Genomic DNA, 54,440 nt, shown 5'->3' with positions numbered 1-54,440 from the left:
AGGCCGCGTGGCGCTTCATCCCGCTGCTCGCGCTCGCGTATTTCTTCAACTATCTGGATCGCACGAGCGTCGGCTTCGCGGCGCTCACGATGAACCGCGATCTCGGGCTGACGGCGACGCAGTTCGGCTGGGGTGCGGGGATCATGTTTGCCGGCTATTGCGTGTTCGAGGTACCGAGCAATCTCGCGCTGTACCGCTTCGGTGCGCGCCGTTGGCTCGCGCGCATCATGATCACGTGGGGGCTGATGGCGGCCGCGACCGCGCTCGCGACCGGGCCGACCAGCTTCTACGCGATCCGGCTGCTGCTCGGCGTCGGCGAGGCCGGTTTCTTTCCCGGCGTGATCTTCTTCCTCGCCGTGTGGTTTCCGGCGAGCTACCGCACGCGCGTGCTCGCGTGGTTCACCGTGTCGACGCCGCTGTCGTCGCTGGTCGGCGGTCCGCTGTCGACGTGGCTGCTGCAACTCGATGGCACGCTCGGGCTCGCCGGCTGGAAGTGGATGTTCATCGTCGAAGGGCTGCCCGCGTGCGCGCTCGGCTTCCTCGTGCTGAAGCTGCTGTCGGATTCGCCGGCGAATGCCGCGTGGCTGTCGGGCGACGAGCGCGCCGCGCTGCAGCGCGCGTTCGAGCGCGAAGGCGCGGCGGCCGGGCGCAAGAAGCGCTTCGGCGTCGCGCTGCGCGACGTGCGCGTGTACGTGCTCGCGCTGATCTCGTTCGGCTTCACGATGGGCTCGTACGGCATTGGCATCTGGTTGCCGCAAATGCTGAAGGCGCACGGGATGTCGACGATGCAGACCGGCTGGCTCTCCGCGGTGCCTTACTTGTTCGCCACGATCGCGCTGCTGTGGTGGGCGAAGCGGGTGGACCGCCGCGGCGGCCCGATCGCGAACCTGGCGATCGGCTTGTTCATCGGCGCGGTGGCGCTCGGCGTGTCGACGCATTTCCTGACGCTCGGGCCGGCGCTCGTCGGCATCACGCTCGCGCTGATCGGCACGATCGCCGGCCGCACGATCTTCTACACGCTGCCGTCGCGCTTCCTGTCCGGCCAGGCCGCGGCCGGCGGGCTGGCGCTGATCAATTCGATCGGCGCGCTCGGCGGCTTCGCGGGCCCCTATCTCGTCGGCTACCTGAAGGACAGCTTCGGCACCTTCACGGCCGGGATGCTCGGCCTTGCGATCGTCCTGGCGATCACGACGTTGCTCACGCTGTCGCTGGTCGCTTTCGACCGGAGCGAATGACATGACCTTTTCGATCAAACGGCGCCGGTTGATCGGCGCGGCCGCCGCATCGTTCGCGCTGCCCGCGCTTGCCGAGACGGCAGCCAACGACGGAGCTCCACGCATGACGCAAAGCAACTATCTCGCGGTTCGTCCAGACTGGCTCGCATCGGCGCTCGAACCCGCACTCGAGCCTGACCTGCCGATCGTCGATGCGCATCATCACTTCTACGAACGGCCGGGCTGGATCTATATGCTCGACGACTATCTGCAGGACGCGCGCTCGGGCCACAACATCCTGGCGTCCGTCTACATGCAGGCGCAGACGCGTTATCGCGATTCGGGCCCGGCCGAACTGAAGCCGGTGGGCGAGACGGCCTATGTCGCCGGCGTGACCGAGCCGCTGCAGCACGGCCCGGTGGCCGTCGCGAAAGGCATCGTCGGTCATGCGGACCTGCGGCTCGGCGAACGCGTGCGCGACGTGCTGGAAGCGCATGTCGAAGCCGGGCGCGGACGGTTTCGCGGCGTGCGGCACCTGAGCACGTGGGATGCCGATCCGACACTCGCGAATCCGCTGTCGGCGGTGCCGCGCGGGCTGCTGCTCGATCCCGCGTACCGGGCCGGCGTCGCGCAGCTCGCGCCGCTCGGGCTGTCGTACGACGCGTGGCTGTTCTTCCCGCAGTTGCCCGAATTGTTCGATCTCGCGAAAGCGAACCCGGAGACGCGGATCATCGTCAATCATTGCGGTGGCGTCGTGCGGATCGGCAGCTATGCGGACAAGCGGCCGGAGGTGTTCGCGCGCTGGTCGGCGTCGATGCGCACGCTCGCGCAATTGCCGAACGTGTACGTGAAGGTCGGTGGGCTCGGGATGCGCATCAACGGGTTCGATTTCCAGAAGGGCGCGAAGCCGCCGTCGTCGGTGCAGCTCGCCGACGCGTGGAAGCCGTGGATGATGACCTGCATCGACGCGTTCGGCCCCGGGCGCTGCATGTTCGAGAGCAATTTCCCGGTCGACAAGGGCTCGTATTCGTTCGTGAACGGCTGGAACGCATTCAAGCGGCTGACCGCGCAGGCCGGCGCGGACGAGCGCGACGCGCTGTTCCGCGGCACGGTCACGCACGCTTACCGGCTCAGCTGACGCGCGTGCGGAGCGTCAACCCGCTTCCACCAGCGCCGCGAGCCGCGCCAGCGCCATCTGCCAGCCGGTCTCGTTGTCGGCGGCCGGCACGCCGGGCGGTACGCCGTCGTGCACCGCGTCCACACGCGTGCCGCCCGCTTCGTCGGACAGCGTGATCGTGATCGTCATCGCGCCGCGCAGCATCGGGTCGTCGGTTTCGAACACATCGATCTCGACGATCCGCTCGTCGGGCACGAGCGTGACGAAGCGGCCGTGATAGGTGTCGGTGTGCGCGGTGGTCTTGCCGGCGCCGGCCGACGGCGCGTCGTAGCTCAGCGACACGCGCAGCGCGCCGCCTTCGCGCGTGTCGTACGCGTGCACGCGGCACGTCATGCCGTCGGGCACTTTCCATTGCTCGACCGCGTGCGGGTCGAGCAGCGCACGATAGACGCGCCCGCGCGGGGCGTTCAGGTGCCGGCTGACCCGGGTCGAATGCGTGTGCGTGTGCAACATGTCGCCTCCCGCGAAGCGTGCGAGACGGTGCACGCCGGCGCCCGGCGTGTCGTCATGCTTCCTTCAGGAATGCTAGGCGCGGGCGCGGCGGCATGCAATGACCGCACGCGAAGCGGCGTTCAGCGCAGGGTGGCGGCGAACGCGTCGAGTTGCGTGATGCAGGTGTTCCAGCCCTCGAAAAAGCCGAGCGCTTCGTGGCGCTCGCGCGTCGCCGCGTCGGGATGCATCACGCGCGCCTCGTAGCGGCTGCCCGCGTCGTCGTCGGCCATCGTGACGATCGCCGTGAAGCCCAGCCACGGCGTCTGCGGCCGCCAGCCGCCCGCGAGCATCGACGTGAACGCGATGCGCGATTCCGGCACGATGTCGAGGAAACAGCCGGGGTTGTCGCTCGTGCCGCCGTCGGGGCCGCGCATGAACGTATGGAAAGCGCCGCCTGGCCGCAGGTCGAATGCGCGTACCTCGGTGGTCCACGGCTTCGGGCACCACCATTCCTTCAGCAGTTCGGGGTCGGTCCATGCGCGCCACAGCGCGTGGCGCGGCGCGCGCAACGTGCGGGTGATGACGAGGTCGTGGGCTTCAGCGGGTTCGACGTGGCTGGCTGACATCTTGCTCCTCCTGGTGACGGCGTTCGACGAATTCGACGAGACGATCGGATCGCGCTTCCCACTGCGCGCGCTGCGCGGCGAGCCATGCCTCGGCCTCGGTCAGCCGGCTGCCGACCAGCGCGCAGGTGCGCGAGCGGCCGGTTTTCCGGGTCTCCACGAGGCCGCTGCGCTCGAGCACGGCGACATGCTTCATGAACGACGGCAGCGCCATGTCGAACGGCGCGGCCAGCGCGGAGACGGTCCGCTCGCCATGGCCGAGCGCGCTGACGATCGCGCAGCGCGTCGGATCGGCGAGCGCATGGAACACTGCGCTGATGCGGGGGTGAAGGTTATCCATTCGGCTAAGTGTAGGCGATGTCGACACCGCTGCAGGGACAATTTTCGTCGCGTACGATGATGGGGCGGTAACACGCGCCGATCGCGCGCCGCGTTGTCGGATAACCTGCCGTCGTGGCGCGCTTCGACGCCCGGCCGGCGTTCGTTCCGAGCCCGCCGCGAACCCGCGCGTGCGGCCCACCTGACTACCGGAGATGGCATGACCGAACCTGTTACCGTCCGCCGCGTCGGCGCGAGCGAAGCGATGGCCTGTGTCGACGCGCTGGCCGACGTGCTGATCGATTGCGTCGAAGGCGGCGCATCCGTCAGCTTCATGTTGCCGATCGAGCGGCCGACCGCCGTCTCATTCTGGACGCGCGTGGCCGAAGGCGTCGCGAACGACGAGCGCATCCTGCTCGTCGCCGAGGATGCGTCCGGCCGGATCGTCGGCACCGTGCAGGTCGTGACCGCGCAGCCCGAGAACCAGCCGCACCGCGCGGACATCGCGAAGATGCTCGTGTCGCGGCACGCGCGCCGGCAGGGCGTCGCGGCGCGCCTGATGGCGGCGGCCGACGCGGCCGCGCGCGACGCCGGCAAGACGGTGCTCGTGCTCGACACGGTGACGGGTGGCGACGCCGAGCGGCTGTACGAACGGGCCGGCTGGCAGCGCGTCGGCATCGTGCCGAACTTTGCGCTGATGCCCGACGGCGCGCTGTGCGCGACGACGTTTTTCCACAAGCAGCTCGCATAATGGCATCCGTCAAACCGCCGCCTCGATGAAACGCTCCCATCTCGCTTTCGCCCTCGCGGGCTTCCTCGTCGCGCTGCCGATTGCCGCGTATGCGCTCGTCAAGCCGCTGCGCGTCGTCGCGCCCGCGCTGGTTCCCGGCGTGTCGTGCCCGAGCGCCGACATCTGCACGGACGACGCCGCGAAGCTCGACGAGGCGCGGCAGCTCTATCGCGACGGCTACGCGCGCGCGGCGGCGGCCGTCGGCGCGTTTCGGGCTTCACCGCGCGTCGTGTTCTGCTCGACACGCGCGTGCGCCGACGCGTTCGGCCTCGGCTCGCGCGCGGCGCTGACGCTCGGGGATTTCGGCGTGATCGTCGCCCCGCGCGGCTGGCAGACCTACTTTCTCGCGCATGAACTGATCCATCACCGCCAGGCCGAAGTGCTCGGCAACGTCGCGGTCGTGACGAAGCCGCGCTGGCTGATCGAAGGGATGGCGTATTCGCTCAGCGACGATCCGCGCCATCCGCTCGCGCAACCGTTCGAATCGTGGCGCACGCAGTTTGCCGCGTGGAACGCGGCGCGCGGCGCGCAGCCGCTGTGGGATGCCGCGCGGGCAGCCCGGTAGCGACCGATGGCGATGCGGTCGCGCGCGAACGGCGCCGCGCCGCTATGCCGGCCCGGCCGGGCCGTCCGGCTGCTCCACGAGCGCGCGGCGCGCCGCATCGAGAATCTCGTTGGCGAATGCGGGATCGGTGCCGGCAACCGCCCGTGACAGCACCAGCGCGCCGACCATCTGGCTGAGGACGGCGATCGCGTCGCCGCGCGGGTCGGCCGCGGCCGGGCCTTCCGTGGCGACCATGCGTTCCAGCCGGTCGAGATACGCGGCGACGCCGCGCGTGTAGCAGGCACGCGCCGCGTCGGTCAGCCGCGGCGCATCGCCCGCGAAGCCCGACAGTGGGCAGCCGGCTTCGACGTTGTCGCGATGCGCGCCCGACAGGTACGCCGTCACCTGTTTCGCGACGCTGCCGGCGCTCGGCGAATCCGCGCGATCCTGCATGGCCTTGTCCACCACGGCGGCGACCAGCGCGTCCTTCGACTTGAAATGATTGTAGAAGCCGCCCTGTGTGAAGCCGGCTTCCTTCATCAATTCCGTCAGCCCGACGGCATCGACGCCGCGCACCCGGAACAGCCGCTCGGCGGCCGCGACGATCGCGTTGCGGTTGTCGGCTGCCTGTTGTCTCGAGACGCCCATCGATCCCTCCCTCTTTCCGGCAATTGCGTCGATTGAAAAACACAATGGCGATCGCCATTGACGTGTCGACCCCGCGCTGGCACCATGCATCGCAAAGACGATGGTGATCGACATTGAGATTCAAGTGTAGCCGACTTCGCGGACGAAGCGAAGCAACCCGGCGCGGCGTGGATCGAAGTCGGTCGGGGTCCAGGCGCGGCGACGCGCGGGCGGCGGGACGGCCCGGCTGGCGGCCGGCGGTGCAACGGTTCGGTACGCGATGGCAGCGTGGTTTTTCACCGGATTCCGAGCGCGTGGCGAACCGGCGCGCACGGGATTCAATCTCCGAAAGGAAGGGGCATGAAGATCGAAGGTGCAGTCGTTTTCATCACGGGCGCGAACCGCGGGCTTGGCCTCGAGTTCGCGAAGCAGGCGCTCGAGCGCGGTGCGCGCAAGGTCTATGCGGGCGCACGCGATCCGGCGAGCGTGACGCTGCCGGGCGTGGTGCCCGTGAAGCTCGACGTGACCGATCCGGCGGCGGTTGCCGCGGCGGCCGAGGCGGCGCGCGACGTCACGCTGCTGATCAACAACGCCGGCATCGCGCGGCTCGGCAGCCTGACCGACGACGGCGCGGTCGATGCATTGCGCGCGCACCTGGAGACCAACGTGTTCGGGATGCTGGCGATGTCGCGCGCATTCGCGGGAACGCTCGCGGCCCACGGCGGCGGCGCGATCCTGAACATCCTGTCGGTCGCGAGCTGGGTGAACCGGCCGATCCTGTCGGGCTACGGCGTATCGAAATCGGCTGCCTGGGCGCTGACCAACGGGCTGCGCCATTCGCTGCGCGAGCAGCGCACGCAGGTCGTCGGGCTGCATGCCGGCTTCATCGATACCGATCTGACTGCCGGCCTCGACGTGCCGAAGGCCACGCCGTCCGACGTCGTGCGCCAGGCGTACGACGCCGTCGAGGCAGGGGCGGAGGAAGTGTCGACCGACGAATTCACGCGGCAGGTGAAGGCCACGCTGTCGTCGGGCGTCTATCTGGAAGAACCGGCGCCGCGTTGACGCCGCCGGCGGGGCGAACCCGCCGCCCGCGCCGTGCGCGCGGCGGCGGATCGGCCCGTCAGACCGTCGTGTCGATGATGCCCGGGATCTTCACGTCCGGGTTCACGTCCGCGTCGTAGTCGACGCCGGCGATCTCGAAGCCGAACAGGCGCAGGAACTCGGTCTTGTAGCCCGCGAAGTCGGTCATCTCGTACAGGTTCTCGTTCGTCACCTTGTCCCACATCGCGACGACTTTCGCCTGCACCTGCGGATCGAGCTCCTTGTAGTCCGCGCGCAGGCGGCCTTCTGCGTCGACGTGCGGCGTCGCGCCGTACAGGCTGTCCTTCAGGAGCCCGTACACCTGCTCGATGCAGCCTTCGTGCGTGCCGGTTTCCTTCATCACCTTGAACAGCAGCGACAGGTACAGCGGCATCATCGGGATCGCCGAGCTGGCCTGCGTGACGACAGCCTTCAGCACCGACACGCGCGCATCGCCGCCGTGCGCGGCCAGCTTGTCGCGGATCGACAGCACCTTCTTGTCGAGATCCTTCTTCGCTTCGCCGATCGAGCCGTTCCAGTAGATGTCGTGCGTGATCTGCTCGCCGAGATACGTGAACGCGGTGGTCTTCGCGCCGTCGGCCAGCACGCCGGCGTCGGCCAGCGCGTCGATCCACATCTGCCAGTCCTCGCCGCCCATCACCGCGACGGTGCCGTCGATCTCTTCCTGCGTCGCCGGCTCGAGCGACACTTCGCGGATCACTTCCTTGTCGGTGTCGAGGCCGCGGAACGTGACGGCCTTGCCGACCGGCTTGAGCGTCGAGCTGATGGTCTCGCCCGTCTTCGGGTGCGTGCGGCGCGGCGCGGCGAGGCTGTAGACGACGAGATCGACCTTGCCCAGATCCTGCTTGATGGTGTCGATCGTGACCTGCTTGACCTTGTCGGAGAATGCGTCGCCGTTGATGCTGCGCGCATACAGCCCCTTTTCGGCGGCGAATTTCTCGAACGCGGCGCTGTTGTACCAGCCGGCCGTGCCGGGCTTCGTTTCGCTGCCGGCGCGCTCGAAGAACACGCCGAGCGTGTCCGCGCCCGAGCCGAAGGCGGCCGAGATCCGGGCGGCGAGGCCGTAGCCGGTCGACGCGCCGATCACGAGCACCTTTTTCGGGCCGTTGGCGATCGGGCCGTGCGAAGTCACGTAATCGATCTGTTCCTTGACGTTGGCTTCGCAGCCGACCGGATGAGTCGTCACGCAGATGAAGCCACGCACGCGCGGTTTGATGATCATGGGAGAACCTCTAGTCAGAAAGGCGCGGACGGCCTGAAATCGGAAAAATCCCGCGCATTGTAAAGGAAGCGGCCGATGGCGGGCGGGCACGGCCGGAAGGCGCTGGATCGCCTGGTTGTTTCTCTCTTGACAGAAATAACTGAAAAAACTAAATTCCCCACCATGGAACTCACACCGATTGCCGAACGATTCATTCTCCACTGGGGCGAAATGGGCTCGCGGTGGGGCGTCAACCGTACTGTCGCGCAGATTCACGCGCTGCTCTACCTGGCCGGACGGCCGGTTGCGGCCGACGAGATCGCCGAGACGCTCAACGTCGCACGCTCCAACGTCAGCACGAGCCTGAAGGAATTGCAGGCGTGGCGGCTCGCGAAGGTCGTGCACGTGCTGGGCGACCGCCGCGACCACTTCGAGACGTCGACCGACATCTGGGAGTTGTTCAAGCTGATCGTCGAAGGGCGGCGTCAGCGCGAGATCGAGCCGACGCTCACGGTGCTGCGCGATTGCCTGACGAATCCGGACATCGCGAACGAGAGCCGCGAGACCGAACAGCGCATCCGCGACACGCTGCAGTTCGTCGAGACGCTCACGACCTGGTCCGACGAAATGCTGCGGCTCAAGCCCGATACGCTGATGAAGGCGCTCGGCATCGGCGCGAAGATCAGCCAGACGGTCAGGCGCAAGCCATCGAAGTAAGCGGTAACGGCAGAGCGGGCACGCAGCCCGCTTTTTTCGGGGTTGTTATTTCTGTCTGTACAGAAATAACTGTAAATAAAGGATGAACATGAACGCAGCCTTGCCGTCTACCTGCCCGCCCGATCGCACCGGCGCGCGCGGCATGACCGTGCTCGTCTGCGGTGCGAACGGCTTCATCGGGCAGGCGCTGTGCGCGCGGCTCGAAGCCGGCGGGCATCGCGTGCTGCGCGGCGTGCGCCGCGCGGCCGGCCCGCACGACGTCGCGATCGACTTCGCGCGGGACGTCGATCCGCAAGCGTGGCTCGCGCGGCTGAAGGGCGTCGACGTGGTGATCAACGCGGTCGGCATGCTGGCCGATCGGCGCGGCGCGACGCTCGACGCCGTGCATCGCGCCGCGCCGTGCGCGCTCTTTACCGCGTGCTGCCTGGCCGGCGTGCGGCGCGTGATCCAGATCTCGGCGCTCGGGGTCGAACGCGGCGATACGCGGTACTTCGCGAGCAAGCAGGCGGCTGACCGCTTCCTGCAGACGCTGCCGATCGACTCCCGCATCGTGCGCCCCGCGCTCGTCCACGGGGCGGCCGGCGCGTCCGCGCGGTTTTTCCGGATGCTCGCGAGCCTGCCCGTACATGTATTGCCGGCGGGCGGCCGTCAGCGGCTGCGCCCGGTGCATGTCGACGATCTCGCCGAAGTCGTGGCGCGGCTCGTCGTACAGCCGGGCGATTCGCGAGCGGCCGGCAGCCGCGTGATCGACGTGGTCGGCAGCGACGAAGTCGAATACCGCGAGATGCTGGCCGGCTACCGTGCCGCGCTCGGATTTCCGCCGGCGGCCCGCGTGACGCTGCCGGGCCCGCTGGTCGGCGCGGCGGCCGCACTGCTCGGCACGCTGCCGGGGGCGATGCTGACGCGCGACACGTGGACGATGCTGCGCGGCGGCAACACGGGCGACCCGGCGGCCACCGCGGCTGTGCTCGGCCGCCCGCCGCGCGGTCTCGGCAGCTTCATCGGCGCGGAAGCCGCCGCGCTGCGCCGCGACGCGCTCGCGATGTGGCGGCGCCCGTTGCTGCTGGGCGCGCTCGCGATCGTGTGGATCTGGACGGCGATCGCGAGCGCCTTCATCCATCCGCTGCACGCGAGCCTTGCGCTGCTGGCGCCTGCGCACCTGACGGGCCTCCCCGCGCTGATCGCGCTTTACGCGGCCAGCGCGCTGGATTTCGCGTTCGGCATCGCGACCGTCGTCGCGCCGTCGCGGCGCCTGTGGGCCGCGCAGGCGGCGCTGATCGTCGCGTACTCGGCGGTCATCGCGGTCACGATGCCGGGCCTGCTGGCCGAGCCGTTCGGCCCCGTGCTCAAGAACGTGCCGATGCTCGCCATCCTGTTGATCCTCTATTCAGAAGAAGAACACGCATGAATACCTATCTCGTCATCAAGGCGCTTCACATCCTGTCTTCGGTGCTGCTGGTCGGCACGGGGTTCGGCACCGCGTTCTATCTGTTCTTCGCGAACCGCACGCGGTCGATACCCGCGATCGCGGCCGTGTCGCGGCTCGTCGTGCGCGCGGACTGGTGGTTCACGACGCCGGCCGTGATCTTCCAGCCGGCGTCCGGGCTGTGGCTCGCGCACACGGCCGGCTGGCCGTGGCATACGCCGTGGCTGCTCGCGTCGATCGTGCTGTATGCGGTCGCCGGTGCGTGCTGGCTGCCGGTCGTGTGGCTGCAGCTCGAACTTGCATCGATGGCGAAGCTCGCGCACGCGAACGGCGACGCCGCGTTGCCCGAGCGCTACTGGCGCTATGCGAAGCGCTGGGAACTGCTCGGCTATCCGGCGTTCTTCGCGATGCTGACCGTCTACTTCCTGATGGTCGTCAAGCCGATGTGAGCCTGCCGCCGCCGCGCGGGAGCGGCGGCGCACGCGTGAAAGCAGTCGATCGATCGGTTCATGATGCTTGCGATAACAACAAGGAGTGCGAAGCGTGGACGCATGTGAATTGGTTCTCTACTTCGATGGGCGATGTTCGTTATGCGTCGCGGAAATCCGGCGTCTCGACGCCCGCGACGCGCGACATCGGCTGGCGTTCGTCGACATCGCCGAACCGGGTTTCGATCCGGCGCCGCTGGGTGTCGACCTGCCCGCGCTGAATCGCGAACTGCATGCGCGTCTGCCCGACGGACGCATGCTGACCGGCATCGACGGCATCGCCGCCGCCCATGCGCTGGTCGGGCGTCGCGGGTTCGCCTGGCTGCTTCGCGTGCCGGCGATGCGTGCCGTGTTCGCGCCGCTGTATCGCCGCCTGGCACGCAACCGATATGCCGTATCGCGCTGGCTCGGGTATCGCGCGCAAGCCTGCTGCGAAGGCGGCGCGTGCAGCATCGGCAGGAACGCCGAAAGCGCGGCGGCGAATCGCCCGCCGCGCGACTCCCTGCGCCGCGTCGCTGTGAGCGCGATGTACACAGCGGCTATCGCGCACCTGCTGGTCGGCGCGGCCATTCCGTGGATCGCCGGCGCATCCTGGCTCGACGCGTACCACCGCGACATCGAGCGGCATTTCTGGTCGACAGCGGCGCCCGAAGCCGCGCGCGCCCAGCAGATATGGTGGATGTCGCTGCTCGGCGCGACGGTGCAGTGCGCCGCGGTCTGGATGTTCGCGCTCGTCCATCTCGGCAACCGGCTGCGGAAACGGCAAGTGTGGGGCTGGCTGCTGGCCGGCCTGTCGATCTGGGCGCCGCAGGACATGCTGTTGTCGTGGCAGGCGCAGGTGTGGGGGCACGTGGCGATCGACGTTGCCGCCCTCGTCACGATGGTGCCGCCGCTGGTCTGGTTGTGGAGGAGGGATACCGCATGAACACGTTGCCGGCTTTCGACTGGGCGCTCAACCTGCTGATCGTGCAGGGCGCGATGGGCGCATTCGATACGCTTTACCACCACGAACTCACGCAGGACCTGCCGCACCGCCCCCGCGCGCGGCTCGAACTGGCGATTCACGCGGTACGGTCCGTGCTGTACGGCCTCGTGTTCGCGTCGATCGCGAACGTCGCGTTTCACGGCGCGTGGGTCGCGGCGCTCGCGGCGGTCGTGTTCGTCGAAGTGGTGCTGACGTTATGGGATTTCGTCGTCGAGGACCAGAGCCGCAAGCTGCCGGCGACCGAGCGCGTGCTGCATACGCTGCTGGCCGTCAACGGCGGCGCGTTGTTCGGGATGATCGCGATGCAACTCGCCGTATGGGCGCATGCGCCGACCGCGCTGCAGCCGATCGACCTCGGCTGGCGCGGCTGGTTGCTCTCCCTGTTCGCCGTCGGCGTGACGCTGTCGGGCGTGCGCGACGGGATCGCCGCGTGCCGCATCGCGCCACGCGCGCCGGCCGCCAACCCGTTCGCCGGGCAGCGGCCGGGCAACGTACTCGTTACCGGCGGGACCGGCTTCATCGGCGAAGCGCTCGTGAACCAGTTGCTCGATGCAGGGCATACGGTCACGTTGCTGGCGCGCGATCCGTTGCGCGCGGCTTACCTGTTTCAAGGCCGCGTGCGCAGCGTGACGTCGGTCGACCAGTTGCAGCCGCACGAGCGCTTCGACACGGTCGTCAATCTCGCCGGCGCGCCGGTGCTGGGCGCACGCTGGAGCAAACGCCGGCGGGCGCTGCTGCTCGCCAGCCGCGCCGGCGTCACGCAGGCGCTGACGCGCTGGGTCGAGACCGCCGAGGTCAAGCCGCGCACGTGGATCCAGGCGTCGGCGATCGGCTACTACGGCGTACGGCCGGGCGACGAACGGCTCGACGAAGGCAGCAGTACCGGCACCGGCTTCATGTCCGAGCTGTGCCGGCAGTGGGAGCAGTCCGTGCAACCGCTCGAGCGCCACGGCGTGCGCGCGGTGGTGCTGCGGCTGGGCATCGTGTTCGGCCCGGGCGGCGCGTTGCGGCCGATGCTGCTGCCGCATTACGTCGGGCTGGGCGGACGATTCGGCGACGGCGCGCAGGTGATGAGCTGGATTCACCGCGACGACGTGTTGCGGATCGTCGCGCGAGCGATGTCCAACACGGGCATGCGCGGCGTCTACAACGCGGTCGCGCCGGTGCCGCTGACCCAGCGCGCGTTCGTGCAGGTCGTGACGAAGGTGCTGCGCCGCCCGGCGTTCCTGCACGTGCCGGCCGCGCCGTTGCGCGCCGCGATGGGCGAGATGGCCGAGCTGCTGCTGGACGGGCAGCGCGTGGTGCCGGCACGGCTGCATCAGGACGGATTCATGTTCCGCTTCCCGACGGCCGAGCACGCGCTGCGCGACCTGACGAATCGGCCGCACACCGATTTCGCGCCCGCGGTCTGCCGTTTTCCGCGAGGTCGTGTATAAATTCGGCGTGAACGCGTTGGGCGCGTGCCGTGCGCGCCCAACGCTCCGCACCCGACCTCTCAAGGAGACTGCATGCTGCACGTCCTCGGCAAGATTCCGTCCATCAACGTTCGCAAGGTGCTGTGGCTGTGCACCGAGCTGAACCTGCCGTTCGAACAGGAAGACTGGGGCGCGGGCTTCCGCACGACCCACGATCCGGCCTATCTCGCGCTGAATCCGAACGCGCTCGTGCCCGTCATCAAGGATGACGATTTCGTGCTGTGGGAATCGAACACGATCATCCGCTACCTCGCGAATCGCTACGGCGGCGATGCGCTGTATCCGGCCGAGCCGCAGGCGCGTGCGCGCGTCGACCAGTGGATCGACTGGCAGGGCTCGGACCTGAATCGCGCGTGGGTCGGCGCATTCCTCGGCCTCGTGCGCAAGTCGCCCGACCACCAGGATCCGGACGGCATCGCGCGGTCGATCGCGGGCTGGACGGCGCACATGCGCGTGCTGAACGCACAGCTCGAAAAGACCGGCGCGTACGTGGCCGGAAACACGTTCACGCTCGCGGATATCCCGATCGGTTTGTCGGTGAACCGCTGGTTCGGCACGCCGTTCGAGCATCCGGACCTGCCGGCGGTGTCGCGCTACATCGAACGCCTCGCGACGCGCGAAGGGTTCAAGCAGTACGGCGGCAGCGCGAATCCGTAATGCAGCGCGGATAGCGCTGAAGCGGCGGCGTCGCCATGACCGCCGCCGTAGCGCGTACGGCGGGCAAGCGCGCGTCGTCACGCACCGGGCGCCGGCACCGCGTCGAGCACGCGCGCGAGAAACGCCTCGTGATTCCACGCGGCTTCCGGCCTCGACAGGCCGAGCCGCACGACCACCAGTTCGCGGCTCGGCACCACGCTCACGAACTGGCCTTCATGGCCGACCGCATGAAACCCGTCGGCCGGCATCGCGCGTGCATGCGGATCGCGATCGTTGAACGGCTCCGGCACCTTCACCCACAGCTGCGCGCCGAATTCCTGTCGCGACGACTGCGGCGTCGCGCGCGTCAGGTAACGCACCCAGCCTTCCGGCAGCAGCCGCTGCCCGTTCCACACGCCGTCCTGCAGCAGAAGCTGCCCGAAGCGCGCCCAGTCGCGCGCGCTCGCATACAGGTACGACGCGCTGACGAGCGTGCCGGACGCATCGGGCTCGAACACCGCGCTGCGCATCCCGAGCGGCGCGAACAGCGCGCGGCGCGGAAATGCGAGATAGTCGCCGTCGCTGCCGCCCAGCGCTTCGCGCATCACGCGCGCGACGATCGCGCTCGTGCCGCTCGAGTACGACCACTGCGCGCCGGGCGTCGCGGCAAGCGGTTTCGCCGACGCGAACCGTGCGGTATCGGGCTGCGTGAACAGCATCACCGCGACGTCGGACAGCGGGTCGTCGTAGTCCTCGTTGAATTGCAGGCCGCTCGTCATACGCAGCAGCTCATCGAGCGTGATGGCCGCGCGCGGATCGCCACTGCCGCGCCATTCGGGCAGCAGCGCCGACGCGTTCGGCGACAGCTTGTGCCGTGCGACCAGCGTGCCGACCAGCGCGGCGGTCACGGTCTTCGTCATCGACCAGCCGGGCAGCGGCGTGTCGGCCGTGAAGCCGGGCGCATAGCGTTCGGCGATCACCTGGCCGCGCCACATCACGACGACCGCGCGCGTGCGCCGCGGCCGCGCCGGATCGGGTTCGTCGAATGCGCGGTCGAGCGCGGTCTGCAGCTTGCGTGCGTCGATGCCGGCGGGCGGCGTGGCCGGTGCGGGTGGGTCGGGCGGCACGACCGGCGGATCGGGGAGGGGCGGCAACGCGGCCGGCAAGGTGGCCGCCGCCGCACCGGTCGGGGCCCCGAGTGCGAGCGTGCAGCCGAGCCCGGGCCGGAAGTCGGCTTCGCGTTCGGCGAAGCCGGCGAACGTCGCCACCGCGCGATGATGGTCGGGATCGAGCGACGGGCGTACCAGTTTCAGCAGCGGATGGACGCCGGCCATGATGTCGACGTCGATCACGGACGCGGCCGGGCGGCCCGACACGAACACGCCCGAACACAGCGCCTTGGCCGCATAGCCGGTCGCGATCGGCGCGAGCCGCGACAGCATGATGCCCGTATAGCCGATCGCGGCCACGAGCGCGAGCGCGATACCGCGCAGAATCAGCTTCTTGAGGGGGATCGTCATGCGCGAGCGTCCTCGGTGGCGTGCCGGCCGGCAACGATGCGGCAGTGTCGCAGGTTCGGGCGATGCGTTGCAATCGCGGTTGCGTGACGCGTGACGACGGCCGCATGCAGGCGCGTTGCCGCCCGCTCCACAATCCGGCACGCGTCGCGCGACGCGCGTGTTGATATCGGGCGGGCCGTCGGCCGATAATCGTCCGGCATTGCTGTCCCAGTCCCACTGTCCAATCGAGATCGGAAAACGCCATGTCCTACGACAACAACAACCCGTTCGCCAAAATCCTGCGCGGCGAACTGCCGTGCGTGAAGGTCGCCGAAGACGACGCGACGCTCGCGATCATGGATCTGATGCCGCAGGCCGACGGTCACGTGCTCGTGATCCCGAAGGAGCCGGCCGCGCAGATTTTCGAGCTGTCCGGCGATGCGGCCGCGGCCGGCATCCGCATGACGCAGCGTGTCGCGGCGGCGGTGCGCGCGGCGCTCGAGCCGGACGGTGTGTTCATCGGCCAGTTCAACGGCGCGGCAGCCGGCCAGACGGTCCCGCATGTGCATTTCCACGTGATTCCGCGCTGGGAAGGCGCGGAGCTGCGGATGCACGCGCGCGACATCGCCGACGCCGCGACGCTCGAAGCGCTCGCGCAGCGCATTCGTGCCCGCTTCGTGTAACAACCCCGTCCGCCCCCGGCGCAGCGGCCGCCCACCGGCCGGCCGCTGCGCCGCCAGAACCTGTTTCTGCGGTCACACCAGGTAACACGTGTAACCGCCCGGGAAACTCGGCCGGGCGGGCCCGGCGCTAGACTCCGCGCATTGTTTCATCGAGCGACAGGAGGGGCGGATCGCCTCTTCGTGCCGGCTGTCGCGTGGTGCGGCGACACGCGGCGGCGCGGCCTTCGCGAGATGCCATTCGTCTTTCGCGCCGGGAACCGAGCCATGTCCAGACTTCTCATCACGCTTGCCCTGATCGGCGGCCTGTCCGGCTGCTACGTCGCGCCGCCGTACGGCTACGCGCCCGCGCCGGCCTACTACGGGTATGCGCCCGCGTATTACGCGCCACCCGTCACCGTCGGCATCGGCGGCCACTTCCACATCCGCTGAGCTGTCGCAGCACGCCGGCCGCGGCCATACCGGCCCGGTCGGCTGCCGTCGGCAGGACGAGGCACGCGCGTTCGCGCGCCGCATGACGGTGCTGCACGGCACTTGGGGTGCGCAGTTCCTATACTTCACAGGAATGCGTATCCCCGCGAGGCCGTCATGACAGCCACCCCCAAGGTCATCGTTCTGTCGAGCCTGTCCACGCTCGTCTATCTCGGGCTCGCCGTGCTCGGCATCGGCGGGTTCGCTGCATTCTTCTCGCATCCACAGCTGACCGTCGTCGCGCTCGCGACGCTCGCGATGGCCGTCACCGCGCTGTTCACCGAAGGCAACCTGAGCAGCGGAGAGCGCGAGAGTCGCGACAACCGCTGGGTGCTCGCGGCGTTCGCGGTGAGCGGCTTCCTGCTCGCGTACCTGCCCGCGCTGACCGACCGGCTCGACGTCTGGACGTCCGGCGGCGACACGGTGCGCTGGATCGGCGTCGTGCTGTACCTCGCGGGCGGCGTGCTGCGGATGTGGCCCGTGTTCGTGCTCGGCAAGCGCTTCAGCGGGCTCGTCGCGATCCAGCCGGGCCATACGCTCGTGACCGGCGGTATCTACAGCCGTATCCGCAATCCGAGCTATCTGGGCCTGGTCGTCAATTCGTTCGGCTGGGCGCTGGCGTTCCGTTCGGGCGTCGGCGTGCTGCTGGTCGTGCTGACGCTGGTGCCGCTCGTCGCGCGAATTCGCTCGGAGGAGGCATTGTTGCGTTCGCAATTCGGCGCCGAGTACGACGCGTACTGCGCGCGGACGTGGCGGTTGCTGCCCGGCGTGTACTGACCCTCGGCATCTTCCCCCCGGACCATCGTTCGGAGACCCGCTCGCGACATGTGCAGATGTGTTGCCACGTGTGTCTCGAATGTACGGCCGCCTGCATGACCGGCTTGTCGCGAGGCAGGGTCGGACCCTTGCCAAAGCCAATACCGGCAAGGGTTTCAGCCGGATCCGGCGCGCTCGTTCATCGTCTGTTATTCGTAAACAACTTGTTACCACAATGTCCACGGCAGGAATGCGGGACCGGTGCTATTCTTCGCCGCAAGCTCGTTGAAATGAATTGGTCCGCGGTTCGGCACAATGCCTGGCCCGATGTCGATCGATTCAGATCGTCGTACCGGGCGGACCTCGATAACCAGAATTGCGAACAAGGAAGAATACGGGAATGTGGAAGAAAATCGCCCCCGCTCTCGTCGTCGCCGCGTTGACCGGCGCGACTGCACTGCCGGCAATGGCCGGTGACTTGAACAACGCGCTCGGCGGCGCGCTCGGCGGGGTTGCCGGCGCAGCGGTCGGCGGCGCGGTTGGCGGCAGCACGGGCTCCGTCATCGGCGGCGCGATCGGCGGCGGCGCCGGCGGCGCGGTGACGTCGAACCGTCGCGAGCGCACCGGCGCGATCATCGGCGGCGCCCTCGGCGGCGGCGCAGGTACCGCCGCAGGCAACGCGATGGGCGGCCGCACGGGCGGCCTGCTGGGCGCGGCCGTCGGCGGCGGCGCCGGCGCGGCGCTCGGCGGCAACATGTCGCGCAGCTCGTACGATCGCGATCACGGCGACCGCGGCTACCATCGCCGCAAGCATCGTCACCACCGCGACTGGGACTGATCGCCGCTGGCGCGACCCGGTGCGCGACCCGCGCACCGGCGCGCCGACGGCGTCGGCATCCCGACGCGAGATTCAGCCCGGCACGCTGCCGGGCCGCTTCGCCGGCCAGACCGGCGATTCTCCCCCGGCTTCATCAGCCGCTGCCATGTGCCCGATCGACGGGCCGGTCATTCTCCTTCCGCTGTTTTCTCCGTTTCTCGACGACATCAGTTGCCGCGTCCGAATGTACCCGGGACAGGGGCGGCCGAATGCCATCCGCTTTTCCTTCGACACGTCGGCTCGTTCTGACCTGACCGTATCCCGCGACCATGCCGCAGCGGTCAACTGCCGCGCACGTATCGGCTGCCTTCGGTTCTCGTAACGGGATGCATCGGGACGGGCGCTTGTACGCTGCGTTGTCGTGCACGGACCCATCGCGAGAGCACTCGCAACCGTCAGGATTTCCCCGATAGCCAGCGCGCGCCCCGCAGCGCCTCCCCGACCGCGTATCGCGGGCGCCGGTTGGTAGTGGGAAATCGAATGGATACCATCGCAACATTTAATTGGTCGATCGAGATCGACTTCGCTATCGTCGGCGATGCTCGCGTACCGAGTCGAGCCGTGCCGCCATCCGCGCCTCGCTGCATGATCGCGAGGGCCGCGGCCCGACCGCCGGCCCGACCACCCGGGCCGCCGCGTTCGCTCGACGGACGGACCCGACGCGAAGCCTGGCCGACCGACCGAAGGCGCATGCGCTTTCAAGCCACCCCGGCAACGACGTCCCGCCGTCGCATGTGCGTTTCCCGCGCAGGCGAACCGCTCGATGCCGTTTGCGCCCGGGGCCGGACCAACCCATTGCCTGGATGCAATATGTCTAAGACAACGTATTACGCGCCGCACGGCGGCCACCCGCCGCAGACGGATCTGCTGACCGATCGCGCGATGTTCACCGAGGCGTACGCGGTGATCCCGAAGGGTGTGATGCGCGACATCGTCACGAGCTGGCTGCCGTTCTGGACCCACACGCGCCTGTGGGTGATCGCCCGCCCGCTGTCGGGTTTCGCGGAAACCTTCTCGCAGTACATCGTCGAAGTGAATCCGGGCGGCGGCAGCGACAAGCCCGAGCAGGACAAGCACGCCGAAGCCGTGCTGTTCGTCGTCGAAGGTGAGGCCGAGCTGACGCTGCAGGGCAAGCAGCACACGCTGAAGCCGGGCGGCTATGCGTTCATTCCGCCGGGCGCCGACTGGACGCTGCACAACGTCAGCGATGCCGCGGTGCGTTTCCACTGGATCCGCAAGCATTACCAGGCCGTCGACGGTATTCCGCTGCCGGAAGCGTTCGTGACCAACGAGCAGGACGTCGAGCCGATCCCGATGCCGGGCACCAACGGCGCATGGGTGACGACGCGCTTCGTCGACATGAGCGACATGTGTCACGACATGCACGTGAACATCGTGACGTTCGAGCCGGGCGGCGTGATTCCGTTCGCCGAAACGCACGTGATGGAGCATGGCCTGTACGTGCTGGAAGGCAAGGCCGTTTATCGGCTGAACCAGGACTGGGTCGAGGTCGAAGCCGGCGACTTCATGTGGTTGCGCGCGTTCTGCCCGCAGGCGTGCTATTCGGGCGGGCCTGGGCGGTTCCGTTATCTGCTGTACAAGGATGTGAACCGTCACATGAATCTGACGCTGAACCCGGCGCGCTGAAGCGCGGTGCAGGTCGGATGTGAAAACCCGCCGGTGTAAGCCGGCGGGTTTTTTTCGGGTTCGGCGTAGGTTCAGAAAGTCAGCGGATAGGCTGTCCGACAAGCCGAGCCCACACCGCCCGAAGGCGTCGCGCGCGGTCTTCGAAGAGATATGAGGCCGCAAGCGCCAAGAGGCCCGAAATCGCCCCCGTCACGATGTGCTCGACATAGGGGATGCGGTAATGGCTCGTGTGCGAGTAGGCATCGCCCAACGTTGTCAGGACACCTACGACCACCGCATTGCCGTATCGATGCGCGTAGAGTTTCGAGACGGGCGTGAAAGTCAGAAGTACCGCCAGGAGCCCGGTCAGCAGACCCGTATGAAAGGCGATAGTCCAATGGGTAACGCTCATGACGTTTCCCCAGCTCCCGGGCATGCAGGTCATGCACGCGCTGGTCGGCTGCCAGAAGCGCTGGACAAACAGTCGGACGCGGTGCTTCCACTCGGTTGACATGATGCGTTTCCGTCAATGCCGTCGCCACCACACGTAGGTGTGGTCGGCTGTGCGCCGTAGACGCCGGGCAATCACCTGGATATCGGGGAATACTACTCCACGATCGGACGGGCGCTGTTTCGAGCGAGGCCGGGATTAACGCTTGCGTCTATCGGTCCGGCACCGTCCGTGACGCGCATCGAACGATGCGCTTGCGCGGGAGGTCGACGGCTGGCATCGACCTTGAACAGCCAATCATCAGCGGACAGCGAACCACCGTTGTTCAATCATCTGCGGTCACACATGGCGACGCGCGCTCTTGAGCTAACCAGCACCTGCGCCCTGGCTGAACGTTTCCCCGAATTGAAAACCAATTGCTTACCGAGTTCCTTTGGCCTTGGGCGGCGGAGTCTCGGGCCAACTCCGCATCGCAATGCTGATCGTCTTATGTAACTCGTTGGTCGGCACACCGCTCGCGGCCTGAACGGAGATGCCTTGTGAAACAGTGCCGAAGAATCGCGCCAATGCTCCGATGTCGGTATTCGGAGGCAACTCCCCACGCTTACGGGCGTCCTCCAGACACTTGCGGATCATCTCGACGCCCGACTCCCGGACTTCACACAGCACCTGAGCCACCCGTCGCGAGTCGTCGCTTCCGGTAAGCGCGCCCTGCACCAACAAGCAGCCCCGAGGTGTGCCTTTTGCACTCTGAAATGTTGCCAGGGCACGCAAGAACGCCTCTATTCCGCTACGCGCCGATGGCAGCGCCAACGATGGCGCCGCGAAGGCGCCGAGCCGCTCCTGGTAGCGGGCGAGGGCCTTGAAGAAAAGCTGTTCCTTTCCTCCAAAAGCAGCATAGAGACTCGGCTTATTGACGCCGATCGCCTCAGTCAGATCCGTCAGCGACGTCCCCTCATAGCCCTTCTCCCAGAAGAGAGTCAGGGCTTGGTCCAACGCCTTGTCCGGGTCGAACGCCCGTGGCCTGCCGATTGCCATCCGTGCACCAGTCAATATTTTTACCGATCGGTATATTAAGTCCTTGACGGAGCGCTGTCCATCCGCAGATACTTACCGAGCGGTACAAAAGTAAACGCAAACCTAACGTTTAGAGAGAGTGAAATGACAAGTCGTTTGAATGGAAAGGTGGCCTTGGTGACGGGCGGCAGTTCGGGTATCGGCCTCGCCGCGGCAACCCGTTTCGCTGCGGAAGGCGCAACCGTCTACATCACCGGACGCAAACAGGAGGCGCTTGACGCGGCCGTTGGCTCAATAGCCGGCAAGGTCACGGCTATCCGGGCCGACTCCAGCGTCGCTGCCGATCTCGAGCGGGTCTACGCCACGATTCGTGACACGAGCGGCAAGCTGGACGTGTTGTTCGCGAATGCCGGCATTGCTGCGTTTGTGCCGCTCTCGGCGATCACTGAAGCGCATTACGACAGCATCGTCGATACGAACCTGAAGGGCGTCGTGTTCACCGTCAAGTACGCGGTTCCTCTGCTTTCCGAAGGCGCCTCGATCATTCTCACTTCGTCGACAGCCGGCTATAGGGGGATGGAAGCATTCAGCGTGTACAGCGCGACGAAGGCGGCGGTCCGGCAACTGGCGCGCGGTTGGCTGCTGGATCTGAAGGCTCGGAAGATCCGCGTCAACGTCATCAGCCCCGGCATGGTCGATACGCCCGCCATCGACGGCCTGGTGGGCGATCCGAACGCGGCTTCCGGAATGAAGGCGCATGTGGCATCGCAAAATCCCCTGGGCCGTATCGCGCATCCCGATGATGTTGCCGCTGCCGCCTTGTTTCTGGCCTCCGACGAAGCCGCGTACATCAATGGCGTCGACTTACCCGTGGACGGCGGCGCCAGCCAGATCTAGTTCAGTTGCGGAAACGTCGCCGAAGCCCGGTTTGCCCCGATTTCCCGGCAGTGTCGACTTCGGCATTTCAGCATCATTCAGGAGCAACGTTCATGCGATACAAACTGTTTGGACAACATACGGGCCTGAGGGTCTCCGAACTGGTACTTGGTGCGGGGAATTTCGGAACGCGTTGGGGCCATGGTGCCGAGCCGGCGGAGGCGCGTCGCATCTTTGAAGCCTATGCGGAGGCTGGAGGCAATTTCATCGATACGGCCAACGGATATCAGTTCGGCGAGTCCGAGGAAATTCTCGGCGAACTGCTCGATGGTCACCGGGACGAATTTGTGCTGGCGTCGAAATTCACTTATCGCGCCACGCCTCAGGACGGCATTCTCACGACGGGCAACAGCCGCAAAGCCATGGTGGCGTCCGTGGAGGCCAGCTTGAAGCGACTCAAGACCGACCGTATCGACCTTTTGTGGGCGCACATGTCCGATGGTGTGACGCCGCTTGAAGAACTCATGCGAGGATTCGACGATCTCGTACGTGCCGGCAAGATCCTGTACGCGGGCCTGTCCGATTTCCCCGCCTGGCGGGTGGCTCGCGCGGCAACCATCGCCGAGTTGCGCGGTACGGTGCCTGTCGCGGGTCTTCAGTTGGAATACAGCCTTGTGGAACGTAGCAGCGAGCATGAGCTTCTTCCGGCCGGCAAGGCATTGGGGCTGGGGGTCGTCGGCTGGTCACCGTTAGGCGGCGGCATGCTCACAGGGAAGTACCGCAATGGTGAAACCGGGAGGCGGGAAGGTTTTGGCGGCAACGTGTTCCAGCCCGAAAATACCCCGCAACGTACGGCGATCCTCGACGCGTTGATTGCCGTTGCAGACGAAGCGGGCGTGACTCCCGGAGAAATCGCCATCGCGTGGGTTGCCGGAAAAGGCGTGCAGCCTATCATCGGGCCGCGCACGTTGGCGCAGCTCCAGAGCAATCTGGCCGCCATCCGGGTCACCCTTTCGGCAGAGCAGATCGGCCGCCTCGACATCGCGAGCGCGATTCCTCCCATCTTTCCGTACACGGTGATCGACGCACCCCAAACCCGCCAGGGCTATACGGGCGGCAAGGCCGACGAGTTCGATTCGCCTGCAGTGCCAGTCGCCTGAGGCATTGTTTCAATAGCAGGTCGCAAGCATGGCGTCCACGAGACGCCATGTACAGGTTTTTTTGCCGCAATTCAGCTACCCGAACTGATGCAAATACTGCGGCGCGAGCCGCGCGAGCGGTGCCTCACACGCTGCTCGACGCGGCCAACGCGGCGCGGGAGTGCAAACGAAGGAGATGCCAATGCTTGAAGCCGATTCAGTGACGCCGGCGGACTCGCAGGAACACTCGAAAGTACAGCCGCTCGAAACGATACGCAGCTATCACGCGCATATTTACTTTGACGGCCCGGAGCAACGACGGGTCGCCGAAGTCTTGCGGGAACACATCGCGCAACGCTTTCCGGTCGTTCTCGGTCGCTGGCACGATCAACCGATTGGCCCTCATGCAAAGCCGATGTATCAGGTCGCCTTTTCCCGACATGAAGTCGGCAGCTTCCTGCCTTGGCTCATGGTAAATCGTCGTGGACTGACTGTACTCGTTCATCCCAATACCGGCCGTCCACTCGCCGACCACCTCGACCATCCGGTCTGGATGGGGGAAGTGCTCGACATCCGCAACCGGCATCTGCTCGCCGTCCATGAAAGACCCGAGCCGGATTTCGTCGCCAACACTCAACCAACGGTGAAGCCATGAACGATATTCCCTACGGCAATGCGCTGCTCATCGGGGCGGGTTTCGGCATCAGCGCTGCCCTTACGCGTGCGCTGCGCTCCGCAGGTCTTCCTGTCGTCATCGCCTCGCGAAATCCCGATAGATTGGCACCGCTGGTGAGCGAGACGGGCGCCGTTGCGCTGCAGGTCGATGCCTCCGAAGCAGGCCAGGTGGCGCGCCTCTTCAAAGAAACCGCGGAGCGAATCGGGACGCCCGAGATTGTCATCTATAACGCCAGCGGCGCGGTCCGCGGCCCCATCGCCGAACTCGATCCGGTTCAGGTCGAACACGCAGTGTCCATCACCGCATTGGGTGCATTTCACGCAATACAGCAAGCCGCTAGACACATGATTCCTGCTGGAAGAGGCGCTGTCCTGTTGACCGGCGCGACCGCCGGCATCAAAGGATTTGCACGTTCTGCTCCTTTTGCGATGGGTAAGTTCGCGTTGCGGGGGCTGGCCCAGAGTGCTGCCCGTGAGCTTGCGCCTCAAGGCATCCACGTCGCTCATGTCATCGTGGACGGCAGTGTGCGAGCAAGCGGCCGCACGGATCCATCAGACGGCACACTGGATCCAGACGCCATCGCGCGATGCTATATCGATCTCTTGCGCCAACACAGGAGTGCCTGGTCGTGGGAAATCGAGGTGCGGCCTTGGGTAGAGAACTTTTGATCGTGCAGTCTCACCCGCGAACGAAAACTGCGGGCCGATAGCCGACCGTGGAAACTCGATATCGGCGCTCACGTCAAAATGCTTCGAACGAACACCAGTCAGGCACAAACTGCTCGAAGACGAAAAAGTCGTCGATGTATGTCAGCCCAAGCCGTTCCAATGACTTCGTGCACGCATCGGCCGCGTCGCCTCCGAAGAACGGGCCAAGCGACAAGAGGCTATCGGATTCGTCAAAATATTCCCGAAAATTGAATTCGACCATGACCGTGGATAGGTCGACATTCTTGGCTGCTAGCGCAGCCCGCCGGACAACGATTCCGAAATCTCTCGAAACTTTCATCGATATTGACCACAGGCAAGCCGGTACTGAAGATTGTCGGTGATCCAGTCCGTATGGTCGACCGTCTGAAGCTGACCGAATACCCGTGGTCTTCGCAGCGTTCCGGCAGAAATCCGCGGTGGGATGTTTTCACGGTCGATGCGTATCGCTACAGCCCGAGCGCACCCGCCGCGAGTTGCGCAACCTCCAACCGCGTATCGGCCGGCTGCTCGTCCTCCATCAACCACACCGCCGACAGCCCCGACCACGCAACGATCCACTGCAGCAACCGACGCCGGTCGAGCCGCGCCGCATCGGCCACGACCCCGACACGCCGCTCGAAACGCACCGGATCGACCGCGATGTCATGCGCAGGATTACAGAACAGGTTCGCGTAATCGAACGTGCGCTCGCCGCGCAGTCCTTTCGGGTCGATCGCGCGCCAGCCGCGATCGCCGAAATGAAGAATGTTGTCGTGGTGAATGTCGCCATGCAGCACGACTTCGTCGACCGAAGGCTCCGCCAGCAACTGACGAGCGACCGCCGCCGAACGGCGCAGCGCATCATTGTCGGCATCGTTCGACAGCAACGCATAGAACCAGTCGTGCAGCGGCACGACTGCAGGCACCTGCGGCGCACGATGCGCGTGCAGCCGCGCGACGACGTCGCACGCGATGCGCATCGTGTCGTCATCGTGGCCCGCTGCGGACAACGCGGCCAGTGTCGGCGCCGGCTGCGCGCGTTCGAGCAGGATCGCGTCGCCGTCGTGCTGCCACACCTGCGCGGCGCCTTGCCCGTTCCACCAGCTCATCAGCGCATTGCCGCGCCGCTCTTCGTCGCAAGTGGCGACTTTCAGCATCGCGGGCCGCGCATGCCAGACGACCGGCAGCAAGCCGCCGCTTGCGGTCAGGATCGGGCCGCCGTCGGGGACGAGGCCCCACAGGTCGAGGTATCGGTCGAACATCCGACGATGGTACAAGCGAACCGGTTCACGCGCCCGGCGCGCTCGGTCGCGACGACATGCCGCGGACCCGCACACACCGTACGAGCGGGCTCCAAAGCGCTTTCCTAAATAAAATTTAGCCAGCCAAACTTTGGCTAAAGAATGTTCCGGTTTCGCGCCATCCCTTCGACAATGCGCGCCTTTCGTGACTGATCGGCGCGTGTCTCGCGCCGGCCGTCGCGGCACTGAAGAAGGAGCCCGACATGACCGACCCCACCGCCAGCCCGCCGCCGCCCGCGCCGCCATCCGCACCGCCGCGCCGCCGTCGCGTATGGCGCACGCTGGCGGGCGCGCTGCTCGGCCTGACGCTCGCGTGCGCCGGCATCGGCGCCTGGACGATCGATCGCATCTGGACGCAGTTACCGTCCGTCGAGCACCTGGCCGTCTATCGTCCCGCGCTGCCGCTGCGGATCTTCTCGCGCGACGGCGACCTGCTGGCCGAATATGGCGTCGAGCGGCGCGAGTTCGTGCCGCTCGAACGCATTCCGCCGCTGATGCGGCACGCGCTGCTCGCGGCCGAGGACGCGAAGTTCTACGAGCATGGCCCGGTCGATGTCGGCGGCCTCGCGCGCGCGACGTTCGCGAACGTCGTGACCGGCCAGCCGGGGCAGGGCGGCAGCACGATCACGATGCAGGTCGCGCGCAACTTCTACCTGACGCGCGACAAGGTGCTGAGCCGCAAGCTCGCCGAGATCCTGATGGCGGCCAAGCTTGAACGCGCATACAGCAAGAACAAGCTGCTCGAGCTGTACATGAACGAGATCTATCTGGGCGAGCGCGCATACGGCTTCGCGGCCGCGGCGCACGTGTACTTCGGCAAGCCGCTCGATGCGCTGAGCGCGGGCGAGGCGGCCGTGCTCGCCGGGCTGCCGAAGGCGCCGTCCGCGTTCAACCCGGTCGTCAACCCGGCGCGCGCGACCGCGCGGCGCAACTACGTGCTCGGCCGGATGCATGCGCTCGGCCAGCTCGACGATGCAGCGTATCGCTCGGCCGTCGACGCGCCGATCGCATTGGCAACCACGCCGCCACCCGGCATCATCGCGGCGCCGTACGTCGCCGAGCGGGCGCGCCGGATGATGGTCGAGCGGTTCCATGACGATGCGTACACGCTCGGCCTCGACGTGACGACGACGATCTCGATGCGCGACCAGCGCGCGGCCGAGGCCGCGCTCGAGCGCACGCTGAGCCGCCAGTCGCGCACGACGCGCGATGCGCGCAACGGCCTCGAAGGCGCGCTCGTGTCGCTCGACGCGGCCACCGGCGACATGCTCGCGCTGGTCGGCGGCGCGGATTTCAATCGCAACGTGTTCGACCATGCGCTGCAGGCGTATCGGCAGCCGGGGTCGGCCTTCAAGCCCTTCGTCTATTCGGCGGCGCTGGAGAAAGGCTACTTTCCCGGCGTGCTCGTCGACGATACGCAGCGCACGCTCACGCACGCGGAAACCGGGGCGCGGCCGTGGCGTCCGCGCAATTTCGGCAATCGCTACGAAGGCTTCATCCCGGTGCGGCGCGGGCTCGTGCGCTCGAAGAACCTGGTCGCGGTCAGCCTGATGCAGGCCACCGACGCGCGCTACGTACAGCAGCACGCGGTGCGTTTCGGTTTCGACGCGCAGCGCAATCCGGCGTCGCTGCCGCTCGCGCTCGGCGCGGGCGCCGTGACGCCGCTCGAACTCGCGAGCGCATACAGCGCGTTCGCGAACGGCGGCACGCGGATGGAGCCGCGCCTGATCCTGTCGGTGAAGCAGCGTCACGGCGGCGCGATGTACGAGGCGACCGTCCCGGCAGGCGAGCGGGTCGTGTCGGCGCGCAATGCGTTCGTGATGGACAGCATGCTGCGCGACGTCGTGCGCGCCGGCACCGCGCGCGGCGCGCTTGTGTTGCGGCGTGACGACGCGGCCGGCAAGACGGGCACGTCGAACGGGTCGAAGGACGTCTGGTTTGCCGGCTATTCGTCGGGCGTCGTCGCGGTCGCGTGGCTCGGCTACGACACGCCGCGCCCGATGGGGCGCGCGACCGGCGCGACGCTCGCGCTGCCGGTCTGGCTCGACTACATGAAGACGGCCGTCGACGGGCGCACGCCGGTCGATGCGACGCCGCCGCAGGACGTCGCGCTCGTCGACGGCGACTTCGTCTACGCCGAATACACGCGCGGCACGTGCACGGCCGACGTGCCGGCGTATATCCGCAGCCGCTTTGCGTGCGGCGGCGCGGCGGCCATCGATGCGCCGGATGCATCTGATGCACCGGCCGGCGGCGGCCAGCGCGACGAACCGATGCCTGCCGCCGTCGATGCGGCCGAGCGCGAGCGCGTGCTCGACCTGTTCCGGACCGACGACTGACGCGCGCGATGCATACGCTCTATCTGATTGCGATCGTCGCGGAAGCGATGTCGGGGGCGCTGATGGGCATGCGCTGCGGGATGGACCGCTTCGGGCTCGCGCTCGTCGGCGCGGTGACGGCGCTCGGCGGCGGCACCGTGCGCGACGTGCTGCTCGGACACTATCCGCTCGGCTGGATCGCGCATCCCGAATACCTGGTGATCACGCTCGTCGCGGCGACCGTCGCGTCGTGGGCGGCACGGCACGTCTCAAGGATGAAGACGCTGTTCGTGACCGTCGACGCGATCGGCCTCGCGGCGTTCACGATCATCGGCTGCGACATCGGTGCATCGACCGGCTCGGCGCCGATCATCGTCGTGCTGGCCGGCGCGATCACGGGCGTGTGCGGCGGGATGCTGCGCGACCTGCTGTGCAACGAGATGCCGCTGATCCTGCGCGAGGAGCTGTATGCGAGCGTCGCGTTCGTCACGGGCGGGCTGTATGTTGGGATGCAGCATGTCGGCATCGATGGGGGGTTCGCGACGCTCGTCGCACTCGCGGCCGGCTTCTCGATGCGGATGCTCGCGGTGCGGCTCGGCTGGAAGATGCGGACCTTCGGCGCGGCGGACGTCGAGCATTGAGCGCGCGTACCCATGCGTGCCGCGCCGGCATTCAATCCGGCTGCATCACCTGGAAGACGTTCCCTTCCTACGCGGGCACCATCACCGGCGGCGTCCCGTCGCCGGTTTCCACCATCTTCACCGCGAACCCATAGCACCGCGCGATATGGGCGGGCGTCATCACGTCGCGCGGTGCGCCCCGCGCGACGATCGTGCCGTCGGCGAGCATCGCGATCGTATCCGCATGTCGCGCGGCGAGGTTCGGATCGTGGACGATCGCAAGCACGCCGAGTTGCCATTCGCGCGCGACGGCGCGCACGGTATCGAGCAGCCGGTGCTGGTGCGCGAGATCGAGCGCGGCGGTCGGTTCGTCGAGCAGCAGATAGCGCGGGCCGGTTTCCGGCGCGTCGTGGTCCGGCCACAGCTGCGCGAGGACGCGGGCGAACTGCACGCGCGCGAGCTCGCCGCCCGACAGCGTCGTGACGTCGCGGCCGACGAGCGCGTCGGCGCCCGCGCGTTCGAGCGCGCGCCACGCGATGTCGCGATCGCGGTGCGCAATGACGTGGCGGGCGCCGCTGCGCCGCGCATGCGGATAGCGGCCGAGCAGCACGATTTCGTCGACGCTGAACGGGAACGCCGGCTGTGCGGCCTGCGGCAGCACCGCGCGCAGGCATGCGAGCCGCGGCGCGTCGATGCGCGCGAGCGGTTCGCCGTTCAGCGTGACGTCGCCCGTCACGCGCACGCCGTTCGGCGCGCCGCCGCCGGTCAGCTCGCCGGCGAAGGTTTTCAGCAGCGTGCTCTTGCCCGCGCCGTTGCGGCCGAGCAGCGCGGTCACGCGGCCGGGTTCGATCGACAGCGACAGGTCGCGCAGGATCGTGTCGTGCCGGCGGGCGACGTCGAGGTGATGGGCAGTCAGCATGGTCGTCGTGAAGAAGGATTAGCCGCCGAGCGCGCCGCGGTTCTTCCACAGCAGCGCGAGGAAGAACGGCGCGCCGAGCAGCGCGGTCAGCACGCCGAGCGGAATGTCGGCGGGCGCGGCGACCGTGCGCGCGGCGAGATCGGCCGCGAGCGTCAGCAACGCGCCGAGCAACGCGGCGCCGGGCAGTACGATGCGCTGGTCGGGGCCGCACGCAAGGCGTACGCAATGCGGCGCGACGAGCCCGATGAAGCCGATGATGCCCGCGCACGACACGAGCGCGCCGACCGCGAGCGCGACCGCGACGAGCACGCGCCGCTTCAGTTGCTGCACGGGCACGCCGAGATGCAGCGCTTCGGTTTCGCCGAGTTGCAGCGCGTTCAGCGCATCGCGTTCGCGCGCGAGCAGCACGCAGCCGAGCGCCACGCACGGCGCGACGGCCGCGAGCGTCGACCATTGCGCGCCGCCGAGGCTGCCGAGGCTCCAGAAGGTCAGCGAGCGCAACTGCGCGTCGTCGGCGACGAACGTGAGCAGCCCGATCGCCGCGCCGACCAGTGCATTGATCGCGATGCCGGCGAGCAGCAGCAGCGGCAGCGCGAGCCGGCCGCGCGACGCGGCCAGCCGGTAGACGAGCGCCGCGACCGCGAGGCCGCCCGCGAACGCGGCGACCGGCAGCGCGGCCGCGCTCGCATGGGCGGCGAAGAGCGCCGGACCGAGCACGATCAGCGTGGTCGCGCCGAGCGCGGCGCCGCTCGACACGCCGACGAGCCCCGGATCGGCGAGCGGATTGCGGAACAGCGCCTGCATCGCGGCGCCGGTCGCGCCGAAGCCGCCGCCGACCAGCAGCGCGAGCACGACGCGCGGCGCGCGGATGTCGAGCAGCACCGCGCGCGCCTGTTGAGCGGCCGCGTCGCCGCTCAGCGCGGCCCAGGCTTCCGCCAGCGGAATGCGGTACGCGCCGACGCACAGCGCGACGACGGACACCGCGCCCACCAGAACGGCGAGCGCGGCGAGGACGAACGGCGCGAAGCGGCGCGACGTGCCGAGGCGTGCGGCGCCGGCGCGCGAGGCGGGCGACGGTGCGTTGAAGGGCGAAGCGTGAGCGGGCATCGGATCGATCCGGAATCAGGCGAGCGCATCCGACAGGCGTCGATGCAGGGTCGTGACGGCGAGCGGCAGGCGTGGGCCGAAGCCGAGCAGGAACAGCGCGTCGAGCGACACGACGCGCCGCGCGCGGCCGGCCGGCGTCGCGCCGAAGCCGGGCGTCGCGAGCAGCGCGGCGTGACCGCCGACGGCCGCCAGCCCTTCGTCGGAGATCAGCACGACGTCGGGCGCGGCCGCCGCGAGCGCCTCGGTCGTCAGCGGCTTGTAGTGCTCGAAGCCCTGCATCGCGTTGCGCGCGCCCGCGTAGCGGATCATCGCGTCGGCGGCCGTGTGCTGGCCGGCGACGAGCGCCTGGGCGCCGGTATGGTTCAGCACGAACAGCACGCGCGGCCGCTGCGCGCCGCCGGGCACGCGCGCGGCGACCGTGTCGCGCGCGGCCTGCCAGTCGCGATCGAAGCGTTGCAGCAGCGCGGCGCCGGCCTCGCGCACGTCGAGCGCCTGTGCGACGCCGGTGATCTTCGCGCGCACCGATTCGACGTCGTGGCGCTCGTCGAACGTCGTCACCGTGACGCCGGCGCCTTTCACCTGCGCGATTGCCGTCGGCGGGCCGGCTTCCGCGGAGGCCAGCACGAGATCGGGCCGCAGCGACAGCAGCCCTTCTGCCGACAGCGCACGCTGGTAGCCGACCTTCGGCAGGCGCTTCGCGGCGTCGGGATAGGTGCAGGTCGTGTCGGCGCCGACGAGCCGGTAACGCGGCGTCTCGGCGCCGCCGAGCGCGAACGCGGTTTCCGCCAGCGCGCCGCCGATCACGATCACGCGTTTCGGCGCGGCGGCCGCGACCTGGGCGAGCACGCCGCCGGGCAGCGTGCCCGCGAGCGCACCGGCCGCCGCGCCGGCCAGCAGCGACCGGCGGCGCGGATCGAACGGCCGCGCGCTCACCGCGCGGCCCCGCGTGCGGCCGCCGGCAGCGACGCGACGAGCGAGCGCCAGTCGTCGCGCTCGACCTTGCCGGGCTTGCGCTCGCCGAACAGCAGCGCGACGTGGTCGCCCTGCCGGTCGAACAGCTCGAGCGACGTGACGATGCCGTCGCTCGTCGGCTTCTTCACGACCCATGCGGCGGCGATCAGGTCCTCGCGTACATGCAGGTTGAAGCCTGGATCGAGCACGTTGATCCACGCGCCGACCTCGCGCACGTTCGCGACGGGGCCCGTATGGATCTGGATCATGCCCGCGTTGCCGACGAACACCATGATCGGCTGGCCGCTTTTCGCGGCGTGTTCGAGCACGTGGCGCAACGCATGCGCGGTTTCGACCGGATACGCGTATGGCGGATCGGCGAGGCGCAGCGCCTGCATGCGGCTCACGCCGAAGCGCTGCGTGATGCCGAAGAACTGGTGCGTGTCGGTCATCGCTTCCCATGCGGCGCGAAAGCCCGCGACGTCGATCTCGCTATCGGCGCGCTCGGGCGTTTTCGGCGTAGCGGGCGCAACCTCGAGGCCCGGCTCTTGCGACGGCGCGCGCCAGCGTGCGACGAACGCGTCGTACGCGGCGTGATCGCTGTGCGCGCGCAGGTAGACCTTGTGGATCGCATGGCCCTGCGCATCGAAGAACTGCAGGCTCTTCAGCGGGCCGTGCGCGGTCTCGTCGCGCACCGCGAACGCCGACACCCAGTGACGATAGAAGATGCGCAGGTCGATGTCGCCGAGCGCGAGGCCGACAGGCCCGTCATGGCTCATTTGCGCATATTCGCCGTCCTTTTCGTGGACGGCCGTGTCGTTGCGCGTCAGCGCCATCACGCGGCCGAGGCGCGGCATCTCCTCGAACATCGCCGGAAAGCGCGCGTCGAGCCGCACGACGTGCTCGCCGACGAACGCGGCGAGCGCCTCGCCTTCGCTGACGCCGAGCGCCTGTGCGACGTCGCGGTTGCGTAGCTGGCGCTCGGTCTTGAGCTTGACGAACGCGTCGCGCAGCGCGGCGGCCGCGCGGGCCGGCGTGGCCGATTGACCGGGAAGGGCGGATTGCATCATGTCGGACTCCTTCGAGTAACGGTTGGGGTGGGCGCGCTGGCAACGCGCATCAGAAATCCACTTTCATGCTGACGGCGACCGTGCGACCGGGCGACGAATACGCGTCGAGCACCTGCGAATCGGCCGCGATGCCGCGCACGTCCGACCAGTTCCAGTACTTGCGGTCGAACAGGTTGCGGATGCCGATGGTGGCGCTCACGTGCTTGTTGAAGCGGTAACCGCCGCGCAGGTCGACGACGAACGACGACGGCGGCGTGAAGCACGCCTTGTTCGAACAGTCCGACTTGTCGACGTCCTTGCCGCGTTTGGCGGCCTGGAACAGCAAGTCGGTCTGCACGAACCAGCGTTCGCCCGGTTCATACCGCACGCCGAACACGGCCGAGAACGGGTTGACGGTGTTCAGCGGCTGGCTGGCCGCGCCGTCGTTTCGCGTCGAGCCCTTCGTGAACGCCATCGCCGTCTTCAGCGTGATGCCGTTCGGCATCACCCATTCGGCGCGGCCTTCGAGGCCGTGGATGCGCGCGTCGGCGAAGTTCACGTACTGGAACACGAACGGGTCGACCGGCCGGCCGCTGCCGGCGATCGTCGTGCGCGAGATGAAGTTGCGGTAGCGGCCGGTGAACGCGGCCGCGCTGTAGCGCACGACGCCGTAGCCGGTGCCGGCCTTGCCGCGCAGGCCGGCCTCGAACGTATCGCTGGTTTCGGGCTTCAGGTTCGGATTGCCGATCGACGTGTAGCCGTACACCGGGTTCGAGAAGCTGCTGTTCACTTGGTCGGGTGTCGGCGCGCGGAAGCCATGCGCGTACTGCACGTACGGAATGACGGCGGGCGTGATCTCGTAGAGCACGGCGACGCGCGGCGACAGCTCGTTCGCGCTCGTCGACACGGCCTTGCCGGTGAACAGCGGATCGTTTTCGGTCGGGCTCAGCCGGTACGTATCGAAGCGCAGGCCCGGCGTGACGAGCAGGCGGCCGTAGCCGATCTGGTCCTGCACGAACGCGCCGAACAGCGTGTAGTCGGTGTCGGGGAACGCCTTGTTCGGGAACGCTTCGCCGACGCCCGGCACAGTGCCGTCGCGCATGTTCGTCACGCGCGACAGGCTGCCGTCCACGCCGTAGAGCAGCTTGTGCGCGAGCGGGCCGGTCGCGAAGCCGCTTTCGGCGAACGCGGCGCCGCCGAACGTGCGTTCCTTGTACTGGTTGTCGCGCGAACGCGAGGGCTGCCTGCCGCGCGTCTCGAACGCGTACTGGTCCTGCTTCGCGTCCTGGTAGTAGAACTGCACGTGCGCGGTCTGGAACCAGCGGAACGCGTCGTCGCGGAAGTCGTAGTCGACGCTGAAGCGGTTGCGCTCGAGCCGGTCGTTCGTCGTGAGGCCGAGCGTGGCCGGCGCGTTGATCGCCGACAGCACGTCGGTGCTCACGCGCCGCTGCACCGTTTCGGCGGTGAACTTGATCGTGTCGCGCGCGGTGGGCGTCAGCACGAGCTTGCCGAGCAGCGATTCCGAATAGACGTCCTGCGGGTTCGACGTCGTGCGCAGCGTGCTCGCCGAGTTGTTGCTGCCGCGCGTGTCGACCTCGTGGCCGCGCCGGCCGTCGGCGATGATCATCCCCTGGATGCGATCGTTGCCGCCCGCGGCCGACACGGTCGCGCCGATGCTGCGATCGGTCGAATCGTAGCTCGGCCGGAACGAGAAGTAGTAGGGCTTTCCGTAGATCGACAGCAGGTCGCGCGGGTCCTTCGTGATGAAGTTCACCGCGCCGGTCAGGCCGTCGCTGCCGTAGAGCGCCGACGCCGGCCCGCGCAGGATCTCGATGCGCTTGAGCGTGTCGAGATCGGCGTAGTCGCCGCGTCCCGCTTCGAGCGGACCGAACGAAAACGCGTTCGGCAGGCGGATGCCGTCTTCCATCAGCAGCACGCGATTGCCTTCGAGGCCGCGGATGTTGATGCTCGAATCCCCGTCGCGGCCGCCGCCGAGCGCGGCGCTGCCGGGCCGGTACGCGGTGCGGCGCACCGTGATGCCCGGCTCGTAGCGCAGCGCGTCCTTGATGTTGGTGGCTTGCTGTTCTTCGAGATCCTCGTCGGTGATCACCGACACGGACGCCGCCGTGCGGCTCGCCGCGGTGGCGGTGCGGGTGGCCGTGACGGTGACGGGGTCGAGCAGCGCCGCATCGCCGCGCGTGGACACGGCGGCGGTGGTCAGGACGGCGGAAGGCGGGGTGGCGCCTTGCGGCGACGAATCGGCGTGAGCCGGGGCAGCGGACAGGCCGAACGCGCCGAACAGCGCGGCACAGATCGGCCGCCGCGCCAGCGTATAGCAATGCACAGGTGGTCTCCCATTGACGATAACAAGCCCGAAGGCTGGCTGGGCGACGCGTTCACCTGGCTGGCCCGTTTGCGCGCGGCAGGCGGCAAACGGCGATTTGAAAGGCAACTGACAACCTTGTCAGTGTAAATGAGAATTATTATCAATACAAGAACGCAAAGCGGCTCATGCGAGTGAGCACTTGCATGCACGGCTCGGGTGAGCCGCGGCGCAAATTTGAGAGAAACAGGCGCTAAGCCAGCGCTTCGATGCGAATCAGCAGGTTGCGCGCATGCGCGATGAACGCGTCGTGCGTGGCGCGATCGCTGTGGCTTTCGATGCCGGCCTGTTCGGCGAACGCGATCTGTTCGGTGTAGAGCTCGACGAGCGCGCGGCGTGTGTCAGGGGGAAGTGCGCGGATCATCGACACGATCAGCAATTCCTGCGCGCGGAGCATGCCGGACAGCGATTGAGCGTTCATGCTGGCCTCCTCGGACGATGCGGCGGCGAGCCGCTCTTTCCATACTAGGCGGTCGGCGTCCGCCGTGGAGGCGAGGTGCGCGTGTCGCGGCGCAGAGCACGCGATTCGACGGGAAGGCCGCGCGCACCGACGCTCGCCGCGGGCGGGCGGCAAGCGCGAATCGAAGCGTGCACGAATGCGAATGGAATCAGCCGGCGGCGGTGGCGGACTGTGCGTCGCGCACGACCTGCGCGACGCGTTCGACGAACGCGGCGTCGACGCTCGACAGCGCTTCGCGCTTGCCGTCGGGCATCTCGACCATCAGCCGATACGTGATGTCCTGGGTGGCCCACGCGAGATAGCCGACGACGACGAGCATCACGCCGACCACCAGCGCGGCGCTCGATGCGCCGATGCCGCCCGCGACGGCGATGGCCGCGCCGATCAGCGAGATCAGCGACGGCACGAGACGGTTCTTTGGAATCTTGACGACATCGACCTGGCGGATGTCACGCAGTGCGAATACCTGTCCGGCGGCCGACAGGCCGTTGCGCGTGACCATGACGCCACGTTCGTTGAATGCGTTTTCCATCGTGTGTGACGTGGACGAAAACGCGCAGCGTAGCAGGTTTCGTTGCCGCGTCAAACGAGACCGACTGCCGCACGATGCGTGCGGCGCGGCCGGCGGACGGGAAGCGGGGGGAGCATAAACGCGTTCAGAACTGCAGCCGGCCGTCGCCGTAAAGCCGGCCCGGCACGTGCGACGCGACGACCTCGGCGATCTCTTCGTCGGTCGATTCGGCCGGCACGATCTGGCGTCGCGCGGGTGCATCGAGATGCATCGTCCACTCGACGAGACGATACGGACGGCCCCAGGGGCGCTGCATTTCCACCGAGACGCGGCAGCTCTGGACCGGCAGCGAGTGTTGGCACGTCAGAATCGCGTGCAGATGGCTGAAAACGGTATCTTCGATCATCGTGGCCTCCGATCCTGTTTTGTGAGCAGTTGATGGCGGTGCCGTAGGGGTCTCAAAAAAAAAGCCGCCGATGCTCAGGCGGCCAACAGGGGGGGTGAGAGCATCGTCTCAGCCCAGAATTAAGCGAAACTTAAAAGCGCATAAAAAAGCGCCCCGCGTGGAGCGGGGCGCTGCGTGCCGTCCTGATCCGCGTGAGAAGCGGACAGTTAAGCGAATGCTTTAGAACTTGTGACGGATACCGACGCGAGCCGCCAGCTGGTTCGACGAACCGTTGCCCGACGTGTTGAAGTAGCTCGTGCTCGAACCGATCTGCGCCTGCACGTTGTTGCCCGATGCCTTCTGGTAGATGACGAGGCCGTACACGTCCGTACGCTTGCTCAGTGCGTAGTCGAGGCCCACGTTGCCCTGGTTCCAGTGCGCCGAGCTGCCGCTTTGCGTCGCGTTCGTGTACGTGTAGCCCGCTGCCGCCGACAGCGCCGGCGTGAACGCATACTTCACGCCTGCTTCGTATGCGTTGTAGAACGTGCCCGACGCGCCGGCCGCGATCGGGGTGAACTGCGTGCGCGTCCACAGCAGCCATGCCGTTGCCGGGCCGAACACATAGCGGCCGCCGACGCCATACGTGCGCAGGTCGCGGATGTTCGTCAGCGCGAGGTTCGCGATCGACGTCGAGAAGGCCGGCGTCGACTGGCTCGGGAAGCGGATGTCCGTGTATGCGGCGCCGAGGGCGAACGGGCCGTTCGCGTAGTTCAGGCCGAAGCTGTATGCACGCGACGAACCGGGCGTCGTCGTGGTGCCCGTCGTCGTCGACGGTGCGCCGGCGAAGTCGGTCGAGTTCGAGAAGCCGTACAACGCGCCGAACGTGAAGCCGGCGTAGTTCGCGCTCTGGAACTTCACCGCGTTGTTGATGCGGCTCGACGTCAGCTGGTCGATGTCGTTCACGTGGTAAGCATAGTTACCCGCGACCGTGTTGCCGCCGGTCGAGTAGTTCGAGCCGAGGATGTCGGTCGAGAACGAGTACTGGCGGCCGAACGTGACCGTGCCGTATTGCGCCTGGCTCAGGCCGACGTAAGCTTGGCGACCGAAGATCGCGCCGCCTTGGCCGATCGTGCCGTTGCCGCTGTTGAAGCCGTTTTCGAGCACGAAGATCGCCTTCAGGCCGCCACCGAGGTCTTCGGTGCCGCGCAGGCCCCAACGGCTGCCCTGGGCCACGCCGTCGTCGTACTTGAACAGCTTGCTGCTGCCGCCGTTGGCGGTCTTGCTGTGGTTCACGTAGCTGATACCGGCATCGATGACGCCGTACAGGGTCACGCTGCTTTGTGCGTGCGCCGTGCCGGCCGTTGCTGCCAGGGCGGCGATGGTCAACAGTTTCTTGTTCAAAGGATTCTCCGAGCGAATAAATGGCGTGTCCAGTTGCGGTTCCGGCGCTCTCTATGGAGCGCTTTCACGGACCGGCGCAACTTTATCGGCGGGCCACGTAATGAATATGACAGCGACTGTCATATGACGAATGTGTGGTGCCGATGCGACATTAGGGCCTGCTTGCATAGGGAACGTGCATGCGTTGCCACGAGAACGGCCGCGCGCGAGGCGCGCGACGCCGCGAATACTCGCGTATTCGCAAGGAGCGCAACGTGGCGAGCGGCCGTTCTCGTGGCAACCCCAAACTAAAAATTCGATCCACGGGAATGCCTGAAATCGCCCGCATGGCGGCGTCGTTCGTCGCTTGTTTGGCGCGGCCAAACGGCGCTCCTCACTCCTTGCCCTGCGAGCGATTTCAGGCATTCGCATGCACGTTCCCTATGCAAGCAGGCCCTAAATTCTGCCCGGTTGCACCGTCGGCGGTTATACCGAATTCGCCTGTCGTTCGATTCCGAACCGGAATATGCACATGAAATAAGCTTGGTTTGCGGCGTCCGCGCCGCGTGCCACGATCCGTCCTCCAACAAACGACACGGGACAAGAGGACACCCCATGCGACGTTCGATTCTGACCGGCCTCGGCGCACTCGCCGCCGCGCTGGCATTCGCCGCGCCCGGCGCGCACGCCGACTCCCAAACGCTGAAGATCGGCACGATGAGCGGCCCCGACGCGCAGATCTGGACCGAGGTGACGAAGGTCGCCGCGCGCGAAGGCCTCGCGATCAAGGTCATCGAATTCAACGACTACGTGCAGCCGAACGCGGCGCTCGATTCCGGCGATCTCGATGCGAACGGCTTCCAGCACCAGCCGTTCCTCGACAGCCAGATCAAGCAGCGCGGCTACAAGATCGTCAACGTCGGGCTCACCTACACCGCGCCGATGGGCTTCTATTCGAAGAAGCTCAAGTCGCTGAAGGATTTGCCGGTCGGCGCGAAGGTCGGGATCCAGAACGATCCGTCGAACGGCAACCGCGCGCTGCTGCTGCTGCAGAAATACGGCGTGATCAAGCTGAAGCCGGGTGTCGGCGCGAACGGCGTGAACGCGACGCCGCTCGACATCGCCGAGAACCCGAAGAAGATCAAGATCGTCGAGCTTGATTCCGCGCAGTTGCCGCGCGCGCTGCCCGATCTCGACGCCGCGTCGATCAACACCGACTACGCGGTCAAGGCCGGGCTCACGCCGGTGAAGGATGCGATCGCGATCGAGGATCTGCGCGGGCCGTACGCGAACCTGATCGCGGTGCGCGCGCAGGACAAGGACAAGCCGTGGGTGAAGAAGCTCGTCGCGGCCTATGAATCGGACGACGTGCGCAAGTTCATCAACCAGAAGTTCGGCGGCGCGATCGTGCCGGCGTTCTGAACTTCCTTTGCGCGCAGCGGCCGGCGGCGCGGTATCGGCTGCCGACGCACGCTCCGGAAAGCAAATCGCCCGCGCAAGCGGGCGATTTCGTTTGATGCGGCCGATGGCGTGCGATGCGCGCCGCGGCCCGGCGCGCGGGCCGCGCGCGCAGGCTCAGGCCGACAGCAGCGAGCCGGTACGGATCGCGGTCGCGCCGGCGATGCGCGCGACTTCCATGCCGGCCGTCGCGAAGCGCACGATCTGGCGCGCGTACAGCACGCCCGACACGCTGCTCTTCAGCGTGACGACGCGATCGGTCAGCGGATCGACGATGTCGGCCACGGCCTGGCCGGCCTCGATCATCACGCCGACCGGCGTGCGGAACACGATTACACCCGACACGGGCGCGACGAGCGGATCGGTGCCCGCGAGCGGCGTGGCCGGATGCGCGAGCGGCGGCAGCGGCGCCGGCGTGCCTTCGACGATGCCGCGCTCGATCAGGTATTCGACGATCGCCTGCGCGTCCTTTTCCGCGAACTCGTACGACACGTCGCGTTCGCTGCGCAGTTCCACCGTGACGGAAATCGCGCCGTTCGGGATCGGGAAGCGGTCGCCGAAGCGGTTGCGCAGATCCGACCAGCAGAAGCTGTGGATTTCGTCGAACGGGTTGCCGACCGAATTCAGCGCGAGCAGCGACGCCTTGGCATCGAGATAGCGCGCCAGCGGCTCGACGTCCGGCCACAGATCGGGATTCGTGTAGAGGTGCATCACCGCATCGCTGTCGCAGTGCAGGTCGAGCACGATATCGGCATCGAACGACAGCTTCTGCAGCGCAAGACGCTGCGAGTCGAGTTCGGTGCGCGGCTTCTGTTCGTCGAGCGCTTCGCGCATCGCGGTGCGTACGACGGCGAGATTGCGCTGCGCGTCGTTCGTGAGGCGGTCTTCGACACGCGGCAGCACGAGCGCGGCGAGATCGTAGAAATTGCGGTTGAAGTTCTGCATCGAGCCGAGCTCGAAGCGGCCGAGGTGATCGCCGAACACGTGTTGCGACAGGCCGATCGGATTGGGCACGGGCACGATGACGACTTCGCCTTGCAGCTTGCCGGCCGTCTCGAGCGCGGCGATCTTGCGGCGCAGCAGCGTGGCGACCAGCATGCCGGGCAGTTCGTCCGCGTGCAGCGACGACTGGATGTAGACCTTCTTGCCGCCGCGCGGGCCGTAGTGGAAGCTGGTGATCTGGCGTTCGGTGCCGACGGCGGGGGAAATCAGCGGATGGGTCTGCGTTTGCATGATGGGGGGAGTGCGGCGCAGCCGCGAATGATCCGTGTGCGTGGAAGATCGATTGTACGTTGCCTTCCTCGCCGCCATCAAACCGGTGCCGGAGCGTTCGGTTTTACGTTGAGAATCATCGGGTTGGCGCGGAAAAAATAACGTCGTCCGCGCCGCGTGCAAAAAAAACGGGCTCCTCGCGGAGCCCGTTCCCGTCGCGCCGGATCGCGCGTCGTTCAGCCGGATTACTTGCCGTAGACGTCGAAATCGAAGTACTTCTTCGCGATCTTGTCGTACGTGCCGTCCTTGCGCATGCCGGCGATCGCGCCGTCGATCTTCGCCTTCAGGTCGGTGTCTTCCTTGCGCAGGCCGATACCGGCGCCGTTGCCGAGCGTCTTCGGATCGTCGAGGTCCTTGCCGGCGAAGTCGAAGTTCGCGCCGCGCGGCGTCTTCAGGAAGCCGATCTCGGCTTGCACCGCGTCCTGCAGCGCGCCGTCCAGACGGCCGGAGATCAGGTCGGCGTAGACCTGGTCCTGGTTCTGGTAAGGCACGACGTTCACGCCCTTCGACGCCCAGTACGTCTTCGCGTAGGTTTCCTGGATCGTGCCCTGCTCGACGCCGACCGACTTGCCCTTCAGCGATTCGGCGGTCGGCTGCAGGTTCGCGCCCTTCTTCGTGACGAGGCGCGTCGGCGTGTTGAACAGCTTCGACGAGAACGCGATCTGCTCGGCACGCGCCGGCGTCATCGACATCGACGACAGCACGCCGTCGAACTTGCGGGCCTTCAGCGCCGGGATCATCCCGTCGAAGTCGTTTTCGATCCACACGCACTTTGCGTTGATGCGGCGGCAGATCTCGTTGCCGAGATCCACGTCGAAGCCGACGACCTTGCCGTCGGCGCCTTTCGATTCGAAAGGCGGGTAGCTTGCGTCGACGCCGAACCGCACGGTCGACCAGTCCTTCGCGTATGCGCTGCCGGCCGATACGGCGAGCAGGGCCACGGTCACAGCCGCAAGAATCTTTTTCACTCGGTGACTCCTCGTTTTGTTCGATGGGTGCGCGGTTGTGCCGCGCCGTAAGCCTTCGGCCCGCCGCGGCTTCGCGTCGGACAGTCCGTTTCGCCCGCCCGATGGGGGCGCGCGACGTGCGGAAGATTATCAAGACAAAATACCGGCGGGGCGCCTAGGACAAGCCCCGATACCGGGCCCGGCGGCGGCGCGTCGGACGCACCACCGTTTCACACACAGGAACGATTCAGCCGAGCGTTTCGTTGACCGCGCGCTGCAGGCACGTGGCGAAGTGCGACACGGCGGGCGTGGGCAGCAGGTCGCGCCGCGCGATGATCGACAGGTCGAAGCGCGGCATGCTTTCGTCGAGTTCGGCCGTGCGGATGCCGAGCGGCGCGACCATCGCGGCGAGCGGGCGCGTGAAGCAGCCGATCACGTCCGAGCGCGCGACGAGCCCCAGCGTCACCGCGAACGACATCGGGGAGCGCAGCAAACGTTTCGGCAGCGGCAGCCCGTGCGCCTCGAACATCCCGACCATCACGCTGTGCGGAAACTGCTCGGCGCCGACGGTGACGATCCATTCGGCGTCGAGTAGTTCCTCTAACCGGCGCGCCTGCGCGAGCGGATGACCGTCGCGCATCACGATCGTGAATTCGGTCGACAGCAGCGGCAATTGCGTGAAATCGCGGTCGAGCGCGGGCACATGGTGCATCGCAGCGATGTCGAGCGTGCCGTTGCGCAACTGCGCGAGCGCGTCCGGCACCGTCACTTCCTCCAGATGCAGGCTGACGTTCGGCATCGACCGGCGGAACGCCGTCACCGCGTGCGGCAACGCGGTCAGCGCGATCGACGGCATCGTGCCGACCGCGACGCGGCCCGACATCTCGCCTTTCACCTGCTCGACGGCCTCGACCGTGCGGCGGACGTCGCCGAGCAACTGCTCGGCGCGCGGCAGCAGCGCTTCGCCGCAGGGGGTCAGCTCGACGCCGCGCACGCTGCGCACGAGCAGCTCCGCGTTGAGCGCCGTTTCGAGCTCGCGGATCGTGTGCGTGATCGCCGGCTGCGTGACGCCGAGCTCGCGCGCGGCGGCGCGCAGGCTCTTCAGGTGCGCGGCGGAGACGAACGCCTGGAGCTGCGCGATGTTCAGGGGGTTGCGGATGCGGGTCATCGGTCGGGTCCGGTTGGCGCGAAAGGGGGCGGCGGGTTCGGTTGGCGAGCCCGATGAAGGTCACGCATCGGCGCGTGCGCGGAACGCCTGCCGATAGCGCTGCGGCGACGTGCCGACGATGCGCGCGAAGCGCTCGCGAAACGCGGTGACCGAGCCGAACCCGGCTTCCGTCGCCACATGTTCGATCGACAGCTCGGTCACTTCCAGCAACTGCTGCGCATGCCGGACGCGCGCGGTCTGCAGCCATTGCCCCGGCGACGTACCCGTCTGCTCCTGGAAGCGCCGCGTCAGCGTGCGCACGCTCGTCGACGCCTTGCGCGCGATCGCGTCGAGCGTCAGCGGCTGGCGCAGGTTCGCGTGCAGCCAGTCCATCAGGTCGTGCAGCCCGTCGCCGCCCGCCGGCCATTCGGGCGCGATGAACTGCGCCTGCCCGCCTTCGCGTACGCGCGGCGCCACCGCGTTGCGGGCGGCGTCGACGGCGACCGCCGCGCCGTAGTCGGCCTGGATCATGTGCAGGCACAGATCGAGGCCCGCCGCCGCGCCGGCCGAGGTCAGGATCTGACCGTTGTCGACGAACAGCACGTTCGGGTCGACGTCGACGGTCGGATAGCGGCGCGCGAGTTCGGCGGCCGCGAGCCAGTGCGTCGTCGCGCGCAGGCCGTCGAGCAGCCCGGCTTCCGCGAGCACGAACGCGCCGCTGCAGATCGACGCGATCCGGCATCCGCGCGCGGCCGCCGCGCGCAGCGCGTCGAGCACGCGGCGCGACGTGGGCGCGAGCGGCACCGACGTGCCGGGGACCATGATCGTATCGGCGTCGGCCAGCGCATCGAGGCGAAACGGCGGGCGCAACTCGAACAGGTCGCCGCCGACGCGCGGCTGCTCGCTGCACACGCGTACGCGGTAGGCGTGTTCGACATGGGGCGCGCGCACGCGCACGAACGTGTCGCAGGCGACGCCCAGATCGAACGGGACGACATCGGGCAACGCAAGAACGGCGACCGTGTGCATGGTGTGTGCGGCCGTGGCCAGAATCCGTTGAAAGATGTCATTCTAGCCAATGGCTCGGACCGGCACCTCACGCGACAATCGCGGCGGACCATCTGGAGCCCTGCCGATGAAACAAGACGATCGCAATGCGTTGCGGAACCTGCAATACCTGTCGCTGCTGGAGGCCACCACGCTCGTCGTGCTGGTGTGCGTGGCCGTGCCGCTCAAGCATCTGGCCGGCTATCCGTTGGCGGTGTCGATCATGGGCCCGGTTCACGGCATCGCGTTCGCGATGTACGGGTGGGCGGTGGTCGGCACCGCATCGAGCGGGCTGTGGAGCAAGGGCGAGGTCGCGCGGCTCGTGCTGTCGGCCGTCGTGCCGTTCGCGGGGCTGGCGAGCGCCGGCTGGATCGCGCGCAGGCGGCACGCGCCATGATCTACCTGGTGCTGAAGGCGGTGCATGTGGCCGCAGTCGTCACGTTCGTCGGCGGGTTGTTGTTGTCGTCCGTCGCGGTGCGGATCGCGAACCTCGCCGTGCATCGCGCGGTGCGGCGCTGGGATCGTACGGTGACGGCGCCCGCGCTTGCGATCGTCTGGATCGCCGGCATCGCGCTCGCGCTGAGCGGTCACTGGTTCGGCGCCGCGTGGCTGTCGGTGAAGCTTGCGGTGGTCGTCGCGCTGTCGGTGCTGCACGGGATCCTGGCCGGCACGCTGCGGCGCATGGAGCGCGACGATCTCGTCGTCGTGCCGGCGCCGTGGCTCGGGCACGCGGCGGGCGCGGCGATCGTCGCGATGGCGCTCGTCGTCGGGCTGGCCGTGATCAAGCCGTTCTGACGCGGCGCGTTCAGGCGAGCGCCATCTCGATCGCCGCCAGCGTGCGACGCCGGATCCAGCCGCTGCCCAGCCGGATCGCGAGCCAGTACGGCGTGAACAGCCAGCGCGTGCGCGCGCTCGGGCAATGGACGAAGGTTTCGGTGCGCAGGATGTGCGCGCCCGACGCGAGCCCGACGACCTCGAACCGGAGCACCAGCTTCGCATCGCGCGGGTCGTCGTGCCGGACGAACGCGTCGGCATCGGCGACGGGGCGCACGTCGGGTGTCGGGCGCCAGAAACGTCCGATGAGGCCGAGCGACAGCGACGTGTCGTCGCGATGCAGCGGCGTGAACGTGTCGAAGCCGAAGCGCGCGCGTTCGGGGCGGCCCGGCGCGTGGCGCAGCGCGCCGGCGACGGCTGCCGGGAATTCGCGCACCGTCAGCAGCGTGTCGATGACGGGGTCGGCGCGCATGTCGAGCGATGCGACGACATCGATGATGCATGCGGGCGGCGCGTCGATCGGCTGGGATTCGTGCACTTCGTGGAAGCCGAACGACGGAATGAACGGCGGCTTGCGCGCCGAGGCCCGGGTGATCGATTCGGAGACGATGCCAAGTGGGTTCATCGCGACTCCTGAAGGGGCAAAACGGCATCGTAGCACCGTGCGCGAATGGGTGTCGCGCCGTTTTCGCGCAGCGCATCGCGTTGCGCCGCACCGATAAAAAAAGCCTGGAAACTCGCGTTCCCGGGCTTGAGGCCATCAACGACGATGGTGGAGGAGACGGTGCCGTCCCGATGCGCGCCGCCCTTCTGCAGGCGACGTCGCGCATGTGTCGCGCTCAGATGGCCCAGCCGCCGAGATAGAACGTGACGAGCACGGCCGCGATCAGCACGGTGCCGACGTTGAGCTTGCGGAATTCGCCGCTGGCGACGCGGCCGATCACGAGGGTCGAGAAGCCGAGCATGATGCCGGTCACGATGTTCGCGGTCAGCACGATGAACACCGCGCATACGAGGCCCGACATCGCGTCGACCATGTCGTCCATGTGCAGCTTGCTCACGCTGCCGAGCATCAGCAGGCCGACGTACATCAGCGCGGGCGCGGTCGCATACGACGGCACGAGGCCCGCGAGCGGCGAGAAGAACATCACGACGAGAAACAGCAGGCCGACCACGGCGGCCGCGAGGCCCGTCTTCGCGCCGGCGGCCACGCCGACGCTCGACTCGATGTAGGCCGCCGCCGGCGCACCGCCGAGGAAGCCGGAGAAGATCGAGCTGATCGAATCGGCGGTCAGCGCGCGGCCGCCGTTGATGATGCGGCCGTTCTCGTCGAGCTGGCCGGCTTGGCCGGCGACCGCGCGGATCGTGCCGGTCGCGTCGAACACGGCGGTCATCACCAGCGCGAGCACGCTCGGCAGCACGGCCATCGACAGCGCGCCCTTGATGTCCATCGCGCCGATCAGCGATGCGTGGCCCGGTGCGCTCAGCGACGGCAGCGCGAAGATGCCGCGGTATTTCACGCCCGGATCGAAGATCAGGCCGAATACCGAGATCGCGATCACGACGAGCAGGATGCCGCCCGGCACGCGACGCTTTTCGAGGCCGAAGATCGCGGCGAGCCCGACGACCGACATGATGACCGGGAACGCGGTGATCTGACCGAGCGACACCGGCAGGCCGGCGCCCGGGTTCTTGATCACGAGGCCGACGTCGTTCGACGCGATCAGCAGCAGGAACAGGCCGATGCCGATCCCCGTGCCGTGCGCGACGCCCGCGGGCAGGTTGCGCAGGATCCATGAACGCACGCCGGTGATCGAAATGCCGGTGAACACGAGGCCCATCAGGAACACGGCGCCGAGCGCGACCGTCGGAGGCAGCCCCTTGCCGAGCACGAGCCCGAACGCGGTGAACGCGGTCAGCGAGATCGCGCAGCCGATCGCGATCGGCAGCTTCGCCCACAGGCCCATCAGCAGCGAGCCGAACGCGGTGGTGAGACACACCGCGACGAACACGGCGCTCGTGTCGAAGCCGGCCTTGCCGAACATGCCGGGCACGACGAACACGGAATAGACCATCGCGAGGAAGGTGGTCGCGCCGGCAATGATCTCGCGGCGCTGCGTGCTGCCGCGCGCCGAAATGCCGAAGTACCGGTCGATGGCGCCGTTGGCGCCAAAGCCGGTTTCTTCCGCGCCGACGCCGACCGTCGGCTGCACCGGGGTATCACTCATGAGCTTGCTCCTTTATCAGCATGCTGAAACGGCTCGCGGCGAACCGTCGTCAGGGTGTCTCGTATCTGGTTGGATTGATCGGCAACGTCGTGGGGACGCATGACGCGCGGTGCGTGTCGTTACGGGCGAATCGAAACGATCGCGAGGGTGTCGCGTCGGACGACGCGTGGTGTGGTCGACCCCGTCACGTGTGTTTTGCCGTAGCGAAGGTTAGGCGAGCGGCCCATCACGTCCCATCGGGGGAAGAGCATGCAGCGCATGTCGCAGCGCTTATATCGGCGTGCAACGGGGCTCCGTCGCGGCGACACGCGTGTATACGCCTAGTTCGAATCCGTTAAGACGACTATTTGAATGCAGGGTCGGCGGGCGGGGGTGCAAGCGGGCGGGGCACTCGATATTACGAATGACTTTCAGCGTGGCCCGGCAGGCCGGCGCGCATGCGCGGCGTTCGTCCCGGCACGGCACGGCGCTCAATCGTGTGCGAGATGCGCGAGATACGCGCAGAACATGTCGGCCATCGCGTCCGAGTACGCGTCGATTTCCGCGGGCGTGCGCACGGTTTCGGAGAATGCCTTGCCGCCCGTCGTGAGCGTCGTCAGGATCAGCTCGCACGCGAGCGCACGGGTGGCGTCGGGCACGTCGGGCAGCGCTTCGCGGATGAACGCGTGGAACGCCCGGTTGCCCTCGGCCTTCACTTCCTGCGCCTCGGGCGCGTCGCGATAGAGCGGGGCGGCGTCGTCAAGGGCGATGCGCATCGGCGCCTCGTCGCATTCCGAGCGGATGAACGCGTGAACGGCGGTGCGCAGCCGCTCGGGCGGCGTCTTTTTCGTGTCCTGCAGCATCCCGCACAGCATGTCGTGCGTCTGCCGCCACTCGTCGTGCTGGAGCCGGAACAGCACGGACGCCTTGTTCGGGAAGTACTGGTACAGCGAGCCGACGCTCACGCCGGCCCGCTCGGCAACGCGCGCCATCGTGAAGCGCTGCGCGCCTTCGGTCGCCAAAACCTGAATAGCCGCCTGCAGGACGTCCTCGACGAGACGGGTCGAGCGTGCCTGCCGAGGCTGCTTGCGCGTGGCGATCGGGGCGTTTCGGCGGTCGGTCATGAGCGGTTTGCCAATGCGAATAGTAAAACCTGAATAGTTCGTCATATTCTAGTCGGGTGCACTGACGCACTCAACCCGATACCGGAGATTCGCATGACCACCCTGATGCTCGACCCGCTGGCTTCGCTGCTGGCGCGCCTGTTCGACGAAGCCGACGCGTCGTCGCCCGCGACGAGCCCGGCCTTCGCGAACGTGTCGCGCGACGAGCAAGCGCGGCTGATGCGCAGCAAGACGGACTACGCCGATCTGTATGCGCGTCTGAAGGACTACCCGCTTCCCGTGTCGCGCGAGACGGGCACGCTGCTGTACATGCTCGCGCGCAGCGGCGGCGCGAAGGCAATCGTCGAATTCGGCACGTCGTTCGGCATTTCGACGCTGCATCTCGCGGCCGCGCTGCGCGACAACGGCGGCGGCCGGCTGATCACGAGCGAGTTCGAGCCGTCGAAGGTCGTGCGCGCGCAGGCCAACCTCGCAGCGGCCGGATTGGCCGATCTCGTCGAGATTCGCGAAGGCGATGCGCTGCGCACGCTGGCCGCCGAGCTTCCGGAGTCGGTCGACCTGCTGCTGCTCGACGGGGCGAAGGCGTTGTATCCGGAGATTCTCGCGCTGGTCGAGCCGCGGCTCAGGGCGGGCGCGTTCGTCGTGGCCGACAACGCGGAATACAGCCCCGACTATCTTGCTTACGTGCGCGCGCCTGAACACGGCTATCTGTCGGTGCCGTTCGGCGGCGACGTCGAATTGTCGATGCGGCTGCGCTGACGAGACGGAACGAGGGTGTCGACGATTTCACGCTCCCCCGCATAGAATATAGGAGCACTGATTAAATGGAAGCGTGGCGAGAGGCGACGGGATGACGCCCGTCGCTTGCGACGCCGTGCGCGTCACTTCAGGAACACATAGCGCGCGAAGTACGGGAAGCGGCCGACTGCATGCTCGGTCGTGCACGTCGCGGCTGGCGGCGTGCCGCCCGCCGTATCGAGCCGCTGCACGAAGCGCACGCCGGCGAGCGTGCCGGTTGCGGCCGGCGTTGCCGCGAGCAGCAGTTGTGGAACGCTGGCCGCGCTTGCGCTCGGCGCTTCCGCGAGCTTCTTGCCGGTAATGCGGCTGCCGTCGAGCGCTTCCCACGACGGCCCCGTACCGTGTCGGACGACGAGTGTGCCACGGGCATCGAACAGCAGCGCTTCGGGGTGCTGGAATGTCCACGCGAGCCGGTGTTCGGCATCGTATTCGCACGTGTAGACCTGCAAGCCGCTCGCGGTGGTCGACAGCACCGGCGTGGCCGGCTCGGGCGGCGCGAGGCCGGCAGCGTCGTCGGCATGCGCGGGCGCGATGCATGCCGCGAGGGAAAGACCGGCCGCAAGGGTCAGCAGCATGTCGCGTGTCGGGGAGCGGCTTGGCATGGCGGGGCGTCCTTTCAGGTCGGGTGACGGTCGCGTGGAGTCGACCCTGTCAACACTAGACGCCGATTGCGTGGGCCGCAACCCGGAAATGACAATCGCGGCGATAGTCGCCGCGATTGCCGAAGGGCGAATGCGCGATCAGCGGATCGCGACCGGGTTGATGTTGACCTGCGTGGAGCCGACGTACAGCGGCTGGCCGAGCACGAACAGGAATTCCCACGCATGGTCGCGCACCAGCGCACGGCTGTCGATCAGCTCCAGGTTGTAGATGCCGCGTTTCGCGAGCATGTACTGGTTGACCGGGAATTCGTCCTGCGTGTGCGGATTCGGATAAACCTCCGATGCCCACGTGTCGCCGCCGAACGCGACGATCCCCTGGTCGGCCAGCCATTTCGCGGCTTCCATGCCGATGCCGGGCTCGACGTCGAGGAACTGCCTGTCGTCCTTGCCGATCAGCTCCAGCCAGCCGGTGTTGAACAGCACGACGTCGCCCTTGCGCAGCGTCAGCCCCTGCTTCTTCAGCACGGCCTGGATATCGGCGACCGTGAACTCGGTGCCGCCCGGCACGACCGGCTTGCCGTAGTGGGCGGTCATGTCGAGCACGACGCCGCGCGTGACGATCGGCGGCACCTTCTCGACGCCGAGCTTCTTCACGCCGTCGACGGTCACGAAATCGGCCGCGCGGTTGCCGTTGTAGTACACGTTGTCGATGCCGATGTGGCCGATGCCGTTCAACTGCGTGCCGACGCCGGTCCATGCGTTCACGAGTTCGTCGTTGAACGTGAACTTGTTGGGGCCGAGGCTCTTGCCGGCCTGCTGGCCGACCTGCACGTTGTACAGCCGGAAGCTGCGATGGCGGAACGCCGGCAGGTGCTTGTCCACCGGCACGGCCAGCGGATAAGTCTTGCCGGCCTTCACGAGGCCGACCGCCTGCTTGACGACGTCGGGCGTCAGCAGGTTGGCCGCACCGATTTCGTCATCGGCGCCATAGACGGACGGATACCAGCCGGCCGCCGCCGCGGACGGCGCGGCGTGGGCGGCTTGCGCGGCCGCGAACGGCAGGATCGCGGCGAGCGCGAGCCGGGCGAGCGTCGCTTTCATTCGAGACTCCTGTCGATCGTCATGCCGCGGCTTGCGCGAGCGTCGGATAGTCGGTCAGGCCGTGGGCGCCGCCGCCGAACAGCGTATTGCGATCGTGCGGCGCGAGCGCGGCGCCGGTGCGCAGCCGCTCGGGGAGATCGGGGTTCGCGACGAACGGGCGGCCGAATGCGACGAGGTCGGCCCAGCCGGCGGCGATCGCCTCGCGGGCGCGCTCGGCGGTGTATGCGCCGGCATAGATCAGCACGCCCGGGAACGCGGCGCGCAATTGCTGCTTGAAGGCGACCGGCATCAGCGGCGCATCGTCCCAGTCGGCTTCCGCGATGTGCAGGTAGCCGACGCCGAGTTCGCCGAGCAGCTTCGCGGCGGCGAGGTAGGTCGTTTCCGGATCGTCGTCGACGCAGCCGTTCAGCGTCGTCAGCGGCGCGAGGCGGATGCCCACGCGCGATGCATCGCCGGTCCCGTCGATCAGCGCCTGCGTGACTTCGCGCAGGAAGCGCAGCCGGTTCTCCAGCGAGCCGCCGTAGGCGTCGGTGCGCGTGTTCGCGTTCGAATCGATGAACTGGTTCACGAGGTAGCCGTTCGCGCCGTGCAGCTCGACGCCGTCGAAGCCGGCTTCGATCGCGTGGCGGGCGGCGGTGCGGTACTGGTCGACGATCTCGCGGATCTCGTCGATCGACAGCGCGCGCGGCTCGGACGCCTGCACGAAGCCCGGCGTGCTGCCGTCCTCGCCGGCGATGAACACGTTCACGCCCTTCGCCTGGAGCGGCGACGACGACACGGGTTGCGCGCCGCCGAGCAGGCTCGTGTGGCTCAGCCGGCCGACGTGCCACAGCTGCGCGAAGATGCGGCCGTGCGCGGCATGCACGGCGTCCGTCACCTTGCGCCATCCGGCGACCTGCGACGGCGTGTGAATGCCGGGTGTCCATGCGTAGCCCTTGCCGAGCGGCGCGATGTAGGTGCCTTCGCTGACGATCAGGCCCGCACTCGCGCGCTGCGCGTAATACGCGGCCATCAGTTCGTTGGCTTCGTCGCCGGGCTGGCTCGCGCGCGAGCGCGTCATCGGCGGCATCACGATGCGGTTCGGCAGCGTCAGCGCGCCGAGTCGCAGCGGTTGGAAAAGCGGGTCCTGGGTCATGGTGGTGTCCTCTTCAGTGTCCGCGGCCGGCTGGCCGCGGGCGGTCGATCAAGAAAGCGGCGCTCAGTCCCACTTCGGCGCGAGACCGGCCGGATCGACTTCGCGGCCGTTGCGTTCGAGCGCGGCGATCTGCGCGATGTCTTCGTCGGTCAGGCGCAGCGTCTGCGCGAGCAGGTTGCTCGCGAGGTTTTCGCGCTTGGTCGACGACGGAATCACCGAGTAGCCGAGTTGCAGCGCCCATGCGAGCGCGACTTGCGCCGGCGTCGCGTGATGGCGCTGCGCGATCGCGCCGATCACCGGGTCGCCGAGCACCTTGCCGTACGCGAGCGTCATGTACGACGTCACGTGAATGCCTTCGGCGTTCAGGAATTCGACCAGCTTGCGGTTCTGCAGGTACGGGCTCAGTTCGATCTGGTTCGTCGCGATCGCGTCCTTGCCGACGGCCGCGATCGCTTCCTTCGTCAGTTCGATGTTGAAGTTCGAGATGCCGATCTGGCGCGTGAGGCCCTTCGCCTTCGCGTCCGCCAGCGCGGTCATGAACGCGTCGATCGACACGCCGTTGCCCGGCGCCGGCCAGTGGATCAGCGTCAGGTCGACGACGTCGGTGCGCAGCTTGCGCAGGCTTTCCTCGAGGCTGGCCGCCAGTTTTTCCGGCGCGTAGTTGTCGACCCAGATCTTCGTCGTGAGGAACAGGTCTTCGCGGCGCACGCCCGACGCGGCGATCGCTTCGCCGACTTCGGCTTCGTTGCCGTAGATCTGCGCGGTGTCGATCGCGCGGTAGCCGACTTCGAGGCCGTTGCGGACCGAGTCGATGACGACCTGGCCTTGCAGGCGGAACGTACCGAGGCCGAATGCGGGAATCTTGCTCATCATGTGCTCCTGAAAGAGGGGGAACGATTGCGGTATGGACGTCATTCTGGCGCGTGAGACTGATGAGATAAACGCCTTCATAAGTCAAAAATATTTGATTTAAAGTCAAATATCAGTCGTGCCGCGGGCGTCCGGACCGTGGTCGCCCTTATGCGGCGCGCGTCTGCGGCGTCGTGTTCGGATGGAATGCGGGCAGCACGTCCGATGCGATTTCGGCCATCGTCTCGTCGAGCGGCCGCCGGTTGCGGCGGAAATGCAGGCCGATGTGCTGCACGCCCGCATCGCGCATTGCCGCGAGTTCTTCCGTCAGCGCGATGCGCCCCGCGCGGGCGCCGAAGCGGTGCCGCTGCAGCGGTTCGTGCGGATCTTCCGCGAGGTCGAGGTGGATGAAGCTCACGTACGGCTTGTCGCCGGCCACCGCGTGCCAGTTCGCGGCGCGCTGCAGGTGATCGGCCGGCGTGCCCGGATACGCGAGGCAGCCGTCCATGTGCTCGCCGATCCATGCGGGCGTTTGCTGCGCGAGACCCGCGACGAGCAGCGGCACCGGCGAACGGGCGGCGGGCAGCACTTCCAGGCCGGGCGGCAAGTGCCCGCGCGCGCCGTCGCGCAGCAGCGCGATCTGGTCGCGGAAGTTCGCACCGCGCGTGGCGAAGTCGCGGCCGAACAGCGGATATTCGACCGGCCGGTCGCCGCTCGCGACGCCGAGCAGCAGGCGACCGCCGCTCAGTTCCTGGATCGTCGCGGCCGATTTCAGCGTCAGCAGCGGTTCGCGCAGCGGCAGCACGACGGCTGCGGTGCCGAGCAGGATGTCGTGCGTGATTCCGGCGAGGTAGCCGAGATACGAGAACGTTTCGAACACCTGCGCGGCATCGCCGAACGACGGGTCGTACACCGGCACGTCGCGCACCCAGAGCGCGCGAAAGCCGAGCGTGTCTGCCAGTTGCGCGAGCTCCGCGTGGATTTCGAGGCTGGGCACGCCGGCGTGGCGGCCGTCATGCCGGCGTTTCGCGTTGCCGGACGGCGTCCAGTCGTTGTCGAGCGGCAGTTCGATGCCGATGCTGAAGCCGCCGGAGACGAGCGTGTCGAGTGAAGTGGACATGGTCGGGCTCCGTTCAGACCGCGCGCAGGCTGCCGTCGAGCCGGTAGAAATCGAGCGACGGCGCGGTGAAGAACGAGCGCGACGTGCCCGCGGCGAAATCGTCGATATGCACGACGGTGGCGCGATCGGCTTCCTGCCACGAGATCGCGTAGGTGTCGCCGGCGATCGGCTGCCACGTGTATTCGACTTCGCCCTGCGCGCCCGCGTACGGGCCTTCGGTGATCTCGTAGCGCATGTGGAGGCCGTCTTCGTCGTACGCGTTGAGCGCGGTGAGGCCGTCGTAACGGACTTCGAAAGTCTTGCCGGCGAACGGCGGACGTTGGGTCGATGCGTTCATGCTGATGGCTCCTGCAAAAAGATGACGTTCAATGCGCGAGTTCGACGGGTTCGGCCGTGCGTTCCGGCAGGCCCTGACGGCCGTCGAGACGGCCGCTCAGCGCGGTGAGGGCAAACGCGCCGAGCGTGACGACGGCGGCGATCCACGGCGTGTGGCCGAGGCCGACGTTCGCGACGATCAGGCCGCCGAGCGACGATCCGCCGGCCACGCCGAGGTTGAAGGCGGCGATGTTGAAGCCCGACGCGACGTCGGTGGCGTCCGGCGCGAAGTGGCGCGCCTGCTTGACGACGTACACCTGCAGCCCCGGCACGTTGCCGAACGCCACGGCACCCCACGCGAGCATCGTCAGCACCGCGAGCCATTTCACATGGATCGTGAAGGTCAGCGCGAGCAGCACGATCGCGAGCAGCAGGAAGATCCGCTTGAGCGCCTTCACGGGGCCGACGGCGTCCGCGAGCTTGCCGCCCCATACGTTGCCGACCGCGACCGATACGCCGTAGCCGACGAGCACGAGGCTGACCTGCGACGGCGTGAAGCCGGCGATCTGTTCGAGCAGCGGCGCCATGTACGTGAACGCGATCAGCGAGCCGCCGTAGCCGACCGCCGTCATCGCATAGACGAGCA

The 54,440-nt window shown here is 67.6% G+C and carries 60 protein-coding genes (2 of these 60 cut by a window edge); 27 read left to right on the top strand and 33 right to left on the bottom strand.

The features are described 5' to 3' along the window. Positions 1 to 1,235: the 3' portion of an MFS transporter gene (locus tag CFB49_RS27630; protein ID WP_089492919.1), read on the top strand. The gene continues 73 nt to the left of window position 1, outside the view; only the last 1,235 of its 1,308 coding nucleotides appear in the window; its start codon lies beyond the left edge, outside the window; the stop codon is at positions 1,233 to 1,235. A 1-nt stretch (position 1,236) separates the two neighbouring features. After that, positions 1,237 to 2,352 carry an amidohydrolase family protein gene (locus CFB49_RS27625; RefSeq protein WP_089492918.1) on the top strand — a complete coding sequence of 372 codons (1,116 nt, stop codon included), beginning with the start codon at positions 1,237 to 1,239 and terminating at the stop codon, positions 2,350 to 2,352. A 15-nt stretch (positions 2,353 to 2,367) separates the two neighbouring features. Here CFB49_RS27625 and CFB49_RS27620 read toward each other — a convergent pair whose 3' ends face one another. The 3 genes from CFB49_RS27620 to CFB49_RS27610 form a co-directional block, all read right to left on the bottom strand. Next, on the bottom strand, positions 2,368 to 2,844 hold the full coding sequence (locus tag CFB49_RS27620) for an SRPBCC family protein (RefSeq protein ID WP_069621743.1): 477 nt from the start codon (positions 2,842 to 2,844) through the stop codon (positions 2,368 to 2,370). Between the two features lie 119 nt (positions 2,845 to 2,963). After that, entirely contained in the window at positions 2,964 to 3,449 is a 486-nt protein-coding gene (locus CFB49_RS27615) for an SRPBCC family protein (RefSeq protein WP_089437242.1), read from the bottom strand. Then, the gene (locus CFB49_RS27610; protein WP_069621615.1) at positions 3,421 to 3,786 is read right to left on the bottom strand and encodes an ArsR/SmtB family transcription factor; all 366 of its coding nucleotides are present in this window, start codon (positions 3,784 to 3,786) and stop codon (positions 3,421 to 3,423) included. Before CFB49_RS27610 ends, CFB49_RS27615 begins: the two co-directional genes overlap by 29 nt. A gap of 198 nt (positions 3,787 to 3,984) precedes the next feature. Here CFB49_RS27610 and CFB49_RS27605 point away from each other — a divergent pair, with 198 nt between their 5' ends. After that, positions 3,985 to 4,515, top strand: a complete 531-nt coding sequence (locus CFB49_RS27605; protein ID WP_089437240.1) for a GNAT family N-acetyltransferase — start codon at positions 3,985 to 3,987, stop codon at positions 4,513 to 4,515. 25 nt (positions 4,516 to 4,540) lie between these two features. Then, entirely contained in the window at positions 4,541 to 5,119 is a 579-nt protein-coding gene (locus CFB49_RS27600; RefSeq protein ID WP_089437239.1) for a hypothetical protein, read from the top strand. 42 nt (positions 5,120 to 5,161) lie between these two features. Here the strand turns inward: CFB49_RS27600 and CFB49_RS27595 are convergent, their stop codons facing one another. Next, positions 5,162 to 5,746, bottom strand: coding sequence for a TetR/AcrR family transcriptional regulator (locus CFB49_RS27595; RefSeq protein ID WP_089492917.1), 585 nt, complete (start codon positions 5,744 to 5,746; stop codon positions 5,162 to 5,164). A 339-nt stretch (positions 5,747 to 6,085) separates the two neighbouring features. On the opposite strand from CFB49_RS27595, the gene CFB49_RS27590 reads away from it, so the two are divergent. Next, the gene (locus CFB49_RS27590) at positions 6,086 to 6,790 is read left to right on the top strand and encodes an SDR family oxidoreductase (RefSeq protein ID WP_069621612.1); all 705 of its coding nucleotides are present in this window, start codon (positions 6,086 to 6,088) and stop codon (positions 6,788 to 6,790) included. Positions 6,791 to 6,848: 58 nt separating this feature from the next. Here the strand turns inward: CFB49_RS27590 and fabV are convergent, their stop codons facing one another. Continuing rightward, positions 6,849 to 8,051, bottom strand: coding sequence for an enoyl-ACP reductase FabV (gene fabV, locus CFB49_RS27585; RefSeq protein WP_089437238.1), 1,203 nt, complete (start codon positions 8,049 to 8,051; stop codon positions 6,849 to 6,851). A gap of 162 nt (positions 8,052 to 8,213) precedes the next feature. On the opposite strand from fabV, the gene CFB49_RS27580 reads away from it, so the two are divergent. The 6 genes from CFB49_RS27580 (at position 8,214) to CFB49_RS27555 (ending at position 13,778) form a co-directional block, all read left to right on the top strand. Continuing rightward, positions 8,214 to 8,747: a GbsR/MarR family transcriptional regulator gene (locus CFB49_RS27580; RefSeq protein ID WP_069621610.1), complete on the top strand. Its 534-nt coding sequence runs from the start codon at positions 8,214 to 8,216 to the stop codon at positions 8,745 to 8,747. Between the two features lie 88 nt (positions 8,748 to 8,835). Then, complete coding sequence (locus CFB49_RS27575; RefSeq protein ID WP_089493135.1) at positions 8,836 to 10,155, top strand: SDR family oxidoreductase; 1,320 nt, start codon at positions 8,836 to 8,838, stop codon at positions 10,153 to 10,155. After that, positions 10,152 to 10,622, top strand: a complete 471-nt coding sequence (locus CFB49_RS27570; protein WP_089492916.1) for a DUF2269 family protein — start codon at positions 10,152 to 10,154, stop codon at positions 10,620 to 10,622. Before CFB49_RS27575 ends, CFB49_RS27570 begins: the two co-directional genes overlap by 4 nt. A 94-nt stretch (positions 10,623 to 10,716) precedes the next feature. Beyond that, complete coding sequence (locus CFB49_RS27565) at positions 10,717 to 11,586, top strand: thiol-disulfide oxidoreductase DCC family protein (protein WP_089492915.1); 870 nt, start codon at positions 10,717 to 10,719, stop codon at positions 11,584 to 11,586. Further along, the gene (locus CFB49_RS27560) at positions 11,583 to 13,082 is read left to right on the top strand and encodes a TIGR01777 family oxidoreductase (RefSeq protein WP_089492914.1); all 1,500 of its coding nucleotides are present in this window, start codon (positions 11,583 to 11,585) and stop codon (positions 13,080 to 13,082) included. Before CFB49_RS27565 ends, CFB49_RS27560 begins: the two co-directional genes overlap by 4 nt. A 72-nt stretch (positions 13,083 to 13,154) precedes the next feature. Continuing rightward, a complete protein-coding gene (locus CFB49_RS27555; protein WP_089492913.1) occupies positions 13,155 to 13,778 on the top strand; it encodes a glutathione S-transferase family protein in 624 nt (207 codons plus the stop codon). 77 nt (positions 13,779 to 13,855) lie between these two features. Here CFB49_RS27555 and CFB49_RS27550 read toward each other — a convergent pair whose 3' ends face one another. Next, positions 13,856 to 15,277, bottom strand: coding sequence for a serine hydrolase domain-containing protein (locus CFB49_RS27550; protein WP_089492912.1), 1,422 nt, complete (start codon positions 15,275 to 15,277; stop codon positions 13,856 to 13,858). 242 nt (positions 15,278 to 15,519) lie between these two features. On the opposite strand from CFB49_RS27550, the gene CFB49_RS27545 reads away from it, so the two are divergent. From CFB49_RS27545 to CFB49_RS27530, 6 genes are all read left to right on the top strand, one after another. Then, complete coding sequence (locus CFB49_RS27545; RefSeq protein ID WP_089492911.1) at positions 15,520 to 15,939, top strand: HIT family protein; 420 nt, start codon at positions 15,520 to 15,522, stop codon at positions 15,937 to 15,939. Between the two features lie 264 nt (positions 15,940 to 16,203). After that, positions 16,204 to 16,368 carry a hypothetical protein gene (locus tag CFB49_RS36490; RefSeq protein WP_162838116.1) on the top strand — a complete coding sequence of 55 codons (165 nt, stop codon included), beginning with the start codon at positions 16,204 to 16,206 and terminating at the stop codon, positions 16,366 to 16,368. Between the two features lie 156 nt (positions 16,369 to 16,524). Further along, positions 16,525 to 17,184, top strand: coding sequence for a methyltransferase family protein (locus CFB49_RS27540; protein WP_089492910.1), 660 nt, complete (start codon positions 16,525 to 16,527; stop codon positions 17,182 to 17,184). Positions 17,185 to 17,563: 379 nt separating this feature from the next. Then, positions 17,564 to 18,001 (top strand): hypothetical protein, encoded by a 438-nt coding sequence (locus CFB49_RS27535; protein ID WP_050012159.1) that lies wholly within the window; start codon positions 17,564 to 17,566, stop codon positions 17,999 to 18,001. A 19-nt stretch (positions 18,002 to 18,020) separates the two neighbouring features. Then, positions 18,021 to 18,362, top strand: coding sequence for a hypothetical protein (locus CFB49_RS36010; protein WP_143329328.1), 342 nt, complete (start codon positions 18,021 to 18,023; stop codon positions 18,360 to 18,362). A gap of 488 nt (positions 18,363 to 18,850) precedes the next feature. After that, on the top strand, positions 18,851 to 19,687 hold the full coding sequence (locus CFB49_RS27530; protein WP_089492909.1) for a bifunctional allantoicase/(S)-ureidoglycine aminohydrolase: 837 nt from the start codon (positions 18,851 to 18,853) through the stop codon (positions 19,685 to 19,687). A gap of 79 nt (positions 19,688 to 19,766) precedes the next feature. Here CFB49_RS27530 and CFB49_RS27525 read toward each other — a convergent pair whose 3' ends face one another. Continuing rightward, positions 19,767 to 20,180 carry a hypothetical protein gene (locus tag CFB49_RS27525; RefSeq protein WP_089437231.1) on the bottom strand — a complete coding sequence of 138 codons (414 nt, stop codon included), beginning with the start codon at positions 20,178 to 20,180 and terminating at the stop codon, positions 19,767 to 19,769. A gap of 357 nt (positions 20,181 to 20,537) precedes the next feature. After that, positions 20,538 to 21,113, bottom strand: a complete 576-nt coding sequence (locus tag CFB49_RS27520; RefSeq protein WP_212195511.1) for a TetR/AcrR family transcriptional regulator — start codon at positions 21,111 to 21,113, stop codon at positions 20,538 to 20,540. A 165-nt stretch (positions 21,114 to 21,278) separates the two neighbouring features. Here CFB49_RS27520 and CFB49_RS27515 point away from each other — a divergent pair, with 165 nt between their 5' ends. The 4 genes from CFB49_RS27515 (at position 21,279) to CFB49_RS27500 (ending at position 24,493) form a co-directional block, all read left to right on the top strand. Then, positions 21,279 to 22,031 carry an SDR family NAD(P)-dependent oxidoreductase gene (locus CFB49_RS27515; RefSeq protein ID WP_069621598.1) on the top strand — a complete coding sequence of 251 codons (753 nt, stop codon included), beginning with the start codon at positions 21,279 to 21,281 and terminating at the stop codon, positions 22,029 to 22,031. Positions 22,032 to 22,123: 92 nt separating this feature from the next. After that, positions 22,124 to 23,170 carry an aldo/keto reductase gene (locus CFB49_RS27510; protein WP_069621597.1) on the top strand — a complete coding sequence of 349 codons (1,047 nt, stop codon included), beginning with the start codon at positions 22,124 to 22,126 and terminating at the stop codon, positions 23,168 to 23,170. A gap of 181 nt (positions 23,171 to 23,351) precedes the next feature. Next, positions 23,352 to 23,804: a DOPA 4,5-dioxygenase family protein gene (locus CFB49_RS27505; protein WP_084044525.1), complete on the top strand. Its 453-nt coding sequence runs from the start codon at positions 23,352 to 23,354 to the stop codon at positions 23,802 to 23,804. Continuing rightward, positions 23,801 to 24,493, top strand: coding sequence for an SDR family NAD(P)-dependent oxidoreductase (locus tag CFB49_RS27500; protein WP_089437228.1), 693 nt, complete (start codon positions 23,801 to 23,803; stop codon positions 24,491 to 24,493). The genes CFB49_RS27505 and CFB49_RS27500 overlap by 4 nt, the downstream gene beginning before the upstream one ends. Before the next feature lie 73 nt (positions 24,494 to 24,566). On the opposite strand, the gene CFB49_RS27495 is transcribed toward CFB49_RS27500, so the two are convergent. Together CFB49_RS27495 and CFB49_RS27490 are read right to left on the bottom strand one after the other, a co-directional pair. Then, the gene (locus CFB49_RS27495; RefSeq protein ID WP_089492908.1) at positions 24,567 to 24,833 is read right to left on the bottom strand and encodes a hypothetical protein; all 267 of its coding nucleotides are present in this window, start codon (positions 24,831 to 24,833) and stop codon (positions 24,567 to 24,569) included. Between the two features lie 148 nt (positions 24,834 to 24,981). Beyond that, positions 24,982 to 25,776 (bottom strand): aminoglycoside phosphotransferase family protein, encoded by a 795-nt coding sequence (locus tag CFB49_RS27490; protein ID WP_089437226.1) that lies wholly within the window; start codon positions 25,774 to 25,776, stop codon positions 24,982 to 24,984. A gap of 242 nt (positions 25,777 to 26,018) precedes the next feature. On the opposite strand from CFB49_RS27490, the gene CFB49_RS27485 reads away from it, so the two are divergent. Then, positions 26,019 to 28,154, top strand: coding sequence for a penicillin-binding protein 1A (locus tag CFB49_RS27485; RefSeq protein ID WP_089492907.1), 2,136 nt, complete (start codon positions 26,019 to 26,021; stop codon positions 28,152 to 28,154). Between the two features lie 8 nt (positions 28,155 to 28,162). After that, complete coding sequence (locus CFB49_RS27480; protein ID WP_089492906.1) at positions 28,163 to 28,774, top strand: trimeric intracellular cation channel family protein; 612 nt, start codon at positions 28,163 to 28,165, stop codon at positions 28,772 to 28,774. A gap of 67 nt (positions 28,775 to 28,841) precedes the next feature. On the opposite strand, the gene CFB49_RS27475 is transcribed toward CFB49_RS27480, so the two are convergent. The 9 genes from CFB49_RS27475 to CFB49_RS27435 form a co-directional block, all read right to left on the bottom strand. Next, positions 28,842 to 29,672 carry a heme ABC transporter ATP-binding protein gene (locus CFB49_RS27475; protein WP_089492905.1) on the bottom strand — a complete coding sequence of 277 codons (831 nt, stop codon included), beginning with the start codon at positions 29,670 to 29,672 and terminating at the stop codon, positions 28,842 to 28,844. A gap of 18 nt (positions 29,673 to 29,690) precedes the next feature. Next, on the bottom strand, positions 29,691 to 30,779 hold the full coding sequence (locus tag CFB49_RS27470) for a FecCD family ABC transporter permease (RefSeq protein ID WP_089492904.1): 1,089 nt from the start codon (positions 30,777 to 30,779) through the stop codon (positions 29,691 to 29,693). 15 nt (positions 30,780 to 30,794) lie between these two features. Next, positions 30,795 to 31,712 carry a heme/hemin ABC transporter substrate-binding protein gene (locus CFB49_RS27465; protein ID WP_089492903.1) on the bottom strand — a complete coding sequence of 306 codons (918 nt, stop codon included), beginning with the start codon at positions 31,710 to 31,712 and terminating at the stop codon, positions 30,795 to 30,797. Continuing rightward, a complete protein-coding gene (locus CFB49_RS27460) occupies positions 31,709 to 32,800 on the bottom strand; it encodes a hemin-degrading factor (protein ID WP_089492902.1) in 1,092 nt (363 codons plus the stop codon). The genes CFB49_RS27465 and CFB49_RS27460 overlap by 4 nt, the downstream gene beginning before the upstream one ends. A gap of 49 nt (positions 32,801 to 32,849) precedes the next feature. Then, positions 32,850 to 35,123, bottom strand: coding sequence for a TonB-dependent hemoglobin/transferrin/lactoferrin family receptor (locus CFB49_RS27455; RefSeq protein WP_089492901.1), 2,274 nt, complete (start codon positions 35,121 to 35,123; stop codon positions 32,850 to 32,852). 232 nt (positions 35,124 to 35,355) lie between these two features. Beyond that, positions 35,356 to 35,583, bottom strand: coding sequence for a hypothetical protein (locus CFB49_RS27450; protein WP_012339294.1), 228 nt, complete (start codon positions 35,581 to 35,583; stop codon positions 35,356 to 35,358). A 187-nt stretch (positions 35,584 to 35,770) separates the two neighbouring features. Next, a complete protein-coding gene (locus CFB49_RS27445) occupies positions 35,771 to 36,154 on the bottom strand; it encodes a DUF6232 family protein (protein ID WP_089437219.1) in 384 nt (127 codons plus the stop codon). 124 nt (positions 36,155 to 36,278) lie between these two features. After that, positions 36,279 to 36,539, bottom strand: coding sequence for a DUF2866 domain-containing protein (locus CFB49_RS27440; protein WP_011548992.1), 261 nt, complete (start codon positions 36,537 to 36,539; stop codon positions 36,279 to 36,281). A 219-nt stretch (positions 36,540 to 36,758) separates the two neighbouring features. Next, positions 36,759 to 37,919 carry a porin gene (locus CFB49_RS27435; protein WP_069621584.1) on the bottom strand — a complete coding sequence of 387 codons (1,161 nt, stop codon included), beginning with the start codon at positions 37,917 to 37,919 and terminating at the stop codon, positions 36,759 to 36,761. A gap of 594 nt (positions 37,920 to 38,513) precedes the next feature. Here CFB49_RS27435 and CFB49_RS27430 point away from each other — a divergent pair. Further along, positions 38,514 to 39,320: a MetQ/NlpA family ABC transporter substrate-binding protein gene (locus tag CFB49_RS27430; RefSeq protein WP_069621583.1), complete on the top strand. Its 807-nt coding sequence runs from the start codon at positions 38,514 to 38,516 to the stop codon at positions 39,318 to 39,320. A 153-nt stretch (positions 39,321 to 39,473) separates the two neighbouring features. On the opposite strand, the gene CFB49_RS27425 is transcribed toward CFB49_RS27430, so the two are convergent. From CFB49_RS27425 to CFB49_RS27410, 4 genes are all read right to left on the bottom strand, one after another. After that, on the bottom strand, positions 39,474 to 40,589 hold the full coding sequence (locus tag CFB49_RS27425; protein ID WP_069621582.1) for a succinylglutamate desuccinylase/aspartoacylase family protein: 1,116 nt from the start codon (positions 40,587 to 40,589) through the stop codon (positions 39,474 to 39,476). A 224-nt stretch (positions 40,590 to 40,813) separates the two neighbouring features. Next, a complete protein-coding gene (locus tag CFB49_RS27420; RefSeq protein WP_059581949.1) occupies positions 40,814 to 41,596 on the bottom strand; it encodes an ABC transporter substrate-binding protein in 783 nt (260 codons plus the stop codon). Positions 41,597 to 41,822: 226 nt separating this feature from the next. Beyond that, positions 41,823 to 42,743, bottom strand: a complete 921-nt coding sequence (locus tag CFB49_RS27415; RefSeq protein WP_069621581.1) for a LysR substrate-binding domain-containing protein — start codon at positions 42,741 to 42,743, stop codon at positions 41,823 to 41,825. Positions 42,744 to 42,803: 60 nt separating this feature from the next. After that, the gene (locus CFB49_RS27410; protein WP_089492900.1) at positions 42,804 to 43,751 is read right to left on the bottom strand and encodes a GlxA family transcriptional regulator; all 948 of its coding nucleotides are present in this window, start codon (positions 43,749 to 43,751) and stop codon (positions 42,804 to 42,806) included. Between the two features lie 106 nt (positions 43,752 to 43,857). Here CFB49_RS27410 and CFB49_RS27405 point away from each other — a divergent pair, with 106 nt between their 5' ends. Together CFB49_RS27405 and CFB49_RS27400 are read left to right on the top strand one after the other, a co-directional pair. Then, positions 43,858 to 44,166, top strand: a complete 309-nt coding sequence (locus tag CFB49_RS27405) for a DUF3817 domain-containing protein (protein ID WP_089437215.1) — start codon at positions 43,858 to 43,860, stop codon at positions 44,164 to 44,166. After that, entirely contained in the window at positions 44,163 to 44,564 is a 402-nt protein-coding gene (locus CFB49_RS27400; RefSeq protein WP_089492899.1) for a CopD family protein, read from the top strand. Before CFB49_RS27405 ends, CFB49_RS27400 begins: the two co-directional genes overlap by 4 nt. A gap of 10 nt (positions 44,565 to 44,574) precedes the next feature. Here the strand turns inward: CFB49_RS27400 and CFB49_RS27395 are convergent, their stop codons facing one another. From CFB49_RS27395 to CFB49_RS27385, 3 genes are all read right to left on the bottom strand, one after another. After that, complete coding sequence (locus CFB49_RS27395) at positions 44,575 to 45,168, bottom strand: hypothetical protein (RefSeq protein ID WP_069621577.1); 594 nt, start codon at positions 45,166 to 45,168, stop codon at positions 44,575 to 44,577. Between the two features lie 214 nt (positions 45,169 to 45,382). Next, positions 45,383 to 46,771 carry an NCS2 family permease gene (locus tag CFB49_RS27390; protein ID WP_089492898.1) on the bottom strand — a complete coding sequence of 463 codons (1,389 nt, stop codon included), beginning with the start codon at positions 46,769 to 46,771 and terminating at the stop codon, positions 45,383 to 45,385. Positions 46,772 to 47,241: 470 nt separating this feature from the next. Then, on the bottom strand, positions 47,242 to 47,919 hold the full coding sequence (locus CFB49_RS27385) for a TetR family transcriptional regulator (RefSeq protein ID WP_089437212.1): 678 nt from the start codon (positions 47,917 to 47,919) through the stop codon (positions 47,242 to 47,244). Between the two features lie 48 nt (positions 47,920 to 47,967). Between CFB49_RS27385 and CFB49_RS27380 the strand changes: the two genes are divergently transcribed. Further along, positions 47,968 to 48,633 (top strand): O-methyltransferase, encoded by a 666-nt coding sequence (locus tag CFB49_RS27380; RefSeq protein WP_089437211.1) that lies wholly within the window; start codon positions 47,968 to 47,970, stop codon positions 48,631 to 48,633. Positions 48,634 to 48,755: 122 nt separating this feature from the next. Here CFB49_RS27380 and CFB49_RS27375 read toward each other — a convergent pair whose 3' ends face one another. From CFB49_RS27375 to CFB49_RS27345, 7 genes are all read right to left on the bottom strand, one after another. Next, positions 48,756 to 49,274: a DUF3455 domain-containing protein gene (locus CFB49_RS27375; RefSeq protein ID WP_089437210.1), complete on the bottom strand. Its 519-nt coding sequence runs from the start codon at positions 49,272 to 49,274 to the stop codon at positions 48,756 to 48,758. Between the two features lie 138 nt (positions 49,275 to 49,412). After that, entirely contained in the window at positions 49,413 to 50,375 is a 963-nt protein-coding gene (locus tag CFB49_RS27370) for a cyclase family protein (RefSeq protein ID WP_089437209.1), read from the bottom strand. A gap of 19 nt (positions 50,376 to 50,394) precedes the next feature. Then, positions 50,395 to 51,510 (bottom strand): alkene reductase, encoded by a 1,116-nt coding sequence (locus tag CFB49_RS27365; protein WP_069621571.1) that lies wholly within the window; start codon positions 51,508 to 51,510, stop codon positions 50,395 to 50,397. Positions 51,511 to 51,573: 63 nt separating this feature from the next. Then, a complete protein-coding gene (gene dkgB, locus CFB49_RS27360) occupies positions 51,574 to 52,380 on the bottom strand; it encodes a 2,5-didehydrogluconate reductase DkgB (protein WP_089437516.1) in 807 nt (268 codons plus the stop codon). A 148-nt stretch (positions 52,381 to 52,528) separates the two neighbouring features. Further along, complete coding sequence (locus CFB49_RS27355) at positions 52,529 to 53,479, bottom strand: LLM class oxidoreductase (protein WP_069621570.1); 951 nt, start codon at positions 53,477 to 53,479, stop codon at positions 52,529 to 52,531. A gap of 13 nt (positions 53,480 to 53,492) precedes the next feature. Next, positions 53,493 to 53,816, bottom strand: coding sequence for a MoaF-related domain-containing protein (locus CFB49_RS27350; RefSeq protein ID WP_069621569.1), 324 nt, complete (start codon positions 53,814 to 53,816; stop codon positions 53,493 to 53,495). Positions 53,817 to 53,844: 28 nt separating this feature from the next. After that, positions 53,845 to 54,440 carry the end of an MFS transporter gene (locus CFB49_RS27345; RefSeq protein ID WP_069621568.1) on the bottom strand. The gene runs 607 nt beyond the window's last position, so the window shows 596 of its 1,203 coding nt (coding positions 608–1,203); its start codon lies off the right edge, out of view — the gene reads right to left on this strand; the stop codon is at positions 53,845 to 53,847.

Source organism: Burkholderia sp. AU17457 (genome assembly GCF_002223255.1).
Lineage (GTDB): Bacteria > Pseudomonadota > Gammaproteobacteria > Burkholderiales > Burkholderiaceae > Burkholderia > Burkholderia sola.
This window is presented reverse-complemented; position numbering and strand designations above follow the sequence as displayed.

Bases quoted from the DNA above. Each gene is read 5' to 3' on its own strand.
- CFB49_RS27560 (WP_089492914.1), top strand. From the start codon at position 11,583: ATGAACACGTTGCCGGCTTTCGACTGGGCGCTCAACCTGCTGATCGTG.
- CFB49_RS27370 (WP_089437209.1), bottom strand. From the start codon at position 50,375: ATGAAAGCGACGCTCGCCCGGCTCGCGCTCGCCGCGATCCTGCCGTTC.
- dkgB (WP_089437516.1), bottom strand. From the start codon at position 52,380: ATGAGCAAGATTCCCGCATTCGGCCTCGGTACGTTCCGCCTGCAAGGC.
- CFB49_RS27480 (WP_089492906.1), top strand. From the start codon at position 28,163: ATGCATACGCTCTATCTGATTGCGATCGTCGCGGAAGCGATGTCGGGG.
- CFB49_RS27500 (WP_089437228.1), top strand. From the start codon at position 23,801: ATGAACGATATTCCCTACGGCAATGCGCTGCTCATCGGGGCGGGTTTC.
- CFB49_RS27605 (WP_089437240.1), top strand. From the start codon at position 3,985: ATGACCGAACCTGTTACCGTCCGCCGCGTCGGCGCGAGCGAAGCGATG.
- CFB49_RS27460 (WP_089492902.1), bottom strand. From the start codon at position 32,800: ATGATGCAATCCGCCCTTCCCGGTCAATCGGCCACGCCGGCCCGCGCG.
- CFB49_RS27575 (WP_089493135.1), top strand. From the start codon at position 8,836: ATGAACGCAGCCTTGCCGTCTACCTGCCCGCCCGATCGCACCGGCGCG.
- CFB49_RS27410 (WP_089492900.1), bottom strand. From the start codon at position 43,751: ATGCACACGGTCGCCGTTCTTGCGTTGCCCGATGTCGTCCCGTTCGAT.
- CFB49_RS27510 (WP_069621597.1), top strand. From the start codon at position 22,124: ATGCGATACAAACTGTTTGGACAACATACGGGCCTGAGGGTCTCCGAA.
- CFB49_RS36490 (WP_162838116.1), top strand. From the start codon at position 16,204: ATGTCCAGACTTCTCATCACGCTTGCCCTGATCGGCGGCCTGTCCGGC.
- fabV (WP_089437238.1), bottom strand. From the start codon at position 8,051: ATGATCATCAAACCGCGCGTGCGTGGCTTCATCTGCGTGACGACTCAT.
- CFB49_RS27535 (WP_050012159.1), top strand. From the start codon at position 17,564: ATGTGGAAGAAAATCGCCCCCGCTCTCGTCGTCGCCGCGTTGACCGGC.
- CFB49_RS27400 (WP_089492899.1), top strand. From the start codon at position 44,163: ATGATCTACCTGGTGCTGAAGGCGGTGCATGTGGCCGCAGTCGTCACG.
- CFB49_RS27365 (WP_069621571.1), bottom strand. From the start codon at position 51,510: ATGACCCAGGACCCGCTTTTCCAACCGCTGCGACTCGGCGCGCTGACG.
- CFB49_RS27490 (WP_089437226.1), bottom strand. From the start codon at position 25,776: ATGTTCGACCGATACCTCGACCTGTGGGGCCTCGTCCCCGACGGCGGC.
- CFB49_RS27475 (WP_089492905.1), bottom strand. From the start codon at position 29,672: ATGCTGACTGCCCATCACCTCGACGTCGCCCGCCGGCACGACACGATC.
- CFB49_RS27450 (WP_012339294.1), bottom strand. From the start codon at position 35,583: ATGAACGCTCAATCGCTGTCCGGCATGCTCCGCGCGCAGGAATTGCTG.
- CFB49_RS27350 (WP_069621569.1), bottom strand. From the start codon at position 53,816: ATGAACGCATCGACCCAACGTCCGCCGTTCGCCGGCAAGACTTTCGAA.
- CFB49_RS27415 (WP_069621581.1), bottom strand. From the start codon at position 42,743: ATGACCCGCATCCGCAACCCCCTGAACATCGCGCAGCTCCAGGCGTTC.
- CFB49_RS27495 (WP_089492908.1), bottom strand. From the start codon at position 24,833: ATGAAAGTTTCGAGAGATTTCGGAATCGTTGTCCGGCGGGCTGCGCTA.
- CFB49_RS27385 (WP_089437212.1), bottom strand. From the start codon at position 47,919: ATGACGAACTATTCAGGTTTTACTATTCGCATTGGCAAACCGCTCATG.
- CFB49_RS27530 (WP_089492909.1), top strand. From the start codon at position 18,851: ATGTCTAAGACAACGTATTACGCGCCGCACGGCGGCCACCCGCCGCAG.
- CFB49_RS27425 (WP_069621582.1), bottom strand. From the start codon at position 40,589: ATGCAAACGCAGACCCATCCGCTGATTTCCCCCGCCGTCGGCACCGAA.
- CFB49_RS27545 (WP_089492911.1), top strand. From the start codon at position 15,520: ATGTCCTACGACAACAACAACCCGTTCGCCAAAATCCTGCGCGGCGAA.
- CFB49_RS27590 (WP_069621612.1), top strand. From the start codon at position 6,086: ATGAAGATCGAAGGTGCAGTCGTTTTCATCACGGGCGCGAACCGCGGG.
- CFB49_RS27580 (WP_069621610.1), top strand. From the start codon at position 8,214: ATGGAACTCACACCGATTGCCGAACGATTCATTCTCCACTGGGGCGAA.
- CFB49_RS27505 (WP_084044525.1), top strand. From the start codon at position 23,352: ATGCTTGAAGCCGATTCAGTGACGCCGGCGGACTCGCAGGAACACTCG.
- CFB49_RS27470 (WP_089492904.1), bottom strand. From the start codon at position 30,779: ATGCCCGCTCACGCTTCGCCCTTCAACGCACCGTCGCCCGCCTCGCGC.
- CFB49_RS27595 (WP_089492917.1), bottom strand. From the start codon at position 5,746: ATGGGCGTCTCGAGACAACAGGCAGCCGACAACCGCAACGCGATCGTC.
- CFB49_RS27380 (WP_089437211.1), top strand. From the start codon at position 47,968: ATGACCACCCTGATGCTCGACCCGCTGGCTTCGCTGCTGGCGCGCCTG.
- CFB49_RS27445 (WP_089437219.1), bottom strand. From the start codon at position 36,154: ATGGAAAACGCATTCAACGAACGTGGCGTCATGGTCACGCGCAACGGC.
- CFB49_RS27405 (WP_089437215.1), top strand. From the start codon at position 43,858: ATGAAACAAGACGATCGCAATGCGTTGCGGAACCTGCAATACCTGTCG.
- CFB49_RS27610 (WP_069621615.1), bottom strand. From the start codon at position 3,786: ATGGATAACCTTCACCCCCGCATCAGCGCAGTGTTCCATGCGCTCGCC.
- CFB49_RS27525 (WP_089437231.1), bottom strand. From the start codon at position 20,180: ATGTCAACCGAGTGGAAGCACCGCGTCCGACTGTTTGTCCAGCGCTTC.
- CFB49_RS27540 (WP_089492910.1), top strand. From the start codon at position 16,525: ATGACAGCCACCCCCAAGGTCATCGTTCTGTCGAGCCTGTCCACGCTC.
- CFB49_RS27440 (WP_011548992.1), bottom strand. From the start codon at position 36,539: ATGATCGAAGATACCGTTTTCAGCCATCTGCACGCGATTCTGACGTGC.
- CFB49_RS27615 (WP_089437242.1), bottom strand. From the start codon at position 3,449: ATGTCAGCCAGCCACGTCGAACCCGCTGAAGCCCACGACCTCGTCATC.
- CFB49_RS27600 (WP_089437239.1), top strand. From the start codon at position 4,541: ATGAAACGCTCCCATCTCGCTTTCGCCCTCGCGGGCTTCCTCGTCGCG.
- CFB49_RS27485 (WP_089492907.1), top strand. From the start codon at position 26,019: ATGACCGACCCCACCGCCAGCCCGCCGCCGCCCGCGCCGCCATCCGCA.
- CFB49_RS27620 (WP_069621743.1), bottom strand. From the start codon at position 2,844: ATGTTGCACACGCACACGCATTCGACCCGGGTCAGCCGGCACCTGAAC.
- CFB49_RS27390 (WP_089492898.1), bottom strand. From the start codon at position 46,771: ATGAGTGATACCCCGGTGCAGCCGACGGTCGGCGTCGGCGCGGAAGAA.
- CFB49_RS27395 (WP_069621577.1), bottom strand. From the start codon at position 45,168: ATGAACCCACTTGGCATCGTCTCCGAATCGATCACCCGGGCCTCGGCG.
- CFB49_RS27625 (WP_089492918.1), top strand. From the start codon at position 1,237: ATGACCTTTTCGATCAAACGGCGCCGGTTGATCGGCGCGGCCGCCGCA.
- CFB49_RS27355 (WP_069621570.1), bottom strand. From the start codon at position 53,479: ATGTCCACTTCACTCGACACGCTCGTCTCCGGCGGCTTCAGCATCGGC.
- CFB49_RS27375 (WP_089437210.1), bottom strand. From the start codon at position 49,274: ATGCCAAGCCGCTCCCCGACACGCGACATGCTGCTGACCCTTGCGGCC.
- CFB49_RS27430 (WP_069621583.1), top strand. From the start codon at position 38,514: ATGCGACGTTCGATTCTGACCGGCCTCGGCGCACTCGCCGCCGCGCTG.
- CFB49_RS27570 (WP_089492916.1), top strand. From the start codon at position 10,152: ATGAATACCTATCTCGTCATCAAGGCGCTTCACATCCTGTCTTCGGTG.
- CFB49_RS27550 (WP_089492912.1), bottom strand. From the start codon at position 15,277: ATGACGATCCCCCTCAAGAAGCTGATTCTGCGCGGTATCGCGCTCGCG.
- CFB49_RS27515 (WP_069621598.1), top strand. From the start codon at position 21,279: ATGACAAGTCGTTTGAATGGAAAGGTGGCCTTGGTGACGGGCGGCAGT.
- CFB49_RS27555 (WP_089492913.1), top strand. From the start codon at position 13,155: ATGCTGCACGTCCTCGGCAAGATTCCGTCCATCAACGTTCGCAAGGTG.